Here is a 57,671-nt window from a genome sequence, read left to right on the forward strand (position 1 = left end):
CGGACAAATGCCGCCGGCCGCGGCGCATTTCACCGCCGCGAAGATGTCACTCGCAAAGCTGCGCGCGCTGATCGCTGCCAACATCGACGCCTTCGCCGGCGCCGAGCATGACGAGCGCGCGCTGAGCTCGCTCGACTTCCAATCCTCGATCACGCTTTTAAAGGTGCAGGCCTCCGAGCTCGCGGTCGAGACTGTGATGCATGCGATGCGCACAGCGGGCCTTTCCGGCTACCGCAACGACGGTGAGTTCACCATGGGCCGCCACCTGCGCGACGTTCTGTCGTCGCCGATCATGATCAACAATGACCGTATTCTCGCCAACGCCGCGACATCGACGCTGATGAGCGGCGTTCCATTGAGCCTTCGTGACTGACGTGCCTTCATGACCGACTAGCCTTGGCGACTGAACCAACAAGAACAATTTGAGATAGCAGGACATCAACTCCATGAACATTGCCGTCCTCCCCAATTCGCCCGCGACCGCACCAGAGATCATCGATCCGCTCGATCATCTCATCGACAAGCTATTCCACCGCATGGGCTCGGACGGGGTCTACGCCCGCACCGCGCTCTACGAGGGCATCGTCGAGAAGCTCGCCACGCTGATCACTGGCCATCGCGAGGCCGGAACCGAGGTGATGCGCTTTCCGCCGGTGATGAGCCGGGCTCAGCTGGAGAAATCCGGCTACCTCAAGAGCTTTCCGAACCTGCTCGGCTGCGTCTGCGGGCTGCACGGCACCGAACGCGAGATCAACGCTGCGGTGAGCCGCTTTGATGCCGGTGGCGACTGGACCTCATCGCTCTCGCCGGCCGACCTCGTGCTGTCGCCAGCCGCCTGCTATCCCGTCTACCCGATCGCAGCAAGCCGAGGCCAATTGCCGAAGGGCGGTCTGCGCTTCGACGTCGCCGCCGATTGCTTCCGCCGCGAGCCGTCAAAGCATCTCGACCGCCTGCAATCGTTCCGGATGCGCGAATATGTCTGTATCGGCAGCCCCGATGACGTCGCCGACTTCCGCGAGCGCTGGATGGTGCGCGCGCAGGCGATCGCCCGCGACCTCGGCCTGACCTTCCGCGTCGACTACGCCAGCGATCCTTTCTTCGGCCGCGTCGGCCAGATGAAGGCGGTGAGCCAGAAGCAGCAGCAGCTGAAGTTCGAGCTCCTGATCCCGCTGCGCTCGGAGCAGCAGCCGACCGCCTGCATGAGCTTCAACTATCACCGCGAGCATTTCGGCACGACCTGGGGCATTCAGGATGCCAATGGCGAGCCGGCCCACACCGGCTGCGTTGCCTTCGGCATGGACCGGCTCGCGGTCGCCCTGTTTCACACCCACGGCACTGATACCGCTTCCTGGCCAGCCAGGGTGCGGGACGTCCTGGGCTTACAGCCGCATGTTGCGGCCGAGGCCCACGGCGAAGGCTGGCGCTAACGGAACTCACGAGGCTGACCATTTCCACGGGCAAGACGAGCGTGATCCACACCAAGGTCCGATGCCGCGAAATCACCGAGCCCGATGTCGAAGCCATCGCGGACCTGCTGACGGGCGGCTTCATCGGCCGCTCGCGGGACTATTGGATACAAGGCCTGCGCCGGCAGGCTTTCCGGACCGTGCCGGAGGGCTATCCGCGCTTCGGCTACATGCTCGAGGATGACGGCACACCGGTCGGCGTACTGCTATTGATCTACACGGCGCGCCAGCACGGCGAAGAGACCGCCATCCAGTGCAATTTGTCGAGCTGGTATGTCGATCCGGCCTACCGCAACTACGCGCCGCTGCTGACCAAGATCGCGCAGCGGCACAAGGACGTCACTTATCTCAACATCAGCCCGGCGCCGTGGACCTGGCCGATCATCGAGACGCAGGGCTTTCGCGCCTATTGCTGCGGGATATTCTTCTCGGTGCCTGCGCTGGCGCGCCCCCCGCGCTGGAGCACGATCGAGGTGATCTCGCCGCACGCCAAGGCGATCCAGGGGCTTGGCGAACCCGAGACCGAGTTGCTGACACGCCATGCGCGCTACAATTGCCTCAGCCTCGTCTGCCGCACACCGGAGGGAACGTTCCCCTTCATCCTGCAACCGGTGCGCATCCGCCGCGGCTTCATTGCGCCGCCTGCGATGAAGCTGATCTACTGCCGCAACACCGCCGAATATGCCACTTGCGCCGGCCGGATCGGCCGGCTGTTGCTGCGGCTCGGCAAGATTGCGGTGGCCGTCGATTCCAACGGCCCGCTTCCCGGCCTCGTCGGCCTCTACACCGAACGGCGCGGCCGCAAATATTTCAAGGGCCCGCACCGGCCGCAGCTCGCCGATCTCACCGACACGGAACTGGTGCTGTACGGGCCTTGAGCAGGCCGGCAGGCTGCGCCTTGGCCCGTCATCCGGAGGTGCTCGCCCTGTGCAGCGCGGCACGCCTCGAAGGATGAACCGGCCGCGATGCAGCCGGCCCGACGCCCTTCCAGATCTCAGCTATGCTCCGGCACCTCAGGATGACAGTGATACTCCGTGCACACGCATCTCTGCACCGCCGGTCACTCTCCGTAAACTACTGCCCTTAAGGGAATTTTCCGGCCTCTTCGCTACCCTCGGCGGCTGAATTACGTCGCGTTAAGTCTATTGCCCGCCGAGATCCACGACTCTCATGATGTCGACCCGCGAGAACGAGCATGGTGCACACCGCGAACAGGCCCCCGAGGCCCTGGTCGCGCTCAGCCAGCTTGCGCTCGACCACATGGAGCAGGGCGTCTGCGTCTACGATGCCCACAACCGGATCGTGCTGGTCAATCAGCGCTACCTCACGCTGTTCGACATGTCGGCCGATATCGTGCGGGTGGGCACGAGCTATCGCGAGGTGCTTGCCCACAGCGCGACGCGCGGAAACTTTCCGCAGGACGAGATTGATGCACTTTACTCGGCGCGGTTGGCGCAAATTGCAGGGGGCAAGCCATTCCGCACCGAACAGCGGCTTGCCAGCGGCCTCGTCATGGCGCTCGAGCTGAAGCCTCTCCCCGGCGGCGGCTGGATGACGATCTGCGACGACGTCAGTCGTCTCGCCCGACTCGAGGCGGAATTGCGCGTGCAGACGGAGCGTAGCCAGCACGCGCTCGCGAACATGTCGCACGGCCTCATCATGTACGATGCCGACAGCCGCGTCGTCGTCTGCAACGGCCGGTTCCTTGACCTTTACAACCTCGACTCCGAAATCGTGAAGCCGGGCATCTCGCACAGCACAGTGATCGAGCACTGGATGTCGCGCGGCAACCTGACGGGCATGTCGGCCGATGAGTTCCATCACACCAGGCTGGCTGACGTGCGCGCCAGGAAAGCGAAAACCCTGCTGGTCATGCGCTATGACGGGCGGATGGTGCAGGCGGTCTCCCGCTTCCTTCCCGACGGCGGCTGGGTGACGGTGCACGAGGACGTCACCGAGCGGCTGCAATACGAGGAAACGCTGAGGCAGCAGAACTTCATCCTCGATGCGGCGCTGGAGAACATGGCGCACGGACTCGCTTTCTACGATAGCGAGATGCGGCTTCGCGTCTGCAACACCACCTACCGCACGATCTACCGACTGTCGCCCGAGGAGACACGGCCCGGCACGCATCTTTCCGAGCTGATCGAGCGGTCGATGGCGAACGGCGCGTTCGCTTCCGAATACAGCCCGCAACAACTCCTGGAAGCCGCCAGCGCGAGGATCGCGAACCGCGATTCCTCGCCGATGCGACGGCGCATGTCCAACGGGATCGTGATCTCGGTGCGCTATTGTGCACTGCCCGATGGCGGCTTCGTCGCCACCTACGAGGACATCACCGAATGCGAGCGCGCCATCGAGGAGCTGAGCGAGCAGTATCGACGTTTCGACGCCGCATTGAACAACATGAGCCAGGGCCTGTGCATGCTCGATTCGAGCCTGCGCGTCATCGTCTGCAACCGCCGCTATATCGAGATGTACGGCCTCTCGACCGAGATCGTGAAGCCGGGCGTCTCGATGCGCGAGATCATGGAGCACAGCTGCGAGCTCGGCATCCATCCGAACACCACGGGCGCGCGGCTCTATGCCGACTATGTCGAGAGGCTGCGCGAGGGCGAGCACACGCTGCATCGCCATTTGAGCGACGGCCGCATCATCAAGCTCAATCACAAGCGGATGGAGCTTGGCGGCTGGGTCGTCACCTATGAGGATGTCACCGAGCGCCACAAGGCCCAGGCCCGCGTCGCGCACATGGCACGCCACGATTCGCTGACAGACCTGCCCAATCCCACGCTGTTCCGCGAGAAGATGAGCGAGGGGCTGAACCAGGTCGCGATCGCCGGCGGCGCGATGGCGGTGCTGTGTTTCGACCTCGATAATTTCAAGACCGTCAACGACCGCCTCGGCCACGCGGCAGGCGACCGCCTGCTGCGCTGGGTTGCGGCGCGGCTGAAGGAGAATGTCGGCGAGCATGATACCGTCGCGCGGCTCGGCGGCGACGAATTCGCCGTGCTCCAACGCGGACCGCAGCCGCAATCGGCTGAAAAGCTCGCCCGTCGCCTGGTCGAGATCATCGGCCACCCCCCGCCGCTGGAAAACCAGTCGATCCATATCGGCGTCTCCGTCGGTATCGCGGTCGCGCCCGACCACGGGCTCGATGCCGACGAGCTAATGAAATGCGCCGACCTCGCCCTTTACCAGGCTAAGGCCAAGGGCCGCGGCGCCTATCAGCTGTTCGAGCCCGAGATGGAGGAAGAGGCGCGCAGCCGGCATGCGCTGGAGCACGATCTGCGCGGCGCGTTGGAAGCACGTGAATTCCATCTCGTGTTCCAGCCGCAAGTGCGGCTCGACAATTCCGAGCTGACCGGCTTCGAAGCGCTGTTGCGCTGGAAGCATCCCTCGCGCGGCTTCGTCTCGCCGGCCGAATTCATTCCGATCGCGGAAGAGACCGGGCTGATCGTCCCGATCGGCGAATGGGTGCTGCGAACCGCCTGTGCGTCCGCTGTATCCTGGCCCGAGGTCACCATCGCGGTAAACCTGTCGCCGGTGCAGTTCCGCTCGCGCGGCTTGGTGACGATGGTCACGAGCGCACTTGCGGAAGCCGGCCTGTCGCCACAACGCCTCGAGCTCGAGGTCACCGAGACGGCGCTGCTCGACGACAGCGAGGCGACGATAGAGATCCTGCACCAGCTCCGCGCACTCGGCGTGCGGGTCAGCCTCGACGATTTTGGCGTCGGCTATTCCTCGCTGAGCTATTTGCGCAAATTTCCGTTCGATCGCATCAAGATCGACCGCTCTTTCGTCGGCACCCTCGGCGAGAGCCCCGAAAGCGTCGCCATCGTCCGCACCATCGCCAGCCTCGGCTCCGTGCTCGGGGTCGAGACCACGGCGGAGGGGGTGGAGACCGCGGAGCAACTCGACTTCGTGCGCGAATGCGGCTGCACCGCCGTGCAGGGCTATTATTTCGGCAAGCCGTGCCCGGCGGCCGAAGTCGGCGGCATCATCGAGACGCTGAGCGCAATCCGGCGCGTGGCGTAGCGGCTTCGCCCGCTCAAATTCCGTATCTCGGCACGCCGCCGAACGACCAATTGTCGCATGGATGGTTTCCGGCGGAAGTGCCGTCTCGCTCCTTGCCTGGCACAGACGCAATGGCGCTTTTCTTCTCTCGTGATTTCGGGAACAATCGTCCCACAAAATGAGAGACGGCGGCTTGAGCGAGGCCGCTGCGAGGGAGGCGTTTCTATGTCGCGATCCGGGCTGAAGACGATTGCCTTTGCCGCCATACATGCGGTCATAGGCGCAGTGCTCTCCACTGCCACCAGTGCGCAGGACTATCCTACCAAGCCGATTACGCTGATCGTGCCCTGGCCGGCCGGTGGTTCGACTGACATCTCGATGCGGGCGATCGCCGACAGCGCTTCGAAGGTCCTGGGTCAGCCCATCGTGATCGACAACAAGGCCGGCGGCGGCGGCACCGTGGGGCCTGCAACCATGGCCGCGGCCGCGAAGCCGGATGGCTACACCATCTCCCAGATCCCGATCACCGTCTTCCGCTTGCCCTTGATGCAGGAGGTGTCATGGGATCCGGCGAAGGATTTTACCTACATCATCCATCTCACCGGCTATACCTTCGGCGTCACCACCAACGCGGAGTCCCAGTTCAAGAGTTGGAAGGACGTGGTGGAGTTCGCCAAGGCGAACCCGGGCAAGGTGACCTACGCGACGCCGGGCACCGGCACCTCGCTGCACATCGGCATGGAGCAGATCGCGGCGATGTCCGGCATCAAGCTCACCCAGGTGCCGTTCAAAGGCGGCGCGGAAACCAACGCCGCGGTCCTGGGGCAGCATACAATGCTTCAGGCAGACTCCACGGGATGGCGGCCGCTGGTCGACGCTGGCAAGCTGCGGTTATTGATGGTGTGGACTGGTGCCCGCTCGCCGAATTACCCGGATGTACCGACGCTGAAGGAACTCGGCTATCCCATGGTCTATGACTCCCCGTTCGGCATCGCCGGCCCGAAGGGGATGGATCCGAAAATCGTCGCCAAGCTGCACGATGCGTTCAAAAAGGCGGTCGAAGACCCGGCCGTCGTGGCAACGCTCGCCAAATATGACATGGTGCCGAACTACAAGAACACAGAGGATTACAAGAAGTTCGTTGTCGAGGTCACGGAGTCCGAGCGCAAGGTGATCGAGACACTCGGGCTGGCGAAGAAATAGGCTGAGCCGCTTCCGTGTCCCGGACGCGGTGCAGCGCTTCTTCAGCGATGCACCGCAGAGCCGGAACCACCTTGCCACGAACCATCGGACCTCCGGATCTGCAGCGCACCACTTCGTGCTGCGCAGCGTCCGGGGAACGGCTGAGAGACAAGCGATGAACAACCAAACCAACGTCAAACTCCGCCTCAGCAACTCCGAACTCTGGGGCGGGTCGATCGGGCTCGCACTCGGCGCCTTCGTGATCTGGTCGGGGCTGAAGCTCAAGCTCGGCACCATCAACGATCCCGGCTCCGGCTACGTGCTGTTCTACACGGGCATCCTGATATGCGTGTTCGCAACCAGCATCATCATCTCGGCAATCACCGAGGGCGGGCCAACGCTGGCCTCACGCTGGGAAAATGTGCGTTGGAGCAAGCCACTTCTCGTCATCGCCTGCCTCACCGCGTTCTCGTTCGCACTGGAGCCGCTGGGATTCCTGTTGTCGTCGATCCCGTTGATGCTGCTGCTGTTGCGCCTGATCGATCCCGTGCGCTGGACGCTGGCGATTCCAATCGCCGTGCTTGTTCCGCTCGGCATGTGGTGGGTGCTCAAGCGCCTGCTCTTGATTCAGCTGCCCTCTGGCCTGTTCGGGATCGGCTGATCGCATGGATACGCTCGCCAATGTCGCGCACGGGTTCGGCGTTGCGCTGACCTGGATCAACCTGCTCTATTGCTTCATCGGTGTCTTCATTGGCACGCTGGTCGGCGTGCTGCCGGGCATCGGGCCGATCTCGGCGATGTCGTTGCTGTTGCCGGTGACGCTGTCGGGCACGCCGGAATCCGGCATCATCATGATGGCCGGCATCTATTACGGCTCGATGTATGGCGGCTCGACCACGTCGATCCTGGTCAACATCCCCGGCGAAGCTGCCTCCGTTGTCACCTGCATCGACGGCCACCAGATGGCGAAGCAGGGCCGCGCCGGCCCCGCGCTCGGCATCTCCGCCTTCGGTTCCTTCATCGCCGGCACTTTTGCGCTGATCGCGCTGATGCTGGTGGCGCCGAGGCTTGCCAGTATCGCCATCGCCTTTGGCCCGGCCGAGTATTTCAGCCTGATGGTGCTCGGCCTCGTCGTGCTCACTTTCCTGACCCAGGGCTCGATGCCGAAGGCGCTGCTGATGGCCTGCATCGGCGTCGTGCTCGGCCTGATCGGCCTCGACAGCATCACGGCGCAGCCGCGATTGACCTTCGGCCGCATGGAGTTGATCGACGGCATCGGCCTCGTGCCCGTCGTGATGGGCCTGTTCGGCGTCGCCGAGGTGCTGCTCAACACCGAGCAGGCGATCAAGCGCGACATCATCAACACCAAGATCACGCAGCTCTTGCCCAACAAGGCCGATTGGCAGGCGAGCGCCGGTCCCGTAGCACGCGGTACGCTGCTCGGCTTTCTGCTCGGCATCCTGCCGGGTGGCGGCGCCGTGGTGGCCTCGTTCGCGTCTTACGCGCTGGAGAAGCGGCTGTCGAAAACGCCGGAGCGGTTCGGCCAAGGCGCGATCGAGGGCGTCGCAGGCCCCGAATCCGCCAACAATGCGGCGGCCGGCGGCGCGTTCATTCCGCTGATGACCTTGGGAATCCCTCCGAACGTGGTGATGGCGCTGCTGCTCGGCGCGTTCGTCATTCACGGCCTGCAACCGGGGCCGCTGCTGATCACACAAAACCCCGGCCTGTTCTGGGGCATCGTCGCCAGCATGTATATCGGCAACGTCATGTTGCTGATCCTCAATCTGCCGATGATCGGCATGTGGGTGCAACTGCTCAAGCTGCCCTATAACATCCTCTTCCCCCTGATCATCCTGTTCACGATCCTGGGCGTCTACTGCTCCAGCAACAACGTGTTCGACGTTTACGTGATGATCGCGTTCGGGATCATCGGTTATTTCATGCGCAAGCTCGGCTATGAGCCCGCGCCACTGGTACTCGCCTTCGTGCTCGGACCGATGCTGGAGAACAATCTGCGCAAGTCGCTGATCCTGTCGCAGGGCGATCTCTGGACCTTCGTGCAGCGGCCGATCTCGGCGGCGTGTCTTGCGCTGGCGATGGTGCTGCTGATCGCACCACTGTTGCCCGCGCTGCGCAAGAAGCGTGAGCTGGTGGCGTTGGACGAAGGGGCGTGAGGAGGTTTATACTTACTGCCTGACGTATCCGCCCTCTCCCGCAAAGGAGAGGTGAAGCGAGATCCCCGCGCGACGAAAACGAAAACACCTACCCTGCCGCAGGCAGCGCATTGTCCGGCGGTGCGCCCCATGGCCGCTCGGCTGAGGCGAGGCCGATCAGACGACCCTGGATGTAGTCGCAGCCCCAGTCGCGCAGCATGCTTGCGGCCTCTTCGTCCTGCACCCATTCGGCGACCGTCTTGATTTCGAGGCGGCGGGCGAGGTCGATCAGGGTCTGCACGAAGGCGCGATCGTCGGCGGACCGCGTGACGTTCTGAACGAAGGCGCCGTCGATCTTGACGATGTCGACGCCGAGCTTGCGCAGGTTCCTGAAGGAGGTGTAGCCGGCGCCAAAATCGTCGATGGCAATGCGGCTGCCGAAATTCTTCAGCCGCGTGACAAAGCCGCGGACATCATCGATGTCCTGAATCGCGACCGTTTCGGTGATCTCGACGATCAGCCGCTCGGCGACGCCGGGATGAGCCAGCATCAGCGACTCGATCCCCGCCCACCAATCGGGATCCATGGTCGTATCGGGCGAGATGTTGAGGCTGAGGCAGATGTCGGGTGCAGCCGCGAGCTCGGCGACCACGAGCTCGAGCACGCGATGATCGACGAGGCGAATCAGACCGAGCCGTTCGGCGACCGGCACGATGTCGGGTGCGAGCAGCACCTGGCCATCGCCCTGATCCATCCGCACCAGGCATTCGTGGAACGCGCGTTCGCGCGAGGCGGCCGAGACCACCGGCTCATAGGCGAGCTTGATGCGGCGCTCGTTCAGCGCGGTGACGATCTCGTCGGTGACGCGGATGTTAACGCGGCGCTGCGCGTCGCGCGCGGGATCCGGGCGCCATGCGGCGAACGAGCCGACGCGGCGGCGCTTTGCGGCGTCGAGCGTCTCATGGGCGCGGTTGACCGCCTCGTCGGTGGTGCGGGCATAGCGCGGCACGCTGACCGCGCCGATCGACGCGGTGACCGAGACCGGGCCTGATTTCGTCGGTACCACCTCGTCCCGGATGCCGGCGAGGAAGCGCTCGGCGGCAACGTTCATGTCGTCGACGGTGCAGTTCTTCAGGATCAGGCCGAACTTGTTGCCGGAGAAGCGGCCGAGCACGTCGCCGCCGCGCAAGCGCGCGCGAATGCGCTTGGCGACGTCGAGGATCACCGCGTCGGCAACGTCGAAGCCGAAGGCGTCGTTGACGCGGGCGAGATGATCGATGCCGACCAGCATGAAGGCTGCGGTCGAGCGGAAGCGGGTCGTCTCCTCGATCGCCTCGGCCAGTGACGCGATCAGATGGGAGCGGTTGAGCTCGCCGGTGAGCGGATCGAGCCGGGCCAGCTTCGTCAATTCCTCGTCGCGGGCATGACGCTCGTTGTTGATGCGGACGGAGCCGATCGCGCGCGTGGGGCGGCCGTCGGGACCGGCAAACCAGCGGCCGGTTTCCTCGACCCAGATCACAGGATCGGAAGCACTCATGCGCACGCCGTACTCGACCCGATAAGGCGTGCCGCCGGCACCGTGCACGGCAGAGGTCTGCGCCAGCGCAGCGCTCCGTAGCGATTGCGCAGGCTCGATCAGCTTGGCAAATTCGGCCCCGGTGGCGAGCCGCTCGGCGGGAATGCCCGGGAAGACGGCGCTGACCTGTTCACCCCAGACGATGACGTCGCTGGCGATGTCCCAGGCGAACACGGCCTGGCCGAGTGCGGCCAGGATGTCGGAGGCTTGCGGCAATGCTGGGGTCAAAGTCGCCTCGTTTCGGGACAGCGGGAAGTCCTGAGCCGGCACAGGATAGAGCCAGATTCGGCCTCGACCCTAGGCAAAGTTGATAAACAATTTGGAAACCACGTTTGTCGGCACCCGGGAACCAATCCGGCCCGGCCGGCATAGGGCTTGCGAGTACATGGCACGCACCGGCGCCAGCGTCCCGAAACGCGACAATCCCGCCGGATCAACGGTGATTGCGATGTTGAGTACTGATCGAGCGGACGCAGGAGACAACGGGACAGGCACGGCCCTCGTGCCGCTGATGCCGACGTTGCAGTGGGTCCATAAGGCACCGCTGCCGCGACCCGATCCGAGCTTCGTCACCCAGCTGATCGCCAATGCCGAGCAATTGCCCCAGGCGAGCCGGCTGCGCCGCGCCTCGTCCGAAGATGCGCAGATGGCCTATGGCAGCAAGCGCCCGCTGCCGAGCGTCAGCGCGCGGACACGGCAGGTGGCTTGATCAGCGCGGCGGTGTATCCGGCGAGGAAGGCGTGCCGTTGCCCGGCTGAAGATGCGGCGAGGGGATTTCCGGCGACGGCGCGCTTTGCACCGGCTTCGGCGCGGGATGATCCGTCAGCACGGATTCGGCGACGGATTGCGCCGAGGGTGCGGGTGGCACGACCGGTGCCGGCTGTGGCGCGATCACCGGCTCGAATTTGCGCTCGGACGCCACATCGTCCGCCGACGCTTCGGCCTGGCGCTTGGCCTTGCGTGGCGCAGCCATCGTCGTCTCGGCGACATAGGTGACGCGACGGCGCGTGCGCTGGGCGATGCCGCCGAGGAAGTCGGCCATCGCGAGCAGCACAAGCAGGAAATAGGTGGAATTGCCGAATTTGGGCCACATCACGAATTCGGCGGCGGCCGCGCCGAACACGATCAGCGACAGCAGGTGATCCATCAGGAATTTCGAGCCGGGCCGCGCGCCTTTGACCACCTCGAGCAGCAGCAGCACCACCCCGAGCGCGAGCAGCAGATCGGCAAGCGTGACCGGCCAAGTCTCGCCGGACACCATCGGCACCTTAAACAGCACGTCCGTAAAGGACACCGTCGGCATCAGGAAGGCGATGATATTGTAGACCGCGAGCGGAATCAGAAGTAGCGGGAAACCGACCATCGGCAAGATGCCTTCTCGATCAAGATATCCGGACAGGATAATACAGCGGCGAAGCATTTGCTCCGCCGCCTCCCCGTCTATCTCATGGGGTGGCCGAAATCAGGCAGGCCAATCGGCCCGCCCGAAGAAAGGTCCTGCCCTCAGGACTCTTTCTTCTTCAGGACCTGGCGACCCTTGTACATGCCGGTCTTGAGGTCGAGATGGTGCGGACGACGGAGCTCGCCGGAGTCCTTGTCTTCCACATAGGTCGGCTTCTTGATGGCATCGGCCGAGCGGCGCATGCCGCGGCGCGACGGCGAGGTTTTTCTTCTCGGAACGGCCATTTCAGTTATCCTCTAGGGATTGGTGTCATCAGGGCATCGTCCGCGAAGGGACGGCTCAGCACCCGCAATACGAGGCGAGCTGAATGCCGATCAAGGCCGCGCTTATAGAGGAAGGCTGGCCGTAAAGCTAGGCTCTTGGGCCGGAAAATACGCCCGGAATGGGCCCGGAATCAGCGATTTTCGTGCCAGCAGGTCGCAAGCGAGCTCGCCTGCCCCCGCGCCACATAGGTTGCTGCCAGCCGCCTGACACCCGGTCCGGGGGTCCGGGCACTGCGTTTGACCGGATTGGGCAGGATCGAGGCCAGAAGGGCGGCTTCCCGGGAGGAGAGGCTGGCGGCCGACTTGCCGAAGGCATAGAGGCTGGCCGCCTCGACGCCAAACTGCCCCTGCGGGCCGAGTTCTGCGATGTTGAGGTAGATCTCCAGGATTCGCTGCTTGGGCAAGACGAGGTCGATCCACAGAGCCAAAGGGAATTCCAGCGCCTTGCGGACGAAGTCCCGCCCCTGCCAGAGGAACAGGTTTTTTGCGACCTGCTGGGTGATGGTGGAGGCGCCCCGGAACGGCGTACCGTCCTCCTGGGCGTCATCGATCGCCTCGCGCAGCGCCCCCCAATCGATGCCGTGATGCTTGCAGAAATGCGCGTCCTCGGCGGCCACCACCGACCGCGGCAGATACGGCGACATCGCCGCCAGATCGATCCATTGGCGCTGCATCGGCGCGCCCCGAAGCGAACGCCAGGCTATCAGCGTCGAAACCGGATGGCCGGTCCGGTAAAACGGCGCGATCACATAGGGCGCGAGAGCCACGACCGCGAGCACGACCAGCAGGATCTTGACGATGCGCAAATCGACCTTTCCGGCGCAAAATGAAACGCGGCCACGGGCCGGCCATTAAGTCTGTGATAATTCGGGCCTTTTCCAGCAGTTTTTAGGCCTTCCAAACGATTGACTGGGGCCGACTCATAAAGGATTGTCCCGCCGAATTTTTGTTCTGGAGCCTTTCTTGATGACCGGCACGTCCCCGTCCGATTTCGCCAAACGTCTGGACAAGACCGCTGACGACACCGAGGCCCTGCTCGGGCGCCTGTTGTCGGACGACATCCTGCCCGATGAGATCGCCCGCCCCAAGCGACTGATGGACGCAATGCGCTATTCGAGCCTCAATGGCGGCAAGCGTCTGCGGCCGTTCCTGGTGGTCGAAAGCGCCGCCGTGTTCGGTGTGCCGCGCGAAGCCGCGCTGCTCGCGGGCGCGGCGCTCGAATGCATCCACTGCTACTCGCTGATCCATGACGACCTGCCGGCGATGGACAATTCGGACCTGCGCCGCGGCCGCCCCACCCTGCACAAGAAGACCGATGACGCCACCGCAATCCTCGCCGGCGACGGCCTGCTGACGCTCGCCTTCGACATCATCACCCGCGACGAGATCCATCGCGACGCCAATGTGCGGCTGCTGCTGACACGGGCGCTGGCGCGCTGCGCCGGCATTGGCGGCATGGTCGGTGGCCAGATCCTCGACCTCGCCGGCGAAGGCCGCTTCGGCGACCGCGAGCCCGTCGATGTCGCGCGCCTGCAGCAGATGAAGACGGGCGCGCTTCTGCGCTATGGCTGCATCGCCGGCGCGATCCTCGGCCAGGCCTCGAGTGCGGAATATCAGGCGCTCGACGATTACGGCCGTGCGCTCGGCGAAGCCTTCCAGATCGCCGACGATCTGCTCGACGTCGAGGGCGATGCGGCAGCGCTCGGCAAGCCGTCGGGCCAGGACGCCGCGCTTGGCAAGACCACCTTCGTCACCCAGCTCGGCATTGAAGGCGCCAAGCAGCGCGTGCGCGACCTGCTCGCGCGAGCCGACAGCGCCGTGTCGATCTTCGACGACCGCGCTGCCGTGCTGCAAGCCGCGGCGCGATTCGTCGCCGAACGGAAGAACTGACGCGCATCGATGGCCGCCGGCGGCAAAGAGGATCCCGTCCTCGCCCGCTTCCGCCAGATGTCGCGGCCGATGCAGCTGCTTTATGCACGGCCGCGAACGTTTGTTGCGGTCGCTGTCGGCATCCTTGTCTGCCTGCTGCTGCCGGGCACGCACCGGCTGGTGACGCGGCTCTTGTTCGGCTGGGACGCGCTGATCGCGGTCTACCTCGTGCTGGTCTATGCGATGATGCTGTGCAACGACCACCAGCACATTCGTCGCGCCGCTGCGATGCAGGACGACGGCCGCTTCGTCATCCTGCTGGTGACGGCGACCGGCGCCTTCGCCAGCATCGCGGCGATCGTCTCCGAGCTCGGCACGTCGCATCGCGGCGTCATGGAGCTGACCATCGCGATCACCACAATCGCCCTGTCATGGGCTGCCGTGCACACGACCTTCGCGCTGCATTACGCGCATGATTATTATCGGCACGGTACGGCAGGAGGCCTTCAGTTTCCGAGCGGCGACAAGGAAGATCACGCCGATTATTGGGATTTCGTCTATTTCTCGTTCGTGATCGGCATGACCGCGCAGGTCTCCGACGTCGGCATCACCGACAAGACCATCCGCCGCACGGCAACGGCGCACGGCATCGTGTCGTTCATCTACAACACGGCGTTGCTGGCGCTGACGGTGAACATCGCGGCAAGCGCGATTGCGACCTGAACTCACTCCAAGGAATCGTGCTGGCATTCGCCAGGACGATTCCTTAGGGACACCCCGATCCTAGTAACAGACCTCGGCATTGGCGTCGTTGCCGGGGCCGCCTCCGCCGCGATATTCGAGATGGCAGCCGCGGTGGACCGGACGGCAGCCCCCGCTATTGCAGAACACCTGCCCGCCACCCTTAGCGCGACTGGCGCCAGCGGCGGCAGCAATGCCGGCGGCAGCACCGTAACCGTCCGCTGCGCCAGCGCCGGCGGACTGGCGACGCTGCCGTGCAGGACGTTCATCACCGTCGTCGCGCTTCGCAAGCGCAGGCTTGGCCGGCTTGGCGGCACGCTTCTTCTCGCACTCATTGTCGTCGTTGACCGCATAGCCGTCACGACAGACGATCTTGGTGCATTTATCACCGTCGACCTTGAAGCCGTGCTCACAGACCAGCGGGCAGACGCGCGACGGTTTCGACTTGACCGCATCGAGCGCATCGGTGCTCGCCACCTTCACGTCGAGCTTGGTGCCGGCATAACGGTTGAACTGCGACAGGGAGCGCTGCGAAGACGTATTCCAATTGCCGTCGGCCTGCCCGGAGAAGCAGCCGACGCGGCCGAGCTCGGACTGCACCGTGCGAGTGAGATCAGCCGGTGCGGTCGCGGGGGTCAGCGAGGCAACGTTGGTGCCGGCCGGACCGGCCGTGCTGGCCGGCGCACCGCCGGGTGCCGCAGCGGCGAGGTTGACGCGCTGCTGCTCTGCCACGGCTGCCTGCTGCTGCGCCTGCTCCTTCGCTTTCTGGGCGGCAAGCTGCGCCTGCTCAGCGGCTTTCGCATCGGCTGCGGCTTTGGCCTGCGCATCCTTCTGCGCACCAAGGGCGGCGAGGCGGTCGCGCTCGGCCTCGGCCTGTTTCGCCTTCGCGATCGCCGCCGCATGGGCCTGCTCGGCACCGATCTTCTCGAGCTGGAGCTTGGCCAAGCTCGCATAGAAACCGTCGGGATGCTGGGCGAGGAAGGCATCCCACGCCGCCCTGTTGCCGAGCTGGAGCGCGAGCTCGTAATCGCGGCGGATATCGGCCTGCGGGTTCGCCACAGGTGCCGCCGGAGCCGCCGCCGTCATCTTCACCGGCACCAGCGGAACATCCTCGCCGCCAAGCGAGCCATAGACGAACGGCTCCTGCTTGTTGCCAGTCGACTTGAGCACGTCGTCGCGGACGAATCCGAAGGCGCGGCGGACGTCGAGGCCCGGTGTCGCCAGATGCTTGGACAGCGCGACCGTGAACGGGCTGTTAGCGCCGTCGCCGTCCTGCGCCGTGAAGCCGGCTTTGGCCGAATAGGCGATCAACGTGTTGGGACTGGTCGGCTCGACCTGGGCGAGGCCGCGGCCGATGCCGCGCGAAGCGATTGTGCGCTTCATCCTCTTGCCGAACGGATTGTCGCGGCAGGCATCCAGGATCACCAGGCGGAGCTGCTTGGCGGGCTCGACTGCAACCAGGACGCGGTCGAGCGAGAGCGCCTCGTCGTAGACGTCGGTGTCGCGCTCGAGCCTGGCGTCGACCGGGATCAGATAGTTCGACCCCTCGACCTCGATGCCATGACCGGCATAATAGACCACGGCGATATCGGCATCGCGGGTCGCGTCCGCGAAGTCGCGGAGCACCCTCCGCGTGTCCAGCGCCGACAAATCGTGCCGGGAATCGACGATGTCGAAGCCGGCCTCCTTCAGCGTCTTGGCCATCACCGAACCGTCGTTGACCGGGTTGGCCAGCAACGGCGCATGCTGATAGGCCGAATTGGCGAGCACCAGCGCAACGCGCTTGCCGGCGAAAGCCGGATCAGTGCCAAACAGCAGCGCGAAGGCAAGGAGAAGCGGACAAAGTCTGAGCAAATTGCGCATGACACGACTTCCGAAATTCGGGCCGCTGGGCCCTTTGGGACCGCTTTAGCAGGATCCGCCACCGGCGCTTGTGATGGAGGTCACGAAGGCGGCGCCCGCAACCGGACGAAATACCCCTTTGTTGGTCGCGCCAGCGCGGCCGTGGTTCGCCGGGAAGCAGATCGGGCCGGGTTCCCTCAGTCAACCCCGATATGCTCCCGATATTGCGGCAGGTCATCCGTGATCTCGTGCCAGGGCGCTTTCGAGCCCACGAAAATATGGGCGCTGGGCCGGATCGAGGGGGTGTCGATCAGAGCTCCCATAGCGACATGGGCCCATTTTCCCTCACGCAACCTGGGAATAGAGCAAGGAGCCACAATGGGCGCAATGCACATCGTGGGTGATATCGTCGCCGAAAATAGTCCGCTGGTCGCCGCCCCTGACGATGCGGAGCTTGTCTCGCGCGATACCGGCGAACGGCTTGAAGGCGGAGCCGGTGGTGCGGCGGCAGTTCGAGCAATGGCAGTTCATCGCATAAGAGAATTCGTCGGCCACCTCGAAGCGCACTGCACGGCAATAGCATTCGCCGATCAGGATACGAGCGTTCGAAATCTCTGATCCAGTCATCATGATGTCCTTGCGCAAACGGTCTGGACATTCCATAGCGCATTTTGATGTGTACGACTAAGCTCGCCTCAAGCCATCATTCAAAGGGATGACCCATGAGCCCAAATCGTTCAAGTCTCGAAGCCGTCGTGCAATCCTATTTTGACGGCCTCTATGAGGGCGACGCCGAAAAGCTCGGCGCCATTTTCCATCCCTCCGCCGACCTGCGCTGGGTCGAGAAGGGCGAATTGCAGGTGCTGACCGTGCCGGACTGGCTCGACCGCGTGCGCAAGCGTCCTTCCGGCAAGGCTGAAGGCAAGCCGCGAGAGGATTTCATCGTCACCATCGACCGTTCTGACGACAAGACCGCCTTCGTCAAGGTCAGATGCCAGCTGCCGCCGCGCTATTTCACCGACTACCTGGTGGCGATGAAGCTCGCCGACGGTTGGCAGATTGTCTCGAAATCTTATCGATACGACCTGAGAGAGTGAGGGGCTCAACCTTCCGCTGCCCGAAATCGGGCGCGCTCGTCTCCCATTCTCCATCATTGCGAGTGAAGCGAGGCAATCCAGAATCCCTCCGCTTCGCTCCGCTCGCAACGACAATGCGGATAGAGTGCGCCGCATCCCCCATCTTCATTCGCGCGAAAGTCCCCCATGCTGCTCGACCGCCGCTCCCTGCTTGCCTCGCTGTGCTGGATGGCCGCATCTCCTGCGCTGGCCGCGGATGCGCCGCCTGAACTCGAAACATACGAACGCGAGAGCGTCGGGCGGATTGGCGTCTATGCGGAAAATCTCGCGACCGGCGCCAAACTCGCTTGGCGCGCCGACGAGCGGTTTGTCATGTGCTCGACATTCAAGGCCTCGCTCGCGGCCTGTGTGCTGGCGCGGGTCGACCGCGGCGAGGAACAGCTTGCCGCCATGATTCCCTACGGCCAGGACGACCTCTTGGAATACGCGCCGGTCGCGAAGCAAAATCTGGCGGCCGGCGCAATGTCGGTCACCGAGATGTGCAAGGCGATCGTCGAGCTCAGCGACAACACTTGCGCCAATCTGCTGCTGGCGCGGATCGGCGGGCCGACCGCGCTCACCGCGTTCTGGCGATCAATCGGCGATACCACCTCGCGGCTCGACCACAACGAGCCCGAGCTCAACCGCTCCCAGCCGGGCGATCCCCGGGACACGACGACGCCGGCGGCGATGGCCGGGAACCTGCGCCGCATGATGCTGGGCGGAGCATTGTTGCCGGCCTCGCGCGCGCAGCTCACCGAATGGATGGTGAACTGCAAGACCGGTGCGAACCGGCTGCGCGGTGGCCTGCCCGCAGGCTGGAAGATCGGCGACAAGACCGGCTACAATGGCAAGGACGCAGCGGGCGACATCGCGGTGGCTTGGCCGAAGCCCGACACGCCGATCCTGCTTACGGCCTACGTCCAAGGCGGCACGCCGACTGCCGCACAGATCGCGGCGGCTTTCGCGCGGATCGGCCGGATGGTGGCCGAGCGGCTGGCGTGAGCCGCGCGCATTGACGTTGCCGCCGCTTCCGGGTCAAGACAGGCCATCATGGAAGCGAAGTTTCAGACCTTTCTCATCCTGCTGGCCGTGCTGGCAGGCGTGGCGCTGGCCGCACGCCGCTTCAACGTCGCCCCTGCCATCCTGCTGATGTTGGCCGGGGTCGGCCTCGCCTTCGTGCCGGGCATGCCGTCGGTTGAACTGCCGCCGGAACTGGTGCTGCTGATGGTGCTGCCACCGCTGATCTACTCGGCAAGCGTCGCTATGAGCTGGCGCGAGTTCAGGAAGAATTTGCGCCCGATCGTGCTGCTCGCGGTCGGCGCGGTGATCTTCACTGCGGCAATGGTGGCGGCCGCCACGCATTACATGATCGGCCTGCCCTGGACCGTTGCCTTCCTGTTGGGGGCCATCGTCGCGCCGCCCGACGTGGTGGCGCCGCTCGCCATCGCACGCCGGCTGCACATGCCGCGGCGAATCCTGGTCGTGCTCGAGGGCGAAGGGCTCGCCAACGACGCCACCGCGCTGATCCTGTACCGCTTTGCGCTCGCTGCAATCATGGTCGGCCATTTCTCGCTGCCACTGGCGGCCGGCGAATTCCTCCTCATCATCGCCGGCGAGATCGCCTTCGGCATCGGCGTGGGGTGGCTTTCCCTGCGTCTCCGCAAATGGTCGGGGGATCCGCAGGTCGAGCTCACGCTGTCGCTGATCACGCCTTACGTCTCCTATTGGCTGCCCGAACATGTTGGCGGCTCCGGCGTGATCGCGACGGTCGCCTGCGGCCTTTATGTGAGCTGGAACGGCCCGCTGCTGATTTCTTCCGCGACGCGCCTGCAGGGCATCTTCTTCTGGGACCTCGTGATCTATTTGATCGAAGGCCTCTTGTTCCTGCTCACCGGCTTTCAGATGCGCGCGCTGTACGAGAAGTCGAAGGCCTTTCCGCTCGACGACATCGTGATCGCGACCGCCGTGGTCCTGGTGATCGTCGTCATTGCGCGCTTCGCCTGGCTCTATCCCGCGACCTATCTACCGCGGATGTTCAGCAAATCGCTGCGCGAGCGCGATCCGTCGCCGCCCTGGCAATGGGTGTTCACGCTCGCCTTCACCGGCGTGCGCGGCGCGGTGTCGCTGGCGGCTGCGCTGGCGCTGCCGTTCACCCTGCCGAGCGGCGAGGCGTTCCCATATCGCGACCTGATCCTGTTCGTCGCTTTCGGCGTCATCTTCATCACCCTGATCGGTGTCGGCCTGACGCTGCCGCCGGTGGTGCGCTGGCTCGGCGTCGCCGAGGCCGGCCGCAACGAGCATGTCGGCGAGCATGAGGCCGAGATCGCCGCGCGTCGTCAGGCTCTCGAGGCAGCACTCAAATCGCTCGACGCGCTGACAGCGGAGAAGGAGGTGTCCGACGAGGTGATGCGGCTCCTCCGTGCTCGCCACGAGATCCGCATCAGCCAGCTTCCGGATTTGCTCGATCCTACGCACCACGACGTCTCCGCCGCCGGCATCGCGTTGACCCGGGAGCTGATCGTCGCCGAGCGCAAATTCATCCACGACCTGCTGCGCGACGGCCAAATCACCGACGAGACAAGGCGAAGGATCGAGCGCGACCTGGACCTTGAGGAGGCGAGTTTGGCGAATCGGGAGTATCGGGGCGCGCCGCTGTAGCTTCCCGCCGTCATTGCGAGCGCAGCGAAGCAATCCAGACTCTTTCCACCGCGGCCGCCTGGACTGCCTCGTTGCGCTCGCAATGACAGTTGTTTGAACGAACAGGCAGTCTATCGCCTCTCGCAGAACTCCCTCATCGCAGCCGCAACGGCCCCCGCGACCGCGTCCTGCCGCTCCGACGAATTCATCTCCATCTCCTCGTCGCGGTTGATGATCGAGCCGGCCTCGAGCAGCACCGCGGCGCTTCTCGTCCGCGAGAGCACGACGAGCCCGTCGTAGCGATAGACGCCGACGTCCTTGTCGAGCAGCTGGCGCCGGTAGTGGCCCATCACTGGAAGGGTGTATTGCCTCGCATAGTGCAGGCCCTGCTCTTTCAGCTGCCTGCCGATCATCCGTGCCAGCAACAGGCTGGTGGCGAAGTGCGGATTCTGGTGCGACACGAACAGCGAGTGGCCCGAAAAGCGGTCGCTGAAATAGCTGTTTGCGCCATCGAATTCCCAGGTCTCGAGCAGCTTGTCCGGCACCGAATCGTGATGGACCGACAGGAACAGATCGGCGCGGCCGTCATTCGCGGCACTAACACGCTTGAACAGGCTCGCTCTCGCCTTGCCGTTCGTCACGAGCAGGCGGGTTGCGGCAAAACCTTCGGATTTGAGTCTTGCGGTGATGAGACTTGCGAGACGCAAGTTGAAGCCGAACTCCGGATCATTGCGCGCGCTCAATGCGCCGTAGGCGTCTGGGGTGTGCCCGACATCCACGACGATGCGGAATTTCGCCATCTCGCATTTGGCCGGCGACGGCTTCGGCCTGGGTCTCGCGATCTTTCGCGTAGCAGCAGCCTCGCCGACGTCGACAAGCGCGAGCGGCGACAGCAGGATCGAGGCGATGAGCCCGGCGATGATGCTGCGCGACTGCCCCAAGCTCTACTCCGCTGCCGCGATCCGCGGGCGGCCGACGAAGCCCGCGACATCACCGAAACGTTCCAGCATCACCGCGGGCAGGTCCTTGGTCTTGCTGGTGACGCAGGCGCCGGAGCGCACCGCGTAGCGATCCTGGTGCGCCGCCTGCGGCGGCGGCTCGCCGTGCTGGAGCGCCCGCGCCAGATCCATGACGGTTTTGCGGAAATGCATGATGCCGAGATCGGTCGGGCCGAGATGCTCGCGGGTGCGGTCGGCGATCGGCCCCTGGCTGTCCTGCACGGCAGCGTCCTGCTCGGAGACGCCCTTGATGCCGGTGTAGCTCCTGGTCTTCTGGAGCTTGCGGTCGATCAAATAGTCGTTGCCCTTGTGGCGGAGCGGCACGTAATTGTCGTCGACCTCCGCGATCACGCCATTACCGCGATCAAAAGCGTCGCGCTCGGCTTGCGTCAACGGACGCTCCGGATTCCAGGCATAGGTGTAGATCCAGCAATTGGTGTCGGTCACAGGCACGAAGGTCTGGCCAAAGATATTCTCGCCCGGCATCGCGCTCGGCGCATAGGCGTGGAACGGCATCAGGAATTGCGCGATGCGCCAGTAGATGTTGTCGCCGCCGGTCAGCCGGCCACCGGCGATGGTCAGCCCCGCCTCGTGGGAGCTGACTTTGATGATCGGGCGCGGGTCCTCGGCGATCCAGCGCATATGGTCCGTGTTCACGCGGGTGAGCGGATTCACAAAATGCCTCTTGATGTCCAGAATCTCGTTCTCTTCCTTGTCGAAGGAGAGATGGGCGAAGGTGAAATGCGCGGTGTCGATCGAGCCTTCGAGCGCCTGCACCCAGTTGCAATCCTGCCACTTCTTGCTGACGTAGCGATGCGAAGCCGGCAGCAGCGCCAGCTCGAGATCGGGCAGCTCGGGCATCGCTTCGGCCGGGCCCATATAGGCCCAGATCATCTCGCCCCATTCGCGGACCGGATAGGATTTGATGCGGATCAGATCCTTGGCGTTGAGATCGGGATAGGAGGTCGGCATGTCGACGCAACGTCCGTCGGTGTCGAACTTCCAGCCATGATAGACGCAGCGGATGCCGCATTCCTCATTGCGCCCGAGCCAGAGATTGGCGCCGCGATGCGGGCAATATTGGTCGATGACACCGACGACGCCGTTTGAGTCGCGAAAGGCGAGCAGCTCCTCGCCGAGCACGATGATCTTCTTCGGCTCGCCGTCAGGCTCGGGGAGCTCTTCAGAGAGCAGGACGGGAATCCAGAAGCGGCGCAGCAGCTCGCCCATGCCCGTTTCGGGGCCGGACTCGGTCAGGAACTTGTTGTCCTCGGCGCGGAGCATGTGATCCTCCCGATTTGTTTTCGGGAAGATTGGCGCGAGAGCGCAAGGGCGTCAACGCAAGATAGCGCCCCTGTCCCGGACGTGGCGCGCCATGAAATGCCGCGACGCAGAGCCGGGCCATCGCTGCCACCTAGGGCCCCGCTCTACCGCGCTGCGCTGCGTCCGGGCACGAGCTTACACCGGCCGCTCACCCTTCACCGTCACGCGCGTGCCCGAGCGCGTATGCGGCCAGTAATCCCACATCGCGCGGTGCTGGGTGCAGCGGTTGTCCCAGAACGCGATGGCGTTCTCGGTCCAGCGGAAGCGGCATTGGAACAGCGGATTTTCGGCGTGCTGATAGAGATAGGCGAGCATCGCGTCGCTCTCGTCGCGCGGGATGCCGTTGATGTGGCGGGTGAAGCCGCGGTTGACATAGAGCGCCTTCCTGCCGGTGACCGGATGCGTTCGCACCACGGGATGCTCGGCGTGCGGATAAGAGGGGCGGTCCGCGACGCCGTAATTGGCGTAGAGTCCACGATAAATCGGCTCGCCGTCATGCAGCGCAGTGAGCCCGTCGAGATAGACCTTCATGCGATCGGACAGCGCCTCATAGGCTGCATACATGTTGGCGAACAGCGTGTCGCCACCGCGCGGCGGACATTGCTTAATGTAGAGGATCGAGCCCATCGGCGGCTCGAGATCGCAGGACACATCCGAATGCCAACCCTCGCCATTGGCACGCGGCGAGTTCTTGTCGGCATAGATTTTCATCAGCGCCGGGTCTTCATCCTCATGCGGCGCAGCGGGATGAAAATGCAGCTCGCCAAACTTGCGGCCGAAGGCGAGATGCTGTTTTGGCGTGATGTGCTGATCGCGAAAGAAGATCACGAGGTTTTCGGCAAGCGCGCGGTGGATCTCGTCCATCTGCCGGTTGGAGCGGGTGTCGCCCTCGACGAGCCTGCCGATGTCGACGCCGGAGATTTCCGCGCCGATGATCGGGGTGAGCTTTTCAACCGCGATGGTCTCGTAGGGAGCACCGTCTTCGGCGGTGTGGCGATAGCGCGGACCCTGCTTGCCGGCGAGTGAGCTCATGGCGGTTGGCTCCCGATCATTGTTGATTGAGAGCAATGTAGCCCGGCTGGAGCGATGCGCAATCTGAGAACGGTCGTTCCACGATGGGCAAGGCCCCGGATTTCGCTTTCGCTCCATCCGGGCTACAGGCGCTTGATGGGCCCGGCGATGCGCGCTGATGCTTTTTCCGATAGGTTGGGCGAACAATCGGGGAGAAACAAATGGCCGAGGATGATCCTTCGACACTCCCTTCTCAGCCTCCGAAGCCGAGCGGACGCCATCCGCTGTTCGGAGCGTTGAAGGACGTTACATTCGTTCCCTCTGGTGTCGATCTTACCGAACCAGCGGACCCGGATTGGGGCGAAGTATATGAGCAACCGAAGCGGTGCTGACCTCGATCACTCCGCCGCCGTCACCGGCACCTTGGCGCCCTGGCCGTAGCGCTGCTCGATGTAGTCGATCACCAGCGCCTTGAAGTCGGCGGAGATCGTCGGGCCGCGCAACGTGCGGAACTTCTTGCCGTCGACGAAGACCGGGGCGGCCGGGGCTTCGCCGGTGCCGGGCAGCGAGATGCCGATATTGGCGTGCTTGGACTCGCCGGGGCCGTTGACGATGCAGCCCATCACCGCGACGTTGAGCTCTTCCACGCCGGGATATTTCGTCTTCCAGTTCGGCATTTCGTCACGGATGAAATCCTGGATCGAGCGGGCCAGCTCCTGGAACGTGGTCGAGGTTGTGCGGCCGCAGCCGGGGCAGGCCGCAACCAGCGGCACAAAGGTGCGGAAGCCCATGGTCTGGAGCAGTTCCTGGCCGACCTGCACTTCACGGGTGCGGTCGCCGCCGGGCTCCGGCGTCAGCGAGATGCGGATGGTGTCGCCGATGCCCTGCTGCAAGAGAATGCCGAGCGCGGCTGAGGACGCCACGATGCCCTTCGAGCCCATGCCGGCCTCGGTCAGCCCGAGATGGATGGCATAGTCGGAACGTCTGGCGAGATCCTGGTAGACCGCAATGAGATCCTGCACCGCCGAGACCTTGGCGGACAGGATGATGCGGTTCTTCGGCATGCCGAGTTCTTCGGCGCGCGCGGCCGACAACAACGCGGACTGCACCATGGCCTCGCGCGTCACCGCGCGCACGTCGCGTGGATTGGCCGAAGCAGCGTTCTCGTCCATCAGCTTGGTCAGCAGTTCCTGGTCCAGCGAGCCCCAATTGGCGCCGATGCGCACTGGCTTGTTGTTCTTGTTGGCGATCTCGATGATGTCGGCGAACTGGGTGTCGCGCTTGTCCTTGAAGCCGACATTGCCGGGATTGATGCGGTATTTGGCGAGCGCTTCGGCGCAGGCCGGATAGGCCGCGAGCAGCTTGTGACCGATATAGTGGAAGTCGCCGATCAAGGGCGTGGTAATGCCGCGCTTGAGCAGGCCGTCGCGGATGTGCGGAACGGCGGCGGCAGCCTCCTCCCGGTCCACGGTGATGCGGACCATTTCTGAGCCGGCGCGCGCGAGCGCTGCGACCTGGGCAATGGTGCCGTCGATGTCGGCGGTGTCGGTGTTGGTCATCGACTGCACGACGATCGGCGCACCGCCGCCCACCGAGACGTCGCCGACCTTGACCTGGGTGGTTCGGTGCCGGGGCGCGGGGCCCGCGATGTCGGAATCGAGAGGGTTTTCGAGCTTGTTCATGGGGTCCAAATATCAGGTTTTGGTGACGTTCAGCAATGCATCGCGCGCCGCCGCAGCCGATGAGCTGGGACGGTTAACCAGAAAAAGCCCAGCAATTACAAGGACCGCGGCGGCCCCGAATGTCAGGCTTAGGGTGTCGTGCATGATGAAATAGCTACCGACCACGCCAAACAAAGGGGTGATGAAGGTAAAAGCCGACAATTTGCTGGCCGAATACGTCTTCACCAGCGCGAACCAAAGCGTGAACGTGGTTCCAACCACCCAGATCGCCTGGAAGGCCATGAGAGCGAGGGACAGGGGCGCAGGCGTATGCGTGACGGATTCGCCGAACAGCCAGGCTGCCAGGCCGAGGATCGGGATCGAGGTCGCGACCTGATAGCCCAGCGCCTTCTCGGGCGCGGCGAAGCGCAGCCGCGTGCCCTTGGCGACCAGCGTGGTTGCCGCCCACAGCGCCGCGCCGCCGACGATCATGAGGTCACCGAGCAACACCTTGGCATCGACATCCGGCTGCGGCACGCCGATGGCGAGCGCGACGCCGGCAAAGCTCACCGCCAGTCCCAGCCATTGCGTGCCGCCAAGCCGTTCGCCGAGCACCTGATAGGAGCCGAGCGCGACGAAGAACGGCGCGGTGTAGAGGAAGACGACCGCCCGAGAGGCCGGTGTGAAGCGCAGGCCCTGGAAGATCAGAACGAACTCGATTCCGAACATCAATCCGGCGATCAGGCCGGGCTTCCAGGTGCGGTCACGTTCGAAGAAATTGACGCCACGAAGGGTGCCGATGATGAATAGCACCGGCAGCGCGCCCATCGAGCGGATCGTGGCCTGGAGCATCGGCGGGATATCCGGCAGCACCAGCTTCACCGCAATCTGGTTGAAGCCCCAGGTCAAGCACAGCATCAGCATCAGGGCGATGGCGCCGACGCTCAGCGGGCGACCGGCGGAGGATATGGCTTGTGGTGAGGACATCTCTTCCCGACTACCGGCGTTGTGCCGTTGTTACTTGAGCGATCGGACGGTGGGGCTCTTTACCTCTCCCCAGCGGGGAGAGGTGGACACCGCGGCCTTGGGTCGAGTTGATCGCATTCTTCAGGCAGCTTTCTGACAATGGGTGCAGATGCCCGTGATCTCCACCACGGACAATTTAGGAGCGAAGCCTGAGCTGCGCGCAGCGGCATTGAGTTCCTTGGCGAAGGAGGCCGACGGGATCTCGCCGACCAGGCCGCAGCGCTCGCAAATCAGGAACGCCACCGCCGAGGTCGCGTCGTGGTCATGGGCGGCGCAGGCCAAATAGGCGTTACGGCTCTCGATGCGATGCACGAGGCCGTTGGCCATCAGAAAATCGAGAGCACGATAGACCGTGATCGGCGCTGGTCGCGCCATCGACTTGGCGAGTTCGTCGATCACCTCATAGGCGCCAAGCGGGCGGTGGCTGGAGAGGAGCGCCCCGAGCACCTGACGGCGGATCGGCGTGAATTTCTGCGCGCGCTGCTCGCAGACCTGTTCGGCATGCGCCAGCGCATCCGCAGTGCAGCGGTCGTGATCGTGATCGGGCGCGGGAAATGCCGTGTTTGCGAGGGTCATGCGGGACGCGTTCTAGCATTTTGCTGATGGAACCCAAAGCGCGACCGGCAACGCGGCTGCCAGCCATGCTCTTGGAGCGGGACGGCGTCCCGCTAATCCGCCATGAAATAATCATAAGCTTGCTTATTATATTCCAGGCTTATTGGAGACGAAGCTCATGACCCGAGGGTCGGTCGACCAGAATTTCCTGTTCACGCTGGGTGAGCTCTACCGCTTGTTGCGTGTCTATGCCGACAAGGAGGCGTCCCGTTTCGGCATCACCCGCGCGCAATGGGCCGTGCTGTCCAAAGTCGAGCGCAGCGAGGGCATGAAGCAGTCGGAGCTCGCCGAGCTCCTCGAGATGCAGCCGATCACGCTGACGCGCCTGATCGACAAGCTCTGCGACAATGACTGGATCGAGCGCCGCAGCGACGCCTCGGACCGCCGCGTCAAGCGCCTGTATCTGAAGAAGGCGGGCCGGACATTGCTCGGCCGGATGAGCGGGCTGAAGTCCGAAATCACCGCCAATGCGCTCGACGGCATCAACGCGGCCGACGCCCACCGCCTCCTCACCCAGCTCGAAACGATCAAGGAAAACGTGCGGACCGCGATCCAGACATCCGGAGCGGAACAAGCACGCAAGGAGCAGCGCTATGGCTGATCAGGTCCTCAAGTTCCAGCCCGAGCAGAAGATCGACGGCGGCAAGCCCACAAAGAAGGCTGGCACGGATCCGCGCCGCCGCGTGGCGGCGGGCCTGCGCCGCTACCGCCGCTTCCTCCTCCTGGTCGTCCTGCCGGTCACCGTCGCCATCGGCGGCATCACCTTCTATCTCCATGGCGGCCGCTATGTCGGCACCGACGACGCCTATGTCGGTGCGCAGAAGGTGCTGGTGACGCCCGACATCTCGGGCAAGATTCAGAAGGTGATCGTGAGAGAAGGACAGTCCGTCAAGCAGGGCGACGAATTGTTCGAGATCGACCCCGTTCCGTTCCGCCACGCAGTGGATGAAGCCAAGGCGCAGCTCGCGCAGGCCCGCACGACCTATGAGAACCTCGTCGCCAATATCAAGATCTACGGCGACATGCTCAACCTTGCCCAGCAGGGCGTCGACCTGAAGCAACGCGATGTCGAGCGCAAGCAGGCGCTGGTCAAGAACAATTACGGCTCGCAGCTCGATCTCGACAACGCTGCCAACGCGCTGGTGACCGCAGGCGCACAGGCACAATACATCAAGCAGCAGCTCTCCAACGCCAAGACGCAATTGCTGGGCGATCCCTCGTTGCCGCTGGAGCAGTTCCCGCCTTACGCGCAGGCGAAAGCCAAGCTGGACGACGCCCAGCGCAACCTCGACCACACCGTCCTGCGCGCGGCGATGGACGGCGTGGCCACGCAAGTGGAACAGATCCAGCTCGGCCGCTACGTCGCCGCCGGCACGCCGGTGTTCTCCATCATCGACGTCGCCCATCCCTGGGTCGATGCCAATCCGAAGGAGAGCGATCTCACCTACGTCACCGAAGGACAGCCCGTCACGCTCGAAGTCGACGCATTTCCGAACCACCTTTTCAAGGGCAAGATCGGATCGCTCTCGCCCGGCACCGGCGCGCAATTCGCGATCCTGCCGCCGCAGAACGCCACCGGCAATTTCGTCAAGGTGGTGCAGCGCGTGCCGATCCGGATCTATTTCGACGAGACCGACAAATACGTGCGGAAACTGAAGGCCGGCATGAGCGTCTACGCCACCATCGACACCGGCCATCGGCGCTCGCTCGCCGGCCTGCTTGGCCTGTCAGCGACCGCGGGCCAAGGCCAGGACAAAGAATAAACCTGAGAAGGACTGATCGATGTCCGGCCCCAATGCCAGTCTGATGGTCCCAGGCCTGCGCCGGAACATGGTGACGATCTGCGCCATGACCGCGACCATCATGCAGGCGCTGGACACCACCATCGCCAATGTCGCATTGCCCTACATGCAAGGCACGCTGTCCGCCTCGCAGGATCAGATCAACTGGGTGCTGACCTCCTACATCGTCGCCGCCGCGATTATGACGGCGCCGGTGGGCTGGATCGCCAACCGCTTCGGCCGCAAGCGCATCTTCATCATCTGCTCGGCGGGCTTCACCATGGCGTCGGTGTTGTGCGGCCTCGCCCAGGACATCAACCAGATGGTGCTGTTCCGCCTGCTGCAAGGCGTGTTCGGCGCCGCCCTGGTGCCGCTGTCTCAGTCGGTCATGCTCGACTACTACACGCTCCAGGAGCGCGCCAAGGCGATGTCGATCTGGGGCATGGGCGTGATGATGGGCCCGATCATGGGCCCCTCGCTGGGCGCCTGGCTCACCGAGACCTATTCCTGGCACTGGGTGTTCTTCGTCAACCTGCCCTTCGGCGCCATCACCGTGCTCGGGCTGATCGTCTTCATGGACGAGACCCGGAAGGATTTCAGCCTGAAGTTCGACTGGTTCGGTTTCGCCGCGCTGGCGATCGCGATCGGCGCACTTCAGCTTGCGCTCGACCGCGGCGAGCAGCTCGGCTGGCTTGAGTCGAGCGAGATCCTGGCGGAATTCATCGTCTCCGCTGTCGCCTTTTACTTCTTCCTCGCGCACTCCTTCACGACATCGACGCCGTTCATCCGCTTCGCGCTGTTTCGGGATCGCAACTTCGTCACCGGCTGCGTGTTCATGGTAGTGATGGGGCTCGTGCTGTTCTCGACCATGGCGCTGGCTTCGCCCTACATGCAGAACGTGATCGGCTATCCCATCATCACCGCCGGCCTGCTGCTGGCGAGCCGCGGCATCGGCACCTTCTTCGCCATGATGCTGGTCGGCCGCATGATGCGCTATGTCGAGGCCCGCACGCTGATCATCGCAGGCCTCACGCTGACCGCGGGCTCGTTGTTCCAGATGACCGGCTGGACCGACCTGACCCAGGTACCGGAGATCGTCACGGTCAGCGTCATCCAGGGCTTCGGCTTCGGCCTTGTCTTCGTGCCGCTCTCGACCGTGGCGTTCCTGACGCTGTCGAACGAGCTGCGTACCGACGGCACCGCGATGCTGACCCTGATGCGCAACGTCGCAAGCTCAGTCGGCATCTCCGTCGTCATCGCCCAGCTGACGCAGGGAACGCGGCGGACTTATGCGATTCTCTCCGAGCACATCAACCCGTTCAACCATGCGCTCCAGATGCCCAGCGTCAGCGGCATGATCAATCTTTCCACAGACGCCGGCCGCGCCATGACCGACAGAATGGTCAGCGTGCAGGCGCAGATCATCGCTTTCGCGCACGATTACCAGCTGGTGATGGTCTTCATCCTCTGCACCATCCCGCTCGCTTTGCTGATCGGCTCGACCAAGGCCACACTACGCAAGCAGGCCGCCGGGCCGGAGCATGCGGTGATGGAGTAGTGATCGGTCCCGTGCCCCGGACGCAGCGCAGCACGCAACTGATGCGCTGCTGAGCCGGGGCCCATGCCCGCGGCACGATTGTCCCGGTTCTGCGGCGCAGCGTTACACGCTGCACCGCGCCCGGGACACGAGCGCGCTACAACAACTCCTCGCACCCGAGATCCTCGACCGCCATCATCACCCGCTCCAGGTTATTCCACCAGATCAGCGGCGGGATGTTGATGCTCCATTGCCAGACCGGCTTGGTGATCTGCCAGAGCACCGACCGGCGATAGTCCTGATCGAGCGCGCCGCGCGTGTAACCCGTGACACCGTGCTGTATCAGCGTCTCGTGATAGAGGTTGAGCAGGGGCCGTTCGAGTGCCTGCCGGCGGTCCGGATACCATTGCGTCGCCATCATGTAGGCGAGGTCACCGGTCGGCACGTTTATGCGCCACTGGTCGAAATCGAAGATGCGAACGGTGTTGGCAACGCCTGTGCGCGGCAACAGAAAATTCCAGGTATGGGCGTCGCCATGAGCGATGGTGACATGCCGGCGCGAATGATAACGCTCGAGCAACCGTTCCGATTGCTCGATGAAGCGGCGGAAGAGGATGCGCCGCTCCTCGCTGAGGCGGTTGCCGAGCAGATCGGCGAAACGATCGTAGTGACCAGCGAAGGTCGCCATCAGCTTCGCACTGTCGTCGGTGCTCATCCAGGTGCCGATAGTATCGCCGAAGCTATCGTGGTCCCACCACGCCGCGTGCCAGCGCGCGAGTGTCGTCACGATCGCCGTTGCCTGCTCTCGCGAGGGCGGCAGCGGCCATTGAGTTGCAATCTCATGGCTGTCGGTGAGGTCCTCGAGCAGGAGATGCCAGGTGAGGCCGTCCTCGTCAAAATGTCCGTCGAAGCAGCGCGGCACGAGACCCCGCGGCGTTTCTGGCTCAAGCTGCGTGTAGAACGCGACTTCGTTCCGGCCGCTATTTGCGAGCGACTTGGCGAAGCCTGCATGCGCGGTCTTCAGGATCAGCGACTGCGGGGCGCCAGCGGACTCCCCAACATAGCGCAAACCGAGACGCACGATATGTGACACGATGGTGTCGCGCTGATGCAGCACCTTCACCTCGCGCACCGCACCGGCGTCCAGCGCGCCGGCCCGGCGCAGCGCGGCCGTGAGGTAACCGGGCTCGGCAACCGCCGGCAGTTGCGCATTCGTCATGAAGACCACGATGCCCCTGTGCCGCGCCATACTGCACGATCACAACCGCCGGCACCAGCGGCAGGCATCGCGCCGGGCGTCACGCCGCGGCAGTCGAGTCCCGCACGGTCCGCACCACGACCGACCGCAGTTGCTCGAGATTGGCGGCCATGCCGGCGATCGCCTGCCTGACCTCCGCGGCGCGCTCGTTCACGGAGGCGGCGTCGCGGCTGACATGACCGATCTTGGCCGAGACCTCCTTCGCCGCCGACGCCGATTCGGAGATCGATCGCGTGATCTCACGCGTCGCGGCGTCCTGTTCTTCCATCGCGGCAGCAACCGAGATCGCGACACCGTCGATCTCGGCGATGTGGCCCCCCATGGTCTCGACGGCGTCGACGGCAGCCTGAGTCGCGGTCTGGATCTCGGCAATCAGCCGCCCGATCTCCTCGGTGGACTTGGCGGTCTGATCGGACAGCGATTTCACCTCGGTGGCGACCACCGCGAAGCCGCGGCCGGCCTCGCCGGCGCGCGCCGCCTCGATCGTGGCATTGAGCGCCAGGAGGTTGGTCTGGCCGGCGATGCCGCCGATAAGATCGGAGACCTCGGCGATCTTCCTCACCGAACCAGCCAGCGCCTGAATGGTCGAGCGCGCCTGCTCACGGCCGGCGACCGCAGATTTGGTGACCGTGCTGGTCCTCGCGACCTGACTCGCGATCTCGCGGATCGAGGCGCTCAGCTCTTCGGCCGCAGCCGAGACGGTTTGCGAGCTGCCGAGGGCCTGGGTGGAGGCCGCGGCGACCGCCTGCGACTGCGCGGAGAGCGAACTTGCGATCTCGGACAGGCTGGTGGCGACCCGCTCCACGCCCTGCGTCGCCGCGCTCGCGCTGTCGACAGACCGGCCGGTCTCGCGTTCGACGGTCTCGGCCATCTGCTGCAGGGCGCTGCGCTTGGCGCGCGCGGCCTCCTGTTCCTGCCGCAACTGCTCCTCGCGCAGGCGGGAATTCTCGACCGCCGCCTGCTTGAACACCAGCAGCGCACCCGCCATCGAGCCAACCTCGTCCTGGCGGTGCGCGAAAGGAATGTCGGCTGCGAGATCGCCGGTCGCGAGCTTCTGCATCGTGTCCGTCATTCGTACGATCGGGCGCACCACGCCGAGCGCAACGCCGAGCAGGCCTGCGGCAATGAAGGCGAGGACGGCGGCGGAGACGCCGAGGAGGATAAAGAGCATCGAACTGTCGCGGTCCGCGGCCAGCTTCTCCATGGCGGCATTCTGCTTGTTGGCACTCTCGACGATGCTGTCGATGACGGCGCGATGCGCGGTGTATGCGCCCTTCAGCTGCGCATAGGCGCGCTCGGAAGCGGCCGCGTCCTTGGCCTTGAGGGCTGGCAGGAGCTGGTCGGACGCCTTCCAGAATTTCTGCACCTCGGCATCGGACTTCGACACCAGCGCGGTCTTCAGGTCTGCCGAGAGGCTGGAGGCGACCCAGAATGCCTTGCGCTCGTCGTAATCCTTGCGGAGCTGAACTAGGCGCTCGCCATGAGTGGCAAGCTGGTCCGGCTCGCGCATGGCAAGCGTGGCCTCGAGATAGGCTTCGATGACATATTCCGGCGGCGGCAGGATATCGGCGATGAGGTCGTTGCCGAGCTTGATATCGGAATAGAGCGGGCCGCCGACCTTGAGCTCTCTTAGGGCGTAGAGGCTGGTGGAGACCACGGCCGTAAAGCCGAGGGCCAGGACGACACCGAATGCAATGATTGCCGAGGAAAGCGAAAAACGAATTTTCATGGAACAATCCGGTCGCGCGGTCGAAATCCAAATGGATACTAAACGACTACGGTAAACACGGGATTGCTACGCGCGGAAATTGCGCTCCGCGAACTCCGGGGAAACTACGGGGAAACTACGGGAAGCATCAGGGGCGGCTCCGATACGGAAGACGCCCCCGGCCCCCGTCCCGGACAAGCGCGTCTCAGGCGCGCCCGCAGGTCCGTGACGACGCGGGCGTTAAACGTCGAAGAACACCGTCTCGTCGTCGCCCTGGAGCCGCAGGTCAAGCCGGTAAACCGCCTTGCCGGCCTCGCGCGTCGCAACCAGCGTGGCGCGGCGCTCAGTGGGCACCAGCGCCAGCACGGGATCGGCGGAATTGCCGGCCTCGTCGCTGAAATAGATGCGGGTATAGAGATGCCTGAGCATGCCGCGCCCGAAGACCGCAAGAAGGATGTGCGGCGCCTGCGGCTTGCCGTCGGGATCCGGCACGGCGCCGGGCTTGATGGTCTCGAAGGCGTAATTGCCATCCTTGTCGGTGCCGCAGCGGGCAAAGCCGCGGAAGCTCGCATTCGGCAGCGCACGCTTGTCCTGCGGGTCGGCAAAGCGACCTTGCGCGTCCGCTTGCCAGATCTCCAGCATGCAATCCGGCACGGCGACGCCATCACCGTCGAATACCCGGCCCTCGATGCGGATACGGTCGCCAGAAACGTCGGGCGTGAGCGTCGAGTTGGTGAACGCGTCGTTCCAGGCGTATTCGCCGTTCGGCGTCAGGCCGTATTTGAAGAACGGACCGACGGTTTGCGATGGGGTGATCCCGTTGGGCTTCACAGAATCCTGCACTTAATGGTTCTCCATAGGCGTGGCGTTCTGGCCGCGCAGCACGATGTCAAAGCGATAGCACAGCGCCCATTCGGGCTGTGTGTTCTCGAGATCGAAGGAAGAGACCATCCGCGCCCGCGCCTTTTCGTCCGGCACCGAATTGAAGATCGGGTCGAACGGGAACAGCGGATCGTTCGGGAAATACATCTGCGTCACGAGGCGCGTGACAAAGGAATGGCCGAAGACCGAGAGGTGGATGTGCGCGGGCCGCCACGCATTGTGATGATTGCCCCAGGGATAAGCGCCCGGCTTGATGGTGACGAAGCGGTAGTAACCTGAGGCATCGCTCACGGTACGGCCGGCGCCCGTGAAATTTGGATCGAGCGGTGCCGGGTGCTGGTCACGGACATGGACATAGCGGCCGCAGGAATTGGCCTGCCAGATTTCGACCAGCGAGTTCGGCACGCCGCGGCCGTCCTCGTCGCGGACGTGGCCATGCACGATGATGCGCTCGCCGAGCGGCTCGCCACTGTGCTGGCGGGTCAGATCATTGTCGCCCTCGCGCACGGTCTCGTGGCCATAGACCGGGCCAGTCAGCTCCGACAGGGTGTGGCGCATCGGAATCAAGGGCTGGTGCGGCGCGCGCTTGATCGAGCTCTTGTACTCGGGAGACAGCGGCAGCGGATGCGCCTTGTTGCTGTCGACGGGATAGATGAACGTCATTGGCGAACTCCTCCCCGGCCGTTCAGGGGCCGGTCAACGCTCGACAATCATTATAGGACATAACTAATTTGGGGAAGCGGGTTTCGCAGCCCCTATTACTTGTTGTTCCGGGGCAGCCCGAGAGGGCTGAACCCGAAATCTCGAGATCCCGGGTTCGGTGCAAGCGCACCACGCCCGGGGATGACGAGATGCGCCGCGCCCCGTCAGTTCAATTTCTCGATCGCGACCGCGACGCCCTGGCCGACGCCGACGCACATGGTGGCAAGCGCGAGCTTGCCGCCGCGCTTTTCCATGCCATGCACGGCGGTGAGCGCGAGACGGGCGCCACTCATGCCGAGGGGATGGCCGAGCGCGATGGCGCCGCCATGCGGATTGACGAAGTCGGCGTCATCAGCCACGCCAAGCTGACGCATGCAGGCGATGCCCTGCGAGGCGAAGGCTTCATTCAGCTCGATCAAGTCGAAATCGCTGATCTTCTTGCCGAGTCGCTCCATCAGCTTGCGCGTCGCCGGCACGGGTCCAATGCCCATGATGCGCGGCGGCACGCCGGCCGAGGCGAGGCCGAGAATGCGCGCGCGGGGTGTCAGCCCGTGCTTCTTCACCGCAGCTTCGGATGCGAGGATCATCGCGGCGGCGCCGTCATTGACGCCGGAGGCGTTGCCGGCAGTGACCGTGCCGGGATTGCGCACGATCGGCTTCAGCTTGGCGAGCCCCTCCAGCGTGGTCTCGGGGCGCGGATGCTCGTCCTTGTCCACCGTGATAGGGCCGGCCTTGCCGCCGGCAATGGTGATCGGGGTGATCTCTTCCGCAAAATAGCCGGATGCAATCGCCGCGCCGGCACGCTGCTGCGAGCGGATCGCGAAGGCGTCCTGGTCGGCGCGCGAGACCTGGAATTCCTCGGCGACATTTTCGCCGGTCTCCGGCATCGCGTCGACGCCATACTGCGCCTTGAGCAGCGGATTGATGAAGCGCCAGCCGATCGTGGTGTCGAAGATCTCGGCCGAACGCGAGAACGCCTCCTGCGCCTTGCCCATGACGAAGGGGGCACGGGTCATGGATTCGACACCGCCGGCAATCGCAAGCTCGATCTCGCCGGAGCGGATGGCGCGCCCCGCGGCGCCGACCGCATCCAGCCCGGACGCGCAGAGCCGGTTCAGGGTCTGGCCCGGAACCGAATCCGGCAGGCCCGCCAGCAACAGCGCCATGCGTGCGACGTTGCGATTGTCCTCGCCGGCCTGATTGGCGCAGCCGAAGAAGACTTCGTCGACCTGGCCCCAGTCGAGATTGGGACGCTTGGCCATCAGCGCCTTGATCGGCGCGGCCGCCAGGTCGTCGGCGCGCACCTTGGCGAGCGAGCCGCCGAAACGGCCAATCGGGGTCCGCACGGCATCGCAAATAAAGACGTCACGCATCGCTGTTCTCCCTGAATGCCGCGGTTCGGCCCAATTTCTTCAATGAGGGCGGAGTTTTAGGAGGGCGCCCGCGGCAGGTCAATTGACGGTTTCGCGTGCGACTCGCAGGGGGCCAGCCGCCCGCAACGCATGCCGCGGTTCGGACAACGTGGAAAACCTCACCTGCCCGGCCAAAGCGATAGGACCGGGGAGCGAAATTTTGTAGGTTGCACCGCCCATGACAATGCAACAGCCAATACCTGTACCGCCTCCCGACGACACGCCCGCGCCGCAGGCGGAAGCTGCCGCGCGTGTCACGCCCATGATGGAACAGTACCTCGAGATCAAGGCGGCGCATCAGGGCTTGCTGCTGTTCTACCGGATGGGCGATTTCTACGAATTGTTCTTCGAGGACGCCGAAATTGCCTCGAAGACGCTCGGCATCGTCTTGACCAAGCGCGGCAAGCATCAGGGCGCGGATATCCCGATGTGCGGCGTGCCGGTCGAACGCTCCGAGGATTATCTGCACCGCCTGATATCAGCCGGCCACCGGGTCGCTGTCTGCGAGCAGACCGAGGATCCCGCTGCGGCCAAGGCGCGCGGGAACAAGAGCGTGGTGCGCCGCGGCGTGGTGCGGCTGGTCACGCCGGGCACGCTGACCGAGGACACGCTGTTGGACGCGCGTGCGAACAACTACCTGCTGGCGATCGCGCGCGCCCGCTCCTCCGCCGGTGGCGACCGCTTCGGCCTTGCCTGGATCGACATCTCGACCGCCGAATTCATGGTGACGGAGTGCGGCGGCGGCGAGCTCGCCGCCACGCTGGCGCGCATCAATCCGAACGAGGCGATCGTCACCGACGCGCTCTATAACGACAGCGAGCTCGGACAGATGTTGCGCGAGCTGCCGGCGGTAACGCCGCTGACCCGCGACGTGTTCGACGGCGCCACCGCCGAGAAGCGGCTGTGCGACTATTTCGCTGTCGCCACAATGGATGGGCTGGCGCAGCTCACGCGTCTGGAAGCCACCGCTGCGGCCGCCGCCGTCACCTACGTCGACCGCACCCAGGTCGGCAAGCATCCGCCGCTGCCGCCGCCGGCGCGCGAAGCCTCGGGCGCAACCATGGCGATCGATCCGGCCACCCGCGCCAATCTCGAATTGACGCGCACGCTCGCCGGCGAACGCCGCGGCTCGCTGCTCGACGCGATCGACTGCACGGTGACCTCGGCCGGTTCGCGGCTGCTGGCGCAGCGACTGGCGGCGCCACTGACCGATGCGCTGGCGATCGCGCGGCGGCTCGATGCTGTCGGAACCTTCGTTACCGATTCCGCCGCGCGCGAAGACATCCGCAGCATTTTGCGCGGCGCGCCCGACATGTCACGGGCGCTGGCCCGTCTCTCGGTCGGCCGCGGCGGACCGCGCGACCTCGCCGGCATCCGCGACGGCATCATCGCCGCCGACCAGGTGCTGACGCGGCTGTCCGAGCTCGACCAGCCGCCGCAGGAGATCGTGGCGGTGATGGCGGCGCTGCAAAAGCCATCTCGCGCGCTGGCGACCGAGTTTGCCGGCGCGCTCGATGAGCAACTGCCATTGATCAAGCGCGACGGCGGCTTCGTGCGCCAGGCTTACGAGCCTGCGCTCGACGAAGCCCGCAACCTGCGCGATGCTTCGCGCCTGGTGGTGGCCTCGATGCAAGCCCGCTACGCCGACCAAACCGGCGTGAAGGCCCTGAAGATCCGGCACAACAATGTGCTCGGCTATTTCGTCGAGGTGACCGCGCAGCACGGCGACAAGCTGATGTCGCCGCCGCTGAATGCGACCTTCATTCATCGCCAGACGCTGGCGGGCCAGGTGCGCTTCACGACCTCGGAGCTGGGCGAGATCGAGGCCAAGATCGCCAATGCCGGCGACCGCGCGCTCGGGCTCGAGCTCGAGATCTTCGAGCGGCTCTGCGCCAAGGCGCTCGAGATCAGCGAAGACTTGCGCGCCGCCGCGCACGGCTTTGCTTTGCTCGATGTCGCGACGTCGCTGGCCAAGCTGGCGGTCGACGAGAATTACGTGCGGCCCGAGGTCGACACCTCGCTCGGCTTTGCGATCGAAGCCGGCCGCCATCCCGTGGTGGAGCAGGCGCTCAAGCGCAATGGCGAGCCGTTCATCGCCAATGCCTGCGACCTCTCGCCGGCACCCGGACAGAAGTCAGGCCAGCTCTGGCTGCTCACCGGTCCGAATATGGCAGGTAAATCCACATTCCTGCGCCAGAACGCACTGATCGCCCTGATGGCGCAGATCGGCAGTTTTGTGCCGGCCGCGCGGGCGAGGATCGGCATCGTCGATCGCCTGTTCTCGCGGGTCGGCGCGGCCGACGATCTCGCCCGCGGCCGCTCCACCTTCATGGTGGAGATGGTCGAGACCGCGGCGATCCTGAATCAGGCCGGCGAGCGCGCACTCGTGATCCTCGACGAGATTGGCCGCGGCACCGCGACCTTCGACGGCCTCTCGATCGCCTGGGCCGCGATCGAGCATCTGCACGAGAGCAATCGCTGCCGCACGCTGTTCGCCACGCATTATCACGAGCTGACGGCGCTCTCGGCAAAACTGCCGCGCATGTTCAACGCCACCGTGCGCGTGAAGGAATGGCAGGGCAATGTCGTGTTCCTGCACGAGGTGCTGCCGGGCTCGGCCGATCGCTCCTACGGCATTCAGGTGGCCAAGCTCGCCGGCCTGCCACCGGCCGTGATCACGCGAGCCAAATCGGTGCTGGCCAAGCTGGAGGCCCAGGACCGCGGCCAGACCGCCCGCGCCCTCGCCGACGATCTGCCGCTGTTCGCCGTGCCCTCGCGCGCCGCGGCGGAGGCCGCGCCGCCGAGCGAAGCGGAGCTTCTCATGGAAGCGGTGAAGGCGTTACATCCCGACGAGATGTCGCCGCGCGAGGCGCTGGATGCGCTGTATGCGTTGAAGGCCAAGCTGCCGAAGCAATAAGCACGCCGCGACCGCAATCGTCATTGCGAGCGGAGCGAAGCAATCCATTCTCTCTCCCCGCGATCGTCTGGATGCTTCGTCGCCTCGATCCTTGCAACGACGAAGGTTAGTGCGCCAGCCGCTTCCTTCGTCCATTCCACCACAGCGTCAGGTTCCACACGATGCAGGTGGCGAGCCCCATGCTGAGGCCTATCGCGGAGCCGAAGTTTGCGGCGCCGACATGCATCACGGCAATCGCCATACCGAAGCCGAGCAAGCCCCAGGCAGAATTGGCAAGCACCGCGGCGGTCGGCGGGCCACCGATGCGCGGATGCAGGATCACCATCATGCTGGTGAAGACGATCGGGTAGAGCGCGATGACGCCGGAGACGCGCGGGCCGCCCAGCCCGAGGTGGAAACCACGATGGCGACGAGCGTCGCCACCAAAGCGGCGCGGAACGGAATGTCGTACCAGCGACGCGTCACTAACGGCATCTTCACATGGCGGTACTTAGCGAGCAGCGGAATGCAGATTCCGAAGGCAATCAGGTTCACGGCGAGTCCGGCCGTCAAGGTCCAGTCGAACAGGCGGATGATGGAGGCCAGCACGATCCACACGGCGATCGCGCTGCCGGCACTCACCAGCAGATTGTGCCGCTGCGCCAGCACGACATAGCAGAGGCCAAGCACGATCGTCGCCGCGTTGACGGGAAGGCTCGACAGCGCCCCTTGCGCGATGAAGGCGGCGTCATGGTCGAGCGCGAGAAAGACATAGGAAGGACCCGCTGAGATCGGTAGCGTCGCCACCAGCGCACCGATCACTGGGCCGGAACGTTCGGTGATGATCGACGCCGTCACGACGAACGCCGCCGCGATCGCCATGCGCAGGAGAAGGAAAAGGATGAGGTGGAGATCGGGGGACATCTAGCGCGGGATGATTTTTGTTGAGGCGAATTATCCGCGGGTTCGTTCACCTCTCCCGGAGGGAGAGGTCGATTTGCACAGCACATCGGGTGACGGCTTCAGGTCCCCACGAGAGAACGCCCCTCACCCGCGCCGTCGGCGCAACCTCTCCCAATGGAAATGGGCAGCTACATCCGCTGCATCGACACCGACACCTTCGGGCCGTTCTTGATGGTCTGATAGACCACGCAATAGCGCTCGGTGAGCTTCAGCAACAGATCGAGCTTATCCTGCGGCGCGTCGGTGTCGACCTCGAAGCGCAGCCGGATCTCGGCGAAGCCGACCGGGGTCTCCTTATCGACGCCGAGCGTGCCGCGGAAATCGAGATCACCCTCGGCATAGACGTTGCCGGTCTTCAAGGGCACCTCGATCGCGGTCGCAACCGATTTCAGCGTGACGCCGGCGCAGGCGACCAGCGCTTCCAGCAACATGTCGCCGGAGCACAGCTCGAGGCCGGAGCCGCCGGTGGCCGGATGCAGGCCGGCCATCGCAATGGCGCGTCCGGTCTCGACCTTGCAGGCGATGCCTTCGCTGTCGGTCGAACCCTTCGCCTTCAGCGTGATCAGCGCGGCCTTCGGATCAGTCTTGTAGCGCTCCTTGATCGGGGCCTGCATCCGGCGCAATTGGGCAGCGTCCATGTTCGTTCTCTCCCGGAAGATTGCCCCTCGATGTACCGGCTTGGAGACGAATTGTCACCACCACATGGCCTGACCGGGACCCTGGGTTGCGTCACGGTCGGGCACGCTGCGGTCGAGTGAACGGTCGAGTGACGTCAGCACACTTCGCTTGAAGTTCTCGAACAGCGGCGAATTGCGGTCGCGCGGCCGACCCAGATTGATCTCGATCCGATCGAACAATCGGCCGGGCCGCGGCCGCATCACCAGCACGCGATCGGCCAGCACGACAGCTTCGTCGACGTCATGTGTGACGAGCATCAAGGTCGGCCGCGTATCGGCCCAGAGGTCGAGCAGATGATCCTGAAGGTCGCGACGGGTGAAGGCGTCAAGCGCCGAGAACGGCTCATCGAGCAGCAGCACCTCCGGCTGCGGCACCAGTGCGCGTGCGATCGCGACGCGCTGCGCCTGCCCGCCGGAGAGCTCGCGCGGCCAGGCCTGCGCCTTCTCGGTGAGCCGGACGCGTTCGAGCGCGCGCGCCACCTTCTCGCGCCGCTCGGCTGCGGGCAGATCGGCAAGTCCGAAGCCGATATTGTCAGCGACGCTGAGCCAGGGCAAAAGCCGCGGCTCCTGGAAGATGATGCCGATCTTGGCATGCGGCGAGGCGATCGCCTCATCGTCGAGCGTCACCGTCCCGGAGCTGGCGCGATCGAGGCCGGCGATGGCGCGCAGCAATGTTGATTTGCCGCAGCCGGAGCCGCCGATGATGGCGACGATCTCGCCTTGGTGGATCTCGGCGGAGAAGCGCGCCAGCGCCTCTACGCCGTTGGGATAGGTCTTGCTGACCCGGTGGAGCGCCAGCATCGCGTCACGCTCCCTTCGCGCGTCCGAAGGCATCCTGCCAGCGCAGGAAGGGCGCGGCCGCGACTTCGATCAGCCAGTCCGTGAGCTTGCCGAGAATGGCGAAGATCACGATGGCCGCGAGGATCTGTGCGGGCTTGCCAAGCTGCTGGCCGTCGAGCAGGAGGTAGCCTAGGCCTTCGGAGGCGCCGATCAGCTCGGCCGCCACCACGAACATCCAGCCCAGACCGAGGCCAACGCGCAATGACACGACATAGGCCGGCAGCACCGCGGGCAACAGGATGCGCCGGATCATGGCGGGCCCTGAGAGGCGGAAGGTGCGGCCGACCTCGACGATCTTGCGGTCGACCGCGAGGATCGCGCCCATCACGCCGAGATAGACCGGAAAGAACACGCCGACCGCGATCAGCGCGATCTTCGAGGTCTCGAAGATGCCGAGCCAGAGAATGAACAGCGGCACCCAGGCCAGTGAAGGGATCGCGCGCAGCGCCTGCACGGTCGGATCGAGCAGCCGCCGCGCCAGCGACCAATAGCCGGAGATGGCGCCTAACAGTGTGCCCGCGACCACGCCGAAGGCGAAGCCGAGAGCGACCCGCCACAGCGTCGCTGTGATGTGGCGCACCAGCTCGCCGGAGCGGGCGAGCTCGGTGATGTTGGCAAACACGCGCGAGGGCGGGGGCACCAGCCGTCCGTTGGACCAGCCGACCCAGACCACGAGCTCCCAGCCAAGCGCCAACGTCAGCGGCAGCAGCACACCCAGCACCGGCCGCGCGTAGCGGACGATGCGCGAAGGCGCAGCCGCGGTTTCGGCTGGCTCCGAGGATTGTTGCAGGACTGGCGCGTCGGAGATCATGGCCATAGCAAGCGCGTCTGGTCGGGGAATGCAAGGAGCCTCAATTCGTCGGCAGCGGAACCTGGTCGTCGATCAGGGCATCCAGCGTCGCCTTGACGTCGACCTTGGCGTCGACGACGCCTGCCTGCTGGAGCGCGAGACCCGCGGCGAGGATCGATTCGCGCTGGGGCGCGCCGATGCGGCTGTGGGTGAGCTCGGTGCGCTCCTTGAGCTGCTTGTCCACGACCGCCTCGGGCAGTTTTGTGACCGCGATGAAAGTCTTCTTCAGCTCGTCGTAATTCGCCAGCGAGTATTTCCGCGCTTCCTCGTAAACCGCGAGGACGCGGCGAGCAGTGTCCGGATAATCCTTCAGGAACTGCTCCCGCACATTGAGGATGCCCCAGGTATTGGCATCGGCCTTGCGGTAAAACAGCTTTGCGCCCTCTTCGACCTCGGCCTGCGCCATCATCGGATCGAGGCCAGCCCAAGCATCGACGTCGCCGCGGACCAGCGCGGTCTTGCCGTCGGCGTGCTGGAGCAGCACCGGCGTGATGTCCTTTTCCGTGAGACCCGCGCCAAGCAGTGCGCGAACCAGGAAGATGTGCGGATCAGTGCCGCGCGTCACCGCAACGCGCTTGCCCTTGAGATCGGCAACGCCAGCGATCTTGGAATCCTTTGATGTCACCAGCGCCGTCCATTCGGGACGCGAATAGACATAGATCGACTTGATCGGATTGCCGTTGATGCGGGCGACCAGCGCGGCGGAGCCCGCGGTCGAGCCGAAATCGATCGAGCCGGCGTTAAGGAATTCGAGCGCCTTGTTCGAGCCGGCCGACTGCACCCAGGTGATCGTGACCCCGTCCTTGGCGAACTCTTTCTCCAGCAGTCCCTTCTGCTTCAGGACCATCGACACCGGATTGTAGGTCGCCCAGTCGATGCGGATCTCCTTGAGCGGATCCGCCGCTCGTGCCGCAGGGGTCAATGCGAGCGCTACGGCTCCTGCCAACAGAATGCGTCGTGTAATCCTGGCCATGCCCAGCTCCTCCAAAATTTCATTGTTTTTCAAGGAGTTATTTCTAGAGGTCAACGAGAAAATCCGTCCCTTGCAGGCGCGCAGCCCGAGAACAGATTTACCCAAAGCCGCAGCTTTCCAGCATGGAACGACTATTGCCAGAGAATCGCGGGTGACAGCGCCTGCCGCCTCTTATATCCGGTGAGACATGGACAGCGTCGCGACTGAGCAGAAGCCCGAAACGGATGACCGCTTCGACAGCGCGCGGATCACCGCCGCGGTCGATGCGCTCGCCGAAAAGCACGAGGGCCGCGAGGACGCGTTCCGCACCGCCATGGCGCAATTGCTCAAGGCCGAGTTGATCGCGGCGCGCGCCGCCGCACAGGCGATCCTGCTCAGGGACCGCCACGGAAGGCGCTGCGCCGAGCGACTGTGCCACGTCCAGGACGAGATCATCCGCATCCTGTATTCGGCCGCGACCCGGCATCTCTACCGCTCACCAATCCCGAGCGGCGCCGAGCGCATGGCGGTGGTGGCGACCGGCGGCTATGGCCGCGGGCTGATGGCGCCGGAATCCGACATCGATCTGCTGTTCATCCTGCCCTACAAGCAGACCGCCTGGGGCGAGCAGGTCGCTGAAGCCATCCTCTACTGCCTCTGGGACATGGGACTGAAGGTCGGCCACGCCACGCGCTCGGTCGACGAGTCGATCCGGCAGGCGCGCGGCGACATGACGATCCGCACCGCGATCCTGGAGACGCGCTTCCTGACCGGCGACAAGCCGCTCTATGACGAATTGGTCGAGCGCTTCGACAAGGAGGTGGTGCAGGGCACCGCGTCCGAATTCGTCACCGCAAAACTCGCCGAGCGCGAGGAGCGGCATCGCCGCGGCGGCCAGTCGCGCTATCTTGTCGAACCGAATGTCAAGGACGGTAAGGGCGCCCTGCGCGACCTGCACACGCTGTTCTGGATCGCAAAATACGTCTATCGCGTCCGCGACACCGACGAGCTGGTCGAGCGCGGCGTGTTCGACGCGCAGGAATATCGCAGCTTCCGCCGCTGCGCCGATTTCCTCTGGTCGGTGCGCTGCAATCTGCATTTCTACTGCAATCGCGCCGAAGAGCGCCTCTCCTTCGACCTCCAGCGCGAGATCGCGGTCAGGCTCGGCTACACCTCGCATCCCGGCATGCAGGACGTCGAGCGCTTCATGAAACACTACTTCCTGGTCGCCAAGGAAGTCGGCAACCTCACCGCCATTCTCTGCGCCAAGCTCGAGGACCAGCAGGCCAAGCCCGCGCCGGTGCTGAGCCGGATGATGGCGCGGCTGCGGCCCAGCACCGTGAAGCGGCGCGTGCCTGACAGCGACGATTTCATCGTCGACAACAATCGCATCAACATCGCCGCGCCCGACGTCTTCAAGCACGATCCGGTCAATCTGATCCGCATTTTCCGCCTGGCGCAGAAGAACAACCTCGCCTTCCATCCGGATGCGATGCGCGGTGTGACGCGCTCGCTGGGCCTGATCAACGCGCAACTGCGCGAGAATCCCGAGGCCAACCGGCTGTTCATGGAGATCCTCATCTCCGACAATGCCGAGATCGTGCTGCGGCGGATGAACGAGACCGGCGTGCTCGGCCACTTCATTCGCGCCTTCGGCAAGATCGTCTCGATGATGCAGTTCAACATGTATCATCACTACACCGTCGACGAGCACCTGATCCGCTGCATCGGCTTCCTTCAGGACATCGAGCGCGGCGGCATCGAGGAGTTCGTGCTGGCCAGCGACCTGTTCCGCAAGATCAGGCCCGAGCACCGGCCTGTCATCTACATCGCGACGCTGCTGCACGACGTCGCCAAGGGCCGCCTCGAGGATCACTCCATTGCCGGCGCCAAGGTGGCGCGGCGGCTGTGCCCCCGGCTCGGCTTCAGCCCGGCCGATACCGAGCTCGTGGCCTGGCTGATCGAGGAGCATCTGACGATGTCCACGGTCGCGCAGTCGCGCGACCTCTCGGACCGCAAGACGATCGAGAATTTCGCCGCCGTGGTGCAGTCGGTTGAGCAGATGAAGCTGTTGACCATCCTGACAACCGCCGATATCCGCGGCGTCGGCCCGGGCGTGTGGAACGGCTGGAAGGCGCAGCTGCTGCGCTCGCTCTATTACGAGACCGAGCCGGTGCTCACCGGCGGCTTCTCGGAAGTCGACCGCGGAAAGCGCCTCGCCGTTGCGCACGCCGAATTCCGCATGGCCTTCGCCGAATGGCCGGCTGACGAGCTCGATGCCTATATCGGCCGGCACTATCCGGCCTATTGGCTCAAGGTCGAGCTGCCGCGAAAAATCCGCCATGCCCGCTTCGTCCGCTCCAGCGAGCAGGCCGGCCACAAACTCGCGATCAATGTCGGCTTCGACGAGATGCGTGGCGTCACCGAACTCACGATTTTCGCCGCCGACCATCCCTGGCTGCTCTCGATCATCGCCGGAGCCTGCGCCTCGGCCGGCGCCAACATCGTCGACGCCCAGATCTACACCACCACCGACGGCCGTGCGCTCGACACGATCTCGATCTCGCGGGAGTATGACCGCGACGAGGACGAGGGACGGCGCGCCACCCGGATCGGCGAGATGATCGAGGACGTGCTGGAAGGCAAGCTGCGCCTGCCGGAAGTGGTGGCGCGGCGCACCGTGCGCAGCAAGGCGAAGCCGTTCGTGATCGAGCCGGAAGTGACCATCAACAACCAATGGTCCGACCGCTACACCGTGATCGAGGTCTCCGGCCTCGACCGGCCCGGCCTGCTCTACGAGCTGACCACCGCGATCTCGAAGCTCAACCTCAACATCGCCTCGGCCCATGTCGCGACGTTCGGCGAGCGCGCGCGCGATGTGTTCTACGTCACCGACCTTCTGGGCGCACAGATCAACGCGCCGACCCGCCAGGCCGCGATCAAGAGCGCGCTGACCCATGTGATGGCCGGCGACAAGGCGGTGCAGCCGGCGGCGTGATCTCGTCTGTCGTTCCGGGGTGCCGCGGAATGACGAAAAGAAGAGACCTAAAGCTCCACCCCCTCGTGCCGCAGCAGCCAGCGCTTGCGCTCCAGCCCACCGCCGTATTTCACCAGCGACCCATCGGCGCCGATCAGGCGATGACACGGCAGCACCACACTGATCGGATTGGAGCCGTTGGCATGGCCAACGGCGCGAATGGCTTTGGGCATGCCTATCTTTGCCGCGAGTGCGCCGTAGCTCATCGCGGTCCCGGCGGGAATCCGCGCAAGTGCGGTCCAGACCTTCTGCTGGAACGACGTGCCGGCGGTGCGCCATGCGATGCACGAGAGCTGGCCAAGATCGCCTTCAAAATAGCCCGACAGCGCAGCCCGCATCTGCGTCGGCGCAGGCTGATTGCTCAGATCCACCACCCCATAATGCAGGCGCAACAGCTCGCGCATGCGGTGCTCGTAATCCGCCCAGTCGAGCGCGCGCAAGGCGCCATCGGCATCGGTGACGAGCAGGGCGATCCCGATCGGCGTCACCAGGCGATCGAGACCAAAGCGTTCAGGCGTTTTGGTTGGTCCAGCGGGCATTGCGGCACCATTGCATCGAAACACGCCGCCGGACTTGCCACGCCGGCCGTACTAACGTCCACCCGAAAGCTGACGCTTGGGGGGGCTCAACCTGATTTTGATTGCCAACCTCTGCGCTCTCGTCCACGGCAATCCCGCCTTAGCGTTCCAGACCAAGCCGTGCGTGATCGCGGCCGGCGGCGGTTGCGCTAGTGGCATTGTTCCTGGCCTAGTTTTTAGCGTGAGACGCTACGGCGCAGCGCCGTGATCCTTGCGCGGCGGCGAACGTTCCTCCACAATCTTCGGCAGCGATGGCGACCGTTGCATCAACGGACAAAGACCATCGATCGAAAATTCCGTCAGGAGGAACGAACCAACATGGACAATCGCAGAGCCTTCCTAGCTGCCACGGCGGCGCTCGCCTTCGCATTCTCCGCAAGCCAAGCCCTCGCCCAGAAGAAATACGACACCGGCGCGAGCGACACCGAGATCAAGATCGGCCAGACCGTTCCGTTCTCCGGTGCCTACTCGGTCTACGCCAATATCGGCAAGACCCAGGCCGCCTATTTCAAGATGATCAACGATCAGGGCGGCATCAACGGCCGCAAGATCAATCTGATCCAGTATGACGATGCCTATTCGCCGCCGAAGACGGTCGAGCAGGTGCGCAAGCTGGTCGAAGGCGACGAGGTGCTGTTCACCTTCCAGCTGATCGGCACCGCAGCCAATGCCGCCGTGCAAAAATATCTCAACGGCAAGAAGGTGCCGCAACTGCTGGCGTCCACCGGCGCCGCGCGCTTCAACGATCCGCAGAACTTTCCCTGGACCATTGCCTACAATCCGAACTACGTGTCCGAAGGAAGGATCTACGCCAAGTACATTCTCGCCAACCACCCCAACGCCAAGATCGGCGTGCTCTACCAGAACGACGACATGGGCCGCGACTATCTCGCGGGCCTCAAGAGCGGCCTGGGTGACAAGGCCGCCAGCATGATCGTCGGCGAGGTCTCCTACGAGGTCACCGATCCGACCGTTGACTCCCAGGTGGTCAAGCTGAAGTCGATGGGCGTCGACCTGTTCTATGACGCCTCGACGCCGAAATTCGCGGCGCAGGCGATCAAGAAGCTCGCCGACCTCGGCTGGTCTCCGGTGCATATCCTCGACATCAATGCGAGCCCGGTGTCGGCGACGCTGAAGCCGGCCGGCCTCGATATTTCCAAGGGCATCATCTCGACCAATTACGGCAAGGACCCCGGCGATCCCCAGTGGAAGGACGATCCGGGTGTGAAGGCCTTCTTCGCTTTCATGGACAAGTATTTCCCGGAAGGCGACAAGCTCAACACCGTGAACACCTATGCCTATTCGGTGGCGGAGCTCCTGGTCCAGGTGCTGAAGCAATGCGGCGACGACCTGACGCGTGAGAACGTCATGAAGCAGGTCGCCAACATCAAGGGCTATACGCCGAGCCTGGCGCTGCCCGGCATCAAGATCACCACCGGTCCCAACGACTACCGCGTCAACAAGCAGATGCAGATGATGAAATTCAACGGCGAACGCTGGGAGCTGTTCGGGCCGGTCATCGAGGACACGGGGCCGTCGGGCTAGGCTAAACGGTCATTCCGGGATGGCGCGCAAGCGCCAGACCCGGAATGTCGAGATTCTCAGGTGCGCAAGTGCGCACCATCATTCGATGCATTCGCATCGCCCCGGAATGACGGGGCCTACTCCGGTATCTCCCCAAAATTCTTCCCCACCGGCAACACCGCGTGTCGGATCAGGCGCGAATCCTCCACCGCTGCCTGCCTATGCTTCACGGCCTCGCGATAGACGGGATCGCGGATCATCTCGACGAAGGCTGAGACGCTCGGATATTCGGCGATGAAGCAATGGTCCCAGCGCTCCTCCTGGGGACCGATCAGCATCAGCTCGAATTTGCCTTGCCAGACGATGCGGCCGCCGAGGCGTTCGAACACCGGGCCGCTCTCGCGGCCATAGGCCGCATAGGCTTCGGCGCCGCTCGCCTTGCGGCCGTCCGGATAGGCTGCCTCTTTGCGTAGCCGCACCAGATTGAGCATGTGGATCGGGCCCGGGCGGTCGTTCTCCCGGAAATGCGCGAAGATCTCCTTGGTCGGATCGATATGGCCCATGCGAGTTTCCTTTTTCTTGATGCGAGCGATCCTAGCTCTGGCGCTCCAGAAGCGGAACTGCGGCCGGCGAATGCCGCACCTCCTAATTGCGCGTTAAGTTCTGGGTAACCGGGCCTTAAACAGCGACCGCTAGCGTGCGGCGGGGTGGGCTGACCGGGCGTTTGGCGTATGGCGTGGGGAAAGAAGAAGGGTGGGCGGAAGGAGCCGCTATTCGGCTTGCCTGCGGCGCTCGCCGACCTGCGCCTGACCGCGGCGGACCGCATTCCCGGTGGCGACGACAAGCCGAAGAAATCAGCGAAATCATCCGCCAAGCGCAAGAGCGACGATGCCGGCGACGAGCCGCCGCGCGAGCGCAAGGTATCGGCCGGCCCCGGCAGCGCCAAGCGACGGGCAAAGTCGCGCGGAGGCTTCAGCCTCGGCCGTCTGGTCTATTGGAGCGCGGTGCTGAGCTTGTGGGGCGTGATCGCCGTGATCGGCGTCGTGATCTATGTTGGCGCCCATCTGCCGCCGATCCAGTCGCTGGAAATCCCTAAGCGCCCGCCGACGATCCAGATCGTCGGCATCGACGGCAGCATGCTGGCGCAGCGCGGCGAGATGGCCGGCGCCAACGTCGCGCTGAAAGACCTGCCGCCCTATCTGCCCAAGGCGTTCATCGCCATCGAGGACCGCCGCTTCTATTCCCATTTCGGCATCGACCCGGTCGGCATCCTGCGCGCCCTCGTCACCAACGTGCTCCATCGCGGCGTCTCGCAGGGCGGCTCGACGCTGACGCAGCAGCTCGCCAAAAACCTGTTCCTGACCCAGGAGCGAACCATGCAGCGCAAGCTGCAGGAGGCGGAGCTCGCGATCTGGCTGGAGCGCAAGCATTCCAAGAACGAGATTTTGGAGCTCTACCTCAACCGCGTCTATTTCGGCTCCGGCGCTTATGGGGTCGAGGCCGCGGCGCAGCGCTATTTCGGCAAGTCGGCCAAGAACGTGACGATCGCCGAAGCCGCGATGCTGGCGGGCCTCGTCAAATCGCCCTCGCGTCTTGCGCCGAATCGCAATCCCGAGGGCGCGGAAGCGCGCGCACAAATCGTTCTCGCGGCGATGGCGGATGCGAAATTCATCACCGACGCGCAAGCCAAGGCCTCGATCGGCCATCCCTCCTATAACGTGAAGCCGGTCGGCGCCGGAACGGTCAATTACGTCGCCGACTGGATCGGCGAGGTGCTGGACGATCTCGTCGGCCAGATCGACGAGAGCATCAAGGTTGAAACCACGATCGATCCGAAGCTGCAGAGCGTGGCGGAAGCCGCCATCATCGACGAGCTCGCGGCCAAGAGCGTGAAGTTCAACGTCAGCCAGGGTGCGCTGGTGGCGATGACGCCTGACGGCGCGGTACGCGCCATGGTCGGCGGACGGAACTATTCCGAGAGCCAGTACAACCGCGCGGTCACCGCAAAGCGCCAGCCGGGCTCCTCGTTCAAGCCGTTCGTGTACCTGACGGCGCTCGAGCAGGGGCTGACGCCGGATACCGTTCGCCAGGACGCCCCGATCGAGGTCAAGGGCTGGAGGCCTGAGAACTACACCCACGAATATTTCGGCGCGGTGACGCTGACGCAGGCGCTGGCGATGTCGCTCAACACGGTCGCGATCCGCCTTGGCCTCGAGGTCGGACCGAAGAACGTGGTGCGCACGGCGCACCGGCTCGGCATCTCCTCGAAGCTCGAGCCGAACGCCTCGATCGCGCTCGGAACATCGGAAGTCTCTGTCGTCGAGTTGGTCGGCGCCTATGCGCCGTTCGCCAATGGCGGCCTCGCGGTGGCGCCGCATGTCGTGACGCGGATCAAGACGCTCGGCGGCAAGCTGCTCTACATGCGCCAGCCGGACGAGCGCAACCAGGTGATCGACCCGCGCTATGTCGGCATGATGAACACGATGATGCGGGAGACCTTGATCAACGGCACCGCCAAGAAGGCCGAGATCCCGGGCTGGCCGGCGGCCGGCAAGACTGGCACCAGCCAGGATTACCGCGACGCCTGGTTCATCGGCTACACCGCCAACCTCGTCACCGGCGTCTGGCTCGGCAATGACGACAACTCGCCGACCAAGAAGGCCACCGGCGGCGGGCTGCCGGTGGAAGTCTGGACGCGCTTCATGCGCACGGCACATGAGGGTGTGCCGGTGGCCGCCTTGCCGAGCTCACCAGGCGGCTGGGGCCTTTCGAACCTTGCGCAGGCCGCCTCGCAAGTCTCCCCGCCGACAGCGGCCGGACCTGCACCGACGAACAATGGCGGCTATCGCCCGCCGCCTCCCACGCGCGCCAATGTACGCCCCGAGGCGGCGGCAGGGCTCGACGGCTGGTTGATGGACCGGCTGTTCGGCGGGACCAGGTAGATTCGGGTTGAGGTCCTGAGCGCATCAAAACAAAACTGCGAAAACAACCCCATGCACAGTAGCCGGTGATAGAGGAATCAACGGCTTACGCGGATCGCAAAACAGCTGACGCTGGCGGCAAGACCATTTGACACGTCGGGGCAAAACAGCAGCGTTCGACGGAGGCCGATGATGGCTGGGCGGTGAATCCAGCGCGCCGCAGCCTCTCGACCAAACAATCACTGCCTCTGGAATACCGGATCGCCCGCTCCGGTGCGCAAGCGCCGACAAGGCCGGCGATGACACCTTCCAGCAAAAGCAGGGCCTAATCCTCGACCCCATACCGGTGCAGATCATTCCCGCACGTGTCGAGCCACTTCTTGGCGCGTTCCATCGACGGGCAGATCTTACCGCAGACGCGCCAGAACCGCGCCGAGTGGTTCATCTCGACGAGATGGGCGACCTCGTGGGCGGCGAGGTAGTCGAGCACGAAGGGCGGTGCGAGGATCAGCCGCCAGGAGAACGACAGCGAGCCCGCCGAGGTGCAGGAGCCCCAGCGGCTGGACTGGTCGCGGATCGAGAGCCGCTTGACCCTGACGCCAAGCTCGGCCGCGTAGGCCTCGGCTGAGCGCTGGAGATCGCGGCGCGCCTCACGCTTGAGGAAGTCGCTGACGCGGCGGTCGACATGCTCGAGACCACCGGCGACGCAGAGAATGCGTTCGCCGGACTCGCGCATCTCGGTCCACACCGTGCCGCGCTGGCCGGCGCGATGAACGATGCGATGGGGCGTGCCGCGCAACGGTATCACCGTGCTTGGCTGGAACGGAGCCGCCTTCGGCAACCGGCCGAGGCGTGCGGCGATCCAAGCGCCGTGACGCTGCGCGAACTCTTTTGCTTCGGCGAGCGTGCCGCGCGGCGGCATGGTGAGGATGGCTTCGCGATCGCTCGGATGGATTCTGAGCGTATAGCGTCGCGCGCGTCTGTGGCGGCGCAGCCGGATCGCAAAAAATTGCGAGCCGTGGGTGATGACGAGGGTCTTTGGTTCGTGGGGCCGCCGATAAAGGAGCGCGCGAGTGGCCATGTCTGTCAGTCCGGGGGGCAGGAGGGCGCCCGGATTCTGCCATAACCGCCGCCATGGGAAGCGCTCGGCGCAAAAACAAATCATTTGCCCAATATACAGCGGTCAGGCGTCCGGGAGACCCTACAGACTGGGGTTGGAACCATCAATTTTCCTCCCCGCTGGACGCATGCGGCACCCCCAAGGGGTGAGTAGCGACTCACTCCTATGAGGCTACCTTAATACCGCGAATCTGGACGGAACCGTCCGCTCCAAAAGGCTCCGGCAGGGCAGGAATTTTCGACGGGAAAGCCGAAATACGCGACTATTCGGCCGCGAGCGCCTGCAGCGAGGTCGGATTCGCCGCCGACACCATGAAATCATGGATCCGCGGCACGATTTCCGACTTGAAGCGCGAGCCGTTGAACACGCCGTAATGCCCGACGCCCTTCTGGACGTAATGAACGCGGCGATGATCGGGAATCCCGCTGCACAAAGTGTGCGTTGCTTCGGTCTGACCGAGGCCGGAGATATCGTCCTTCTCGCCTTCGACCGTCATCAAGGCCACGCGCGTGATCCTGGAAGGATCGACGCGTGTTCCGCGATGGGTCATCTCGCCCTTCGGCAGTGCGTGCTTCACGAACACGGTGTCGACGGTTTGCAGATAATACTCCGCGGAGAGGTCCATGACTGCGAGATATTCGTCGTAGAATTCGCGATGCTTGTCGACGAGATCGCCGTCGCCTTTCACCAGATTGGCGAAGAGCTGCTTGTGGGCATCCATATGCCGGTCGAGATTCATGCTGATGAAGCCGTTGAGCTGCAAGAAACCCGGATAGACATCGCGCATCATGCCCGGATGCGGGAACGGCACCTTGGTGATGACGTGGTTGCGGAACCAGTCGATGCCGCGCTCCTGGGCGAGGTTGTTCACCGCGGTCGGATTGCGGCGGGTATCGATCGGCCCGCCCATCAGCGTCATCGAGGTCGGCACAAAGGGATCACGCCGTGCTTCCATGATCGAGACGGCGGCGACGACGGGGACGGAGGGCTGGCACACCGCCATAACGTGGGTGTTGCCGCCGAGAACGTGCAGCATCTCGATGACATAGTCGATGTAGTCGTCGAGATCGAAGCGGCCCTCGCTGAGCGGCACCATGCGGGCATCGGCCCAATCGGTGATGTAGACCTCATGCGCGGGCAGAAAGGCCTCGACCGTACCGCGCAGCAGCGTCGCATAATGGCCGGACATCGGTGCCACGATCAGCACGCGCGGCTGCGGACTGCGCAAGGGGCGAGCGAACTTGCGATCGAAATAGAGCAGCTTGCAGAACGGCTTTTCCCAGACCGAACGGATCTCGACGGGGACGCGGATGCCATTGACCTCGGTGTCGTTGAGGCCCCATTCCGGCTTGCCGTAGCGGCGCGTGGTGCGCTCGAACAATTCGCAGGCCGCGGCGACCGACTTGCCGACCTCGGTACGCGCCCAGGGATTGAGAGGATTCTGAAACAGGAGCTTGGTCGCATCGGTGACCGCGCGCGCCGGATTGAGAGAGGCTTGCGCCATCTCGTACATCCAGTACATCGGCGTCGTCAGGACCGGACTGCCTTCAGCCGCCAGGGGCGGCGCGCCGCCAAACTCACCAATAGGCATCGCTTATATCCCTCTTCGCATCGCAGCATACTGCCGAATGCGCAATATTGCGTCAATGCATGGTTCCGTACATCTACGTAGCGGAAGCGCCAAAACCAGCATGAATCCACGGGAAAGTGACGTTATTCGCCAGCCGAGAGCAGCGAACCGTGCTTCCTGGCGCTTCGCAATAGGGCAAGGAATGCCCCAAAAGCTGCGACCAGCAGCACTGCGTTGATGGCCAACGCCTCCAGCATCAGATCGGTCCTAAAGGTTTGCTCGATCAGGAGCGCGCGCATTCCCTCGAAGGCATAGGTCGGGGGCAACGCCCAGGCGACGTATTGCAGCCAGGCAGGCAGCACACTGACGGGATAGTAGACGCAGGCGAGCGGCAGGATTGCGAACATCAAGGTCCAGACGATGCTCTCGGCGCCGAGGCCGTTTCGCAGCACCAGGCCCGAGACGAAGATGCCGACCGACCAGCTCGTGAAGATCAGATTGCAGAAGAAGGCGATCAGTGGCAGGCCGAGGGCATAAACATTGAAGTGAAACAGGAACAGCGCGAGCAGCGTCATCGGAATGATCCCGATCGCGAGCCGGATCAGGCTCATCACCATCAGCGACAGCAGAAATTCGATCGGCCTCAAGGGGCTCATCATAAGGTTGCCGATGTTGCGTGCCCACATCTCTTCGAGGAACGAGATGGAGAAGCCGAGTTGCCCACGGAACAGAATGTCCCAGAGGATAACGGCGCCGATCAGCGTGCCGCCGGCGCGCGCGAAGAAATTGGCATTCTCGGCGATATAGAGCTGGAGGAAGCCCCAGGTGATGACTTGCAGCGCCGGCCAATACAAGAGCTCGAGCAGCCGCGGCCAGGACGACATCAACAGATACCAATAGCGCAGGATCATCGCGCCGATGCGATGGGCGGAGATGCCGCGGCGGAGGGAGAGCTCGCTCACGGCGCCCTCCCGGATAGCGATGGAAATGCCGCGCACGGTCTATCCAAGACGTCATTGCGAGGAGCTCGCGACAAAATTGTGTAGCAATTTTGCGCTGACGCGACGAAGCAATCCAGAGTCCTTCCGCGGAAAGATTCTGGATTGCTTCGCTTCGCTCGCAATGACGAAAGGAGCACCCGTTGCCTTCTCACTTCGCCGCCTCCTCTCGCGCACCGTTCACCCGCCCGCGTGCGACGTCCAAAAACACCTCCTCCAGCGTGGTGCGGTTGTAGCGGGCCATGATCGCCTCAGGCGTGTCGTCGTCCTCGATGCGGCCGCGCTTCATGATGATGACGCGATCGCAGAGCCGCTCGACCTCGAGCATGTTGTGCGAGGCCAACAGGATGGTGGCGTGGTGCTGCCTGCGATAGCGCTCCAGATGCGCCCGCACCCAATCGGCGGTGTCAGGATCGAGCGAGGCGGTCGGCTCGTCCAGCAAGAGCAGCTCGGGTTGGTTGATCAGCGCTTTCGCGAGCGCGACGCGGGTCTTCTGCCCGGCGGAGAGCTTGCCGTTGGCGCGATCGATGAAATCGCTGAGGTCGAGATCATCGGCGAGCTCGGCGATGCGCTCGGACAGATTCTTCACCGCGTAGAGCTTGCCGAAGATGGTGAGGTTCTGTCGCACCGTGAGCCGCATCGGCATGTCGACATAGGGGCTCTCGAAATTCATCCGCCCCAGCACGGACGCGCTCTCCTCAGGCATCCTTCGTCCGAGCACCTGCACACGGCCGGAGGTCGGCAGCACCAGGCCCATGATCATCGCAATGGTCGTGGTCTTGCCGGCGCCGTTGCCGCCAAGCAGCCCGGTGATGCTGCCGCGCGGCAACGAAAAGGAGATATCGTCGACGGCGCGGGTCTGCTTGTAGACCTTGACGAGATGATCGACCGCAATCGCCGCAGGTGCGCTGCGATCCGCGACAGTCGGCCGACTTGAAGACTTGTCATTCTCAGTCATGCTGGCCGTTCTTCTGCTATTGCAGCCGATAGCGCAAGGCTTGTAATTCCTGGGTGGTTCCGTGAGCCCAGCGTTTGTGATCGAGAAGGCACCGCCACATTGGCCGACATGACCGAAATTGCCGATTCCGGCTTTCGCCACGCGCAGCGGCATATCCGCCTGGATACGATCCTGCGGCTGCGCTGGCTCGCGGTGCTGGGGCAGCTGGCCGCGATCTTCATCGTGGCGCAGGGGCTGGAATTCAACGTCGAGATCGTCCCCTGCGTCAGCATCATCTTCCTGTCGGCAGCACTCAACCTGGCGCTCCAGACGGTGGCCAATCCAATGCAGCGGTTGGAGCCGATGCAGGCGGCCGGACTGCTGGCACTCAACATCGTGGAATTGGCTGGGCTTTTGTTCTTCACCGGCGGCCTCCAGAACCCGTTCTCGTTCCTGTTCCTCGCACCCGTGCTGATCTCGGCCACGGCGCTGCCCGCCCGCTTCACCTTTGGCCTCGGCCTGCTTGCCGTTGCCTGCGCCTCGATCCTGTTCTTCTTTCATCTGCCGCTGCCCTGGGATTCCGATGATCCCCTGGTGCTGCCGCCGATCTATCTCATCGGCGTCTGGCTCTCGATCGCGCTCGCGATCGGCGTCACCAGCCTCTACTCCTTCCAGGTGACCGAGGAGGCGCGCAAGCTCGCGGACGCGCTGGCTGCAACCGAGCTCGTGCTGACGCGCGAGCAGCATCTGACCCAGCTCGACGGATTAGCTGCCGCAGCCGCGCATGAGCTCGGCACGCCGCTCGCGACCATCTTCCTGATCTCGCGCGAATTGGAAAAGACGGTGAACGATCCGACCATCGCCGCCGACCTGAAAACCCTGCGCGAGCAGACCCAGCGCTGCCGCGACATATTGAGCAAGATCACGCAGCTGTCCTCCACCGGCGCGCCGTTCGACCGCATGAAGCTGTCGGAGCTGATCGAGGAGGTGGTTGCGCCACATCGCGACTTCGGTGTCGAGATCAAGGTGCGGATCGCGGTGGCCGTCGCGGCCGAGCCGGTCGGCTCACGCAACCCCGCGATCCTCTATGGCATCGGCAACATCGTCGAGAACGCAGTCGATTTCGCTCGCACCACCGTTGAGGTGAACGCCTGGTGGAACAAGGACCATATCGAACTCGTGATCTCCGACGACGGTCCCGGCATCCCGCCCGACATCCTCAACCGGATCGGTGAGCCCTATCTGTCGCGGCGGCGCACCCAGGATGAAGGCGGCGGGGAGCGGCGCGGCCTCGGTCTCGGCGTGTTCATCGCGCGCACACTGCTCGAACGCACCGGCGCCAAGGTCTCCTTTACCAACCGGACCTTTCCGGATCACGGCGCGGTGGTCCAGATCAATTGGCCGCGAGAGCGTTTTGAGGCTATCGAGACGCTTGAAGAAACAATAGGATAGGCCGCGACCTTGCGTCGCACAACGGGGCCGATCGACTATTGGCCGCCTTGGCACCGAACGATTGCGACGCCATATGTCAATGCGCTGGAGAGAGGACAACACCTTGAACGCCATCG

The 57,671-nt window shown here is 64.3% G+C and carries 48 protein-coding genes and 2 pseudogenes (2 of these 50 cut by a window edge); 22 read left to right on the forward strand and 28 right to left on the reverse strand.

The annotated features are described in order from the left end of the window. From IVA96_RS16305 to IVA96_RS16335, 7 genes are all read left to right on the forward strand, one after another. Window positions 1-373 carry the end of an acyl-CoA dehydrogenase family protein gene (locus IVA96_RS16305; protein WP_247418237.1) on the forward strand. 845 nt of this gene lie to the left of the window's left edge, so 373 of the gene's 1,218 nt are visible here — the last part of the coding sequence; its start codon lies off the left edge, out of view; it ends in the stop codon at window positions 371-373. 73 nt (window positions 374-446) lie between these two features. Then, window positions 447-1,427, forward strand: coding sequence for an amino acid--[acyl-carrier-protein] ligase (locus IVA96_RS16310; protein ID WP_247281946.1), 981 nt, complete (start codon window positions 447-449; stop codon window positions 1,425-1,427). A 41-nt stretch (window positions 1,428-1,468) separates the two neighbouring features. Beyond that, complete coding sequence (locus tag IVA96_RS16315; RefSeq protein ID WP_247281947.1) at window positions 1,469-2,344, forward strand: acyl-CoA acyltransferase; 876 nt, start codon at window positions 1,469-1,471, stop codon at window positions 2,342-2,344. Window positions 2,345-2,636: 292 nt separating this feature from the next. Beyond that, a complete protein-coding gene (locus IVA96_RS16320) occupies window positions 2,637-5,504 on the forward strand; it encodes a PAS-domain containing protein (protein WP_247418238.1) in 2,868 nt (955 codons plus the stop codon). A gap of 204 nt (window positions 5,505-5,708) precedes the next feature. Continuing rightward, window positions 5,709-6,686 (forward strand): tripartite tricarboxylate transporter substrate binding protein, encoded by a 978-nt coding sequence (locus IVA96_RS16325; RefSeq protein ID WP_247281949.1) that lies wholly within the window; start codon window positions 5,709-5,711, stop codon window positions 6,684-6,686. 154 nt (window positions 6,687-6,840) lie between these two features. Next, the gene (locus IVA96_RS16330) at window positions 6,841-7,326 is read left to right on the forward strand and encodes a tripartite tricarboxylate transporter TctB family protein (protein WP_247281950.1); all 486 of its coding nucleotides are present in this window, start codon (window positions 6,841-6,843) and stop codon (window positions 7,324-7,326) included. A gap of 4 nt (window positions 7,327-7,330) precedes the next feature. Next, window positions 7,331-8,839: a tripartite tricarboxylate transporter permease gene (locus tag IVA96_RS16335; protein ID WP_247281951.1), complete on the forward strand. Its 1,509-nt coding sequence runs from the start codon at window positions 7,331-7,333 to the stop codon at window positions 8,837-8,839. An 88-nt stretch (window positions 8,840-8,927) separates the two neighbouring features. Here the strand turns inward: IVA96_RS16335 and IVA96_RS16340 are convergent, their stop codons facing one another. Beyond that, window positions 8,928-10,622 carry a bifunctional diguanylate cyclase/phosphodiesterase gene (locus IVA96_RS16340; RefSeq protein WP_247281952.1) on the reverse strand — a complete coding sequence of 565 codons (1,695 nt, stop codon included), beginning with the start codon at window positions 10,620-10,622 and terminating at the stop codon, window positions 8,928-8,930. A gap of 220 nt (window positions 10,623-10,842) precedes the next feature. Between IVA96_RS16340 and IVA96_RS16345 the strand changes: the two genes are divergently transcribed. Next, a complete protein-coding gene (locus tag IVA96_RS16345; protein WP_247282053.1) occupies window positions 10,843-11,103 on the forward strand; it encodes a hypothetical protein in 261 nt (86 codons plus the stop codon). Here the strand turns inward: IVA96_RS16345 and IVA96_RS16350 are convergent, their stop codons facing one another. The 3 genes from IVA96_RS16350 to mtgA all read right to left on the reverse strand — a co-directional run bounded on the left by IVA96_RS16350 (window position 11,104) and on the right by mtgA (window position 12,925). Further along, window positions 11,104-11,757, reverse strand: a complete 654-nt coding sequence (locus tag IVA96_RS16350) for a hypothetical protein (RefSeq protein ID WP_247282054.1) — start codon at window positions 11,755-11,757, stop codon at window positions 11,104-11,106. A 140-nt stretch (window positions 11,758-11,897) separates the two neighbouring features. Then, complete coding sequence (gene rpmF / locus IVA96_RS16355; RefSeq protein ID WP_007598106.1) at window positions 11,898-12,080, reverse strand: 50S ribosomal protein L32; 183 nt, start codon at window positions 12,078-12,080, stop codon at window positions 11,898-11,900. 170 nt (window positions 12,081-12,250) lie between these two features. Then, window positions 12,251-12,925 (reverse strand): monofunctional biosynthetic peptidoglycan transglycosylase, encoded by a 675-nt coding sequence (gene mtgA / locus IVA96_RS16360; protein WP_247281953.1) that lies wholly within the window; start codon window positions 12,923-12,925, stop codon window positions 12,251-12,253. Between the two features lie 160 nt (window positions 12,926-13,085). On the opposite strand from mtgA, the gene IVA96_RS16365 reads away from it, so the two are divergent. Together IVA96_RS16365 and IVA96_RS16370 are read left to right on the forward strand one after the other, a co-directional pair. Next, window positions 13,086-14,009, forward strand: a complete 924-nt coding sequence (locus tag IVA96_RS16365) for a polyprenyl synthetase family protein (RefSeq protein WP_247281954.1) — start codon at window positions 13,086-13,088, stop codon at window positions 14,007-14,009. Window positions 14,010-14,018: 9 nt separating this feature from the next. Further along, window positions 14,019-14,711 carry a DUF1345 domain-containing protein gene (locus IVA96_RS16370; protein WP_247281955.1) on the forward strand — a complete coding sequence of 231 codons (693 nt, stop codon included), beginning with the start codon at window positions 14,019-14,021 and terminating at the stop codon, window positions 14,709-14,711. Window positions 14,712-14,771: 60 nt separating this feature from the next. Here IVA96_RS16370 and IVA96_RS16375 read toward each other — a convergent pair whose 3' ends face one another. Both IVA96_RS16375 and IVA96_RS16380 read right to left on the reverse strand, forming a co-directional pair. Continuing rightward, a complete protein-coding gene (locus IVA96_RS16375; RefSeq protein WP_247281956.1) occupies window positions 14,772-16,592 on the reverse strand; it encodes a caspase family protein in 1,821 nt (606 codons plus the stop codon). Between the two features lie 176 nt (window positions 16,593-16,768). Continuing rightward, window positions 16,769-17,198, reverse strand: a pseudogene (locus tag IVA96_RS16380) (GFA family protein). Between the two features lie 95 nt (window positions 17,199-17,293). Between IVA96_RS16380 and IVA96_RS16385 the strand changes: the two are divergent. The 3 genes from IVA96_RS16385 to IVA96_RS16395 all read left to right on the forward strand — a co-directional run bounded on the left by IVA96_RS16385 (window position 17,294) and on the right by IVA96_RS16395 (window position 20,347). Continuing rightward, window positions 17,294-17,668 (forward strand): nuclear transport factor 2 family protein, encoded by a 375-nt coding sequence (locus IVA96_RS16385; protein WP_247281957.1) that lies wholly within the window; start codon window positions 17,294-17,296, stop codon window positions 17,666-17,668. A gap of 165 nt (window positions 17,669-17,833) precedes the next feature. Next, complete coding sequence (gene bla, locus IVA96_RS16390) at window positions 17,834-18,691, forward strand: class A beta-lactamase (protein WP_247281958.1); 858 nt, start codon at window positions 17,834-17,836, stop codon at window positions 18,689-18,691. Between the two features lie 48 nt (window positions 18,692-18,739). Further along, entirely contained in the window at window positions 18,740-20,347 is a 1,608-nt protein-coding gene (locus tag IVA96_RS16395) for a Na+/H+ antiporter (protein ID WP_247281959.1), read from the forward strand. A 110-nt stretch (window positions 20,348-20,457) separates the two neighbouring features. Here IVA96_RS16395 and IVA96_RS16400 read toward each other — a convergent pair whose 3' ends face one another. The 6 genes from IVA96_RS16400 to IVA96_RS16425 form a co-directional block, all read right to left on the reverse strand. Continuing rightward, a complete protein-coding gene (locus IVA96_RS16400) occupies window positions 20,458-21,267 on the reverse strand; it encodes an N-acetylmuramoyl-L-alanine amidase (RefSeq protein ID WP_247281960.1) in 810 nt (269 codons plus the stop codon). A gap of 3 nt (window positions 21,268-21,270) precedes the next feature. Then, a complete protein-coding gene (locus tag IVA96_RS16405) occupies window positions 21,271-22,608 on the reverse strand; it encodes a Rieske 2Fe-2S domain-containing protein (protein ID WP_247418244.1) in 1,338 nt (445 codons plus the stop codon). Window positions 22,609-22,782: 174 nt separating this feature from the next. Then, complete coding sequence (locus IVA96_RS16410) at window positions 22,783-23,679, reverse strand: TauD/TfdA family dioxygenase (protein WP_247281963.1); 897 nt, start codon at window positions 23,677-23,679, stop codon at window positions 22,783-22,785. Window positions 23,680-24,056: 377 nt separating this feature from the next. Then, complete coding sequence (ispG, locus tag IVA96_RS16415) at window positions 24,057-25,340, reverse strand: flavodoxin-dependent (E)-4-hydroxy-3-methylbut-2-enyl-diphosphate synthase (RefSeq protein WP_247281964.1); 1,284 nt, start codon at window positions 25,338-25,340, stop codon at window positions 24,057-24,059. A 12-nt stretch (window positions 25,341-25,352) separates the two neighbouring features. Further along, on the reverse strand, window positions 25,353-26,306 hold the full coding sequence (locus IVA96_RS16420) for a DMT family transporter (protein WP_247418247.1): 954 nt from the start codon (window positions 26,304-26,306) through the stop codon (window positions 25,353-25,355). A 120-nt stretch (window positions 26,307-26,426) separates the two neighbouring features. Then, window positions 26,427-26,921: a transcriptional repressor gene (locus tag IVA96_RS16425; RefSeq protein ID WP_247281966.1), complete on the reverse strand. Its 495-nt coding sequence runs from the start codon at window positions 26,919-26,921 to the stop codon at window positions 26,427-26,429. Window positions 26,922-27,078: 157 nt separating this feature from the next. Here IVA96_RS16425 and IVA96_RS16430 point away from each other — a divergent pair, with 157 nt between their 5' ends. The 3 genes from IVA96_RS16430 to IVA96_RS16440 are packed head-to-tail and all read left to right on the forward strand — an operon-like array spanning window position 27,079 to window position 30,299. Continuing rightward, the gene (locus IVA96_RS16430; RefSeq protein ID WP_247281967.1) at window positions 27,079-27,561 is read left to right on the forward strand and encodes a MarR family transcriptional regulator; all 483 of its coding nucleotides are present in this window, start codon (window positions 27,079-27,081) and stop codon (window positions 27,559-27,561) included. Then, window positions 27,554-28,723, forward strand: a complete 1,170-nt coding sequence (locus IVA96_RS16435) for an HlyD family secretion protein (RefSeq protein ID WP_247281968.1) — start codon at window positions 27,554-27,556, stop codon at window positions 28,721-28,723. Before IVA96_RS16430 ends, IVA96_RS16435 begins: the two co-directional genes overlap by 8 nt. A 19-nt stretch (window positions 28,724-28,742) precedes the next feature. Beyond that, a complete protein-coding gene (locus tag IVA96_RS16440) occupies window positions 28,743-30,299 on the forward strand; it encodes an MDR family MFS transporter (RefSeq protein WP_247281969.1) in 1,557 nt (518 codons plus the stop codon). Window positions 30,300-30,435: 136 nt separating this feature from the next. On the opposite strand, the gene IVA96_RS16445 is transcribed toward IVA96_RS16440, so the two are convergent. From IVA96_RS16445 to pcaF, 5 genes are all read right to left on the reverse strand, one after another. Beyond that, the gene (locus tag IVA96_RS16445) at window positions 30,436-31,527 is read right to left on the reverse strand and encodes an ecdysteroid 22-kinase family protein (RefSeq protein ID WP_247418254.1); all 1,092 of its coding nucleotides are present in this window, start codon (window positions 31,525-31,527) and stop codon (window positions 30,436-30,438) included. Between the two features lie 49 nt (window positions 31,528-31,576). After that, window positions 31,577-33,265, reverse strand: a complete 1,689-nt coding sequence (locus IVA96_RS16450) for a methyl-accepting chemotaxis protein (protein WP_247418255.1) — start codon at window positions 33,263-33,265, stop codon at window positions 31,577-31,579. Window positions 33,266-33,484: 219 nt separating this feature from the next. After that, complete coding sequence (pcaG, locus tag IVA96_RS16455; protein WP_247281972.1) at window positions 33,485-34,087, reverse strand: protocatechuate 3,4-dioxygenase subunit alpha; 603 nt, start codon at window positions 34,085-34,087, stop codon at window positions 33,485-33,487. Further along, the gene (gene pcaH, locus IVA96_RS16460; RefSeq protein ID WP_247281973.1) at window positions 34,088-34,789 is read right to left on the reverse strand and encodes a protocatechuate 3,4-dioxygenase subunit beta; all 702 of its coding nucleotides are present in this window, start codon (window positions 34,787-34,789) and stop codon (window positions 34,088-34,090) included. A gap of 203 nt (window positions 34,790-34,992) precedes the next feature. Further along, window positions 34,993-36,201: a 3-oxoadipyl-CoA thiolase gene (pcaF, locus tag IVA96_RS16465; protein WP_247281974.1), complete on the reverse strand. Its 1,209-nt coding sequence runs from the start codon at window positions 36,199-36,201 to the stop codon at window positions 34,993-34,995. 217 nt (window positions 36,202-36,418) lie between these two features. Between pcaF and mutS the strand changes: the two genes are divergently transcribed. Then, window positions 36,419-39,157 (forward strand): DNA mismatch repair protein MutS, encoded by a 2,739-nt coding sequence (gene mutS / locus IVA96_RS16470; protein WP_247418256.1) that lies wholly within the window; start codon window positions 36,419-36,421, stop codon window positions 39,155-39,157. 106 nt (window positions 39,158-39,263) lie between these two features. On the opposite strand, the pseudogene IVA96_RS16475 reads toward mutS, so the two are convergent. The 5 genes and pseudogenes from IVA96_RS16475 to IVA96_RS16495 form a co-directional block, all read right to left on the reverse strand. Beyond that, window positions 39,264-40,060, reverse strand: a pseudogene (locus IVA96_RS16475) (hypothetical protein). Window positions 40,061-40,227: 167 nt separating this feature from the next. After that, window positions 40,228-40,737 (reverse strand): OsmC family protein, encoded by a 510-nt coding sequence (locus IVA96_RS16480; RefSeq protein WP_247281977.1) that lies wholly within the window; start codon window positions 40,735-40,737, stop codon window positions 40,228-40,230. A gap of 54 nt (window positions 40,738-40,791) precedes the next feature. Next, window positions 40,792-41,577 (reverse strand): ABC transporter ATP-binding protein, encoded by a 786-nt coding sequence (locus tag IVA96_RS16485; RefSeq protein ID WP_247281978.1) that lies wholly within the window; start codon window positions 41,575-41,577, stop codon window positions 40,792-40,794. Between the two features lie 4 nt (window positions 41,578-41,581). Beyond that, window positions 41,582-42,427 carry an ABC transporter permease gene (locus IVA96_RS16490; RefSeq protein ID WP_247282056.1) on the reverse strand — a complete coding sequence of 282 codons (846 nt, stop codon included), beginning with the start codon at window positions 42,425-42,427 and terminating at the stop codon, window positions 41,582-41,584. A gap of 40 nt (window positions 42,428-42,467) precedes the next feature. Continuing rightward, window positions 42,468-43,439: an aliphatic sulfonate ABC transporter substrate-binding protein gene (locus tag IVA96_RS16495; protein WP_247281979.1), complete on the reverse strand. Its 972-nt coding sequence runs from the start codon at window positions 43,437-43,439 to the stop codon at window positions 42,468-42,470. A 187-nt stretch (window positions 43,440-43,626) separates the two neighbouring features. On the opposite strand from IVA96_RS16495, the gene IVA96_RS16500 reads away from it, so the two are divergent. Then, on the forward strand, window positions 43,627-46,416 hold the full coding sequence (locus IVA96_RS16500) for a [protein-PII] uridylyltransferase (RefSeq protein ID WP_247281980.1): 2,790 nt from the start codon (window positions 43,627-43,629) through the stop codon (window positions 46,414-46,416). 47 nt (window positions 46,417-46,463) lie between these two features. Here IVA96_RS16500 and IVA96_RS16505 read toward each other — a convergent pair whose 3' ends face one another. After that, the gene (locus IVA96_RS16505; protein WP_247281981.1) at window positions 46,464-46,994 is read right to left on the reverse strand and encodes a methylated-DNA--[protein]-cysteine S-methyltransferase; all 531 of its coding nucleotides are present in this window, start codon (window positions 46,992-46,994) and stop codon (window positions 46,464-46,466) included. Between the two features lie 357 nt (window positions 46,995-47,351). Between IVA96_RS16505 and IVA96_RS16510 the strand changes: the two genes are divergently transcribed. Continuing rightward, window positions 47,352-48,578 (forward strand): ABC transporter substrate-binding protein, encoded by a 1,227-nt coding sequence (locus tag IVA96_RS16510; RefSeq protein WP_247281982.1) that lies wholly within the window; start codon window positions 47,352-47,354, stop codon window positions 48,576-48,578. A 116-nt stretch (window positions 48,579-48,694) separates the two neighbouring features. Here IVA96_RS16510 and IVA96_RS16515 read toward each other — a convergent pair whose 3' ends face one another. Next, the gene (locus tag IVA96_RS16515) at window positions 48,695-49,120 is read right to left on the reverse strand and encodes a DUF1330 domain-containing protein (RefSeq protein WP_247281983.1); all 426 of its coding nucleotides are present in this window, start codon (window positions 49,118-49,120) and stop codon (window positions 48,695-48,697) included. Between the two features lie 168 nt (window positions 49,121-49,288). Between IVA96_RS16515 and IVA96_RS16520 the strand changes: the two genes are divergently transcribed. Further along, on the forward strand, window positions 49,289-51,499 hold the full coding sequence (locus IVA96_RS16520; RefSeq protein WP_247281984.1) for a penicillin-binding protein 1A: 2,211 nt from the start codon (window positions 49,289-49,291) through the stop codon (window positions 51,497-51,499). A gap of 304 nt (window positions 51,500-51,803) precedes the next feature. On the opposite strand, the gene IVA96_RS16525 is transcribed toward IVA96_RS16520, so the two are convergent. The 4 genes from IVA96_RS16525 to IVA96_RS16540 all read right to left on the reverse strand — a co-directional run bounded on the left by IVA96_RS16525 (window position 51,804) and on the right by IVA96_RS16540 (window position 56,124). Then, a complete protein-coding gene (locus tag IVA96_RS16525; RefSeq protein WP_247418258.1) occupies window positions 51,804-52,643 on the reverse strand; it encodes a SprT family zinc-dependent metalloprotease in 840 nt (279 codons plus the stop codon). Window positions 52,644-52,860: 217 nt separating this feature from the next. After that, the gene (gene phaZ / locus IVA96_RS16530) at window positions 52,861-54,189 is read right to left on the reverse strand and encodes a polyhydroxyalkanoate depolymerase (protein WP_247281986.1); all 1,329 of its coding nucleotides are present in this window, start codon (window positions 54,187-54,189) and stop codon (window positions 52,861-52,863) included. Window positions 54,190-54,311: 122 nt separating this feature from the next. Beyond that, the gene (locus IVA96_RS16535; RefSeq protein ID WP_247418260.1) at window positions 54,312-55,130 is read right to left on the reverse strand and encodes an ABC transporter permease; all 819 of its coding nucleotides are present in this window, start codon (window positions 55,128-55,130) and stop codon (window positions 54,312-54,314) included. A gap of 187 nt (window positions 55,131-55,317) precedes the next feature. Then, a complete protein-coding gene (locus tag IVA96_RS16540) occupies window positions 55,318-56,124 on the reverse strand; it encodes an ABC transporter ATP-binding protein (protein WP_247418261.1) in 807 nt (268 codons plus the stop codon). A 108-nt stretch (window positions 56,125-56,232) separates the two neighbouring features. Here IVA96_RS16540 and IVA96_RS16545 point away from each other — a divergent pair, with 108 nt between their 5' ends. Both IVA96_RS16545 and IVA96_RS16550 read left to right on the forward strand, forming a co-directional pair. After that, on the forward strand, window positions 56,233-57,555 hold the full coding sequence (locus IVA96_RS16545; protein WP_247281989.1) for an ActS/PrrB/RegB family redox-sensitive histidine kinase: 1,323 nt from the start codon (window positions 56,233-56,235) through the stop codon (window positions 57,553-57,555). 103 nt (window positions 57,556-57,658) lie between these two features. After that, on the forward strand, window positions 57,659-57,671 hold the 5' portion of the coding sequence (locus IVA96_RS16550) for an ActR/PrrA/RegA family redox response regulator transcription factor (protein WP_275974801.1). It continues 542 nt past the right edge of the window; the window shows 13 of its 555 coding nt (coding positions 1-13); the start codon lies at window positions 57,659-57,661; its stop codon lies off the right edge, out of view.

This window comes from Bradyrhizobium sp. 159 (assembly GCF_023073795.1).
GTDB lineage: Bacteria > Pseudomonadota > Alphaproteobacteria > Rhizobiales > Xanthobacteraceae > Bradyrhizobium.

Bases quoted from the DNA above. Each gene is read 5' to 3' on its own strand.
- IVA96_RS16445 (WP_247418254.1), bottom strand. From the start codon at position 31,527: ATGGCGCGGCACAGGGGCATCGTGGTCTTCATGACGAATGCGCAACTG.
- IVA96_RS16520 (WP_247281984.1), top strand. From the start codon at position 49,289: ATGGCGTGGGGAAAGAAGAAGGGTGGGCGGAAGGAGCCGCTATTCGGC.
- IVA96_RS16495 (WP_247281979.1), bottom strand. From the start codon at position 43,439: ATGGCCAGGATTACACGACGCATTCTGTTGGCAGGAGCCGTAGCGCTC.
- IVA96_RS16320 (WP_247418238.1), top strand. From the start codon at position 2,637: ATGATGTCGACCCGCGAGAACGAGCATGGTGCACACCGCGAACAGGCC.
- IVA96_RS16330 (WP_247281950.1), top strand. From the start codon at position 6,841: ATGAACAACCAAACCAACGTCAAACTCCGCCTCAGCAACTCCGAACTC.
- pcaF (WP_247281974.1), bottom strand. From the start codon at position 36,201: ATGCGTGACGTCTTTATTTGCGATGCCGTGCGGACCCCGATTGGCCGT.
- IVA96_RS16405 (WP_247418244.1), bottom strand. From the start codon at position 22,608: ATGCTCCGCGCCGAGGACAACAAGTTCCTGACCGAGTCCGGCCCCGAA.
- IVA96_RS16350 (WP_247282054.1), bottom strand. From the start codon at position 11,757: ATGGTCGGTTTCCCGCTACTTCTGATTCCGCTCGCGGTCTACAATATC.
- IVA96_RS16480 (WP_247281977.1), bottom strand. From the start codon at position 40,737: ATGGACGCTGCCCAATTGCGCCGGATGCAGGCCCCGATCAAGGAGCGC.
- IVA96_RS16485 (WP_247281978.1), bottom strand. From the start codon at position 41,577: ATGCTGGCGCTCCACCGGGTCAGCAAGACCTATCCCAACGGCGTAGAG.
- ispG (WP_247281964.1), bottom strand. From the start codon at position 25,340: ATGAACAAGCTCGAAAACCCTCTCGATTCCGACATCGCGGGCCCCGCG.
- rpmF (WP_007598106.1), bottom strand. From the start codon at position 12,080: ATGGCCGTTCCGAGAAGAAAAACCTCGCCGTCGCGCCGCGGCATGCGC.
- phaZ (WP_247281986.1), bottom strand. From the start codon at position 54,189: ATGCCTATTGGTGAGTTTGGCGGCGCGCCGCCCCTGGCGGCTGAAGGC.
- IVA96_RS16510 (WP_247281982.1), top strand. From the start codon at position 47,352: ATGGACAATCGCAGAGCCTTCCTAGCTGCCACGGCGGCGCTCGCCTTC.
- mutS (WP_247418256.1), top strand. From the start codon at position 36,419: ATGACAATGCAACAGCCAATACCTGTACCGCCTCCCGACGACACGCCC.
- IVA96_RS16310 (WP_247281946.1), top strand. From the start codon at position 447: ATGAACATTGCCGTCCTCCCCAATTCGCCCGCGACCGCACCAGAGATC.
- IVA96_RS16515 (WP_247281983.1), bottom strand. From the start codon at position 49,120: ATGGGCCATATCGATCCGACCAAGGAGATCTTCGCGCATTTCCGGGAG.
- IVA96_RS16450 (WP_247418255.1), bottom strand. From the start codon at position 33,265: ATGAAAATTCGTTTTTCGCTTTCCTCGGCAATCATTGCATTCGGTGTC.
- IVA96_RS16335 (WP_247281951.1), top strand. From the start codon at position 7,331: ATGGATACGCTCGCCAATGTCGCGCACGGGTTCGGCGTTGCGCTGACC.
- IVA96_RS16410 (WP_247281963.1), bottom strand. From the start codon at position 23,679: ATGAGCTCACTCGCCGGCAAGCAGGGTCCGCGCTATCGCCACACCGCC.
- IVA96_RS16545 (WP_247281989.1), top strand. From the start codon at position 56,233: ATGACCGAAATTGCCGATTCCGGCTTTCGCCACGCGCAGCGGCATATC.
- IVA96_RS16375 (WP_247281956.1), bottom strand. From the start codon at position 16,592: ATGCGCAATTTGCTCAGACTTTGTCCGCTTCTCCTTGCCTTCGCGCTG.
- IVA96_RS16365 (WP_247281954.1), top strand. From the start codon at position 13,086: ATGACCGGCACGTCCCCGTCCGATTTCGCCAAACGTCTGGACAAGACC.
- IVA96_RS16325 (WP_247281949.1), top strand. From the start codon at position 5,709: ATGTCGCGATCCGGGCTGAAGACGATTGCCTTTGCCGCCATACATGCG.
- IVA96_RS16440 (WP_247281969.1), top strand. From the start codon at position 28,743: ATGTCCGGCCCCAATGCCAGTCTGATGGTCCCAGGCCTGCGCCGGAAC.
- IVA96_RS16435 (WP_247281968.1), top strand. From the start codon at position 27,554: ATGGCTGATCAGGTCCTCAAGTTCCAGCCCGAGCAGAAGATCGACGGC.
- IVA96_RS16505 (WP_247281981.1), bottom strand. From the start codon at position 46,994: ATGCCCGCTGGACCAACCAAAACGCCTGAACGCTTTGGTCTCGATCGC.
- IVA96_RS16540 (WP_247418261.1), bottom strand. From the start codon at position 56,124: ATGACTGAGAATGACAAGTCTTCAAGTCGGCCGACTGTCGCGGATCGC.
- IVA96_RS16420 (WP_247418247.1), bottom strand. From the start codon at position 26,306: ATGTCCTCACCACAAGCCATATCCTCCGCCGGTCGCCCGCTGAGCGTC.
- IVA96_RS16345 (WP_247282053.1), top strand. From the start codon at position 10,843: ATGTTGAGTACTGATCGAGCGGACGCAGGAGACAACGGGACAGGCACG.
- IVA96_RS16395 (WP_247281959.1), top strand. From the start codon at position 18,740: ATGGAAGCGAAGTTTCAGACCTTTCTCATCCTGCTGGCCGTGCTGGCA.
- pcaH (WP_247281973.1), bottom strand. From the start codon at position 34,789: ATGACGTTCATCTATCCCGTCGACAGCAACAAGGCGCATCCGCTGCCG.
- IVA96_RS16425 (WP_247281966.1), bottom strand. From the start codon at position 26,921: ATGACCCTCGCAAACACGGCATTTCCCGCGCCCGATCACGATCACGAC.
- IVA96_RS16430 (WP_247281967.1), top strand. From the start codon at position 27,079: ATGACCCGAGGGTCGGTCGACCAGAATTTCCTGTTCACGCTGGGTGAG.
- IVA96_RS16370 (WP_247281955.1), top strand. From the start codon at position 14,019: ATGGCCGCCGGCGGCAAAGAGGATCCCGTCCTCGCCCGCTTCCGCCAG.
- IVA96_RS16525 (WP_247418258.1), bottom strand. From the start codon at position 52,643: ATGATTTGTTTTTGCGCCGAGCGCTTCCCATGGCGGCGGTTATGGCAG.
- IVA96_RS16500 (WP_247281980.1), top strand. From the start codon at position 43,627: ATGGACAGCGTCGCGACTGAGCAGAAGCCCGAAACGGATGACCGCTTC.
- bla (WP_247281958.1), top strand. From the start codon at position 17,834: ATGCTGCTCGACCGCCGCTCCCTGCTTGCCTCGCTGTGCTGGATGGCC.
- IVA96_RS16490 (WP_247282056.1), bottom strand. From the start codon at position 42,427: ATGATCTCCGACGCGCCAGTCCTGCAACAATCCTCGGAGCCAGCCGAA.
- IVA96_RS16385 (WP_247281957.1), top strand. From the start codon at position 17,294: ATGAGCCCAAATCGTTCAAGTCTCGAAGCCGTCGTGCAATCCTATTTT.